Source organism: Stenotrophomonas sp. PA-6-5C (genome assembly GCF_021605635.1).
GTDB lineage: Bacteria > Pseudomonadota > Gammaproteobacteria > Xanthomonadales > Xanthomonadaceae > Stenotrophomonas > Stenotrophomonas lactitubi.
Genome location: NZ_WKEE01000040.1, coordinates 1 through 50,309 on the forward strand (window position 1 = coordinate 1; position 50,309 = coordinate 50,309).

At 67.1% G+C, this 50,309-nt stretch carries 57 protein-coding genes; 14 read left to right on the plus strand and 43 right to left on the minus strand.

Annotation, left to right across the window (positions count from 1 at the left end):
• Positions 1 to 48 precede the first annotated feature (48 nt).
• A complete protein-coding gene (locus tag GIW57_RS16355; RefSeq protein WP_099819252.1) occupies positions 49 to 756 on the plus strand; it encodes a YitT family protein in 708 nt (235 codons plus the stop codon).
• A gap of 33 nt (positions 757 to 789) precedes the next feature.
• Here the strand turns inward: GIW57_RS16355 and GIW57_RS16360 are convergent, their stop codons facing one another.
• Positions 790 to 1,335 carry a DNA-3-methyladenine glycosylase I gene (locus tag GIW57_RS16360; protein ID WP_100463504.1) on the minus strand — a complete coding sequence of 182 codons (546 nt, stop codon included), beginning with the start codon at positions 1,333 to 1,335 and terminating at the stop codon, positions 790 to 792.
• Positions 1,332 to 3,143 carry a DUF4153 domain-containing protein gene (locus tag GIW57_RS16365; RefSeq protein WP_236511956.1) on the minus strand — a complete coding sequence of 604 codons (1,812 nt, stop codon included), beginning with the start codon at positions 3,141 to 3,143 and terminating at the stop codon, positions 1,332 to 1,334. The genes GIW57_RS16360 and GIW57_RS16365 overlap by 4 nt, the downstream gene beginning before the upstream one ends.
• A gap of 81 nt (positions 3,144 to 3,224) precedes the next feature.
• Here GIW57_RS16365 and GIW57_RS16370 point away from each other — a divergent pair, with 81 nt between their 5' ends.
• Genes GIW57_RS16370 through GIW57_RS16380 form a run of 3 tightly spaced genes read left to right on the plus strand, consistent with a single transcriptional unit; the run spans position 3,225 to position 5,218 of the window.
• Positions 3,225 to 3,791 (plus strand): YqgE/AlgH family protein, encoded by a 567-nt coding sequence (locus tag GIW57_RS16370; protein WP_165376445.1) that lies wholly within the window; start codon positions 3,225 to 3,227, stop codon positions 3,789 to 3,791.
• Positions 3,784 to 4,251 carry a Holliday junction resolvase RuvX gene (ruvX, locus tag GIW57_RS16375; RefSeq protein ID WP_025874031.1) on the plus strand — a complete coding sequence of 156 codons (468 nt, stop codon included), beginning with the start codon at positions 3,784 to 3,786 and terminating at the stop codon, positions 4,249 to 4,251. Before GIW57_RS16370 ends, ruvX begins: the two co-directional genes overlap by 8 nt.
• 16 nt (positions 4,252 to 4,267) lie before the next feature.
• On the plus strand, positions 4,268 to 5,218 hold the full coding sequence (locus tag GIW57_RS16380; protein WP_100463517.1) for an aspartate carbamoyltransferase catalytic subunit: 951 nt from the start codon (positions 4,268 to 4,270) through the stop codon (positions 5,216 to 5,218).
• A 66-nt stretch (positions 5,219 to 5,284) separates the two neighbouring features.
• Here GIW57_RS16380 and GIW57_RS16385 read toward each other — a convergent pair whose 3' ends face one another.
• From GIW57_RS16385 to GIW57_RS16465, 17 genes are all read right to left on the minus strand, one after another.
• The gene (locus GIW57_RS16385; RefSeq protein ID WP_100465690.1) at positions 5,285 to 5,776 is read right to left on the minus strand and encodes a transposase; all 492 of its coding nucleotides are present in this window, start codon (positions 5,774 to 5,776) and stop codon (positions 5,285 to 5,287) included.
• A 163-nt stretch (positions 5,777 to 5,939) separates the two neighbouring features.
• Positions 5,940 to 6,737: a prolyl oligopeptidase family serine peptidase gene (locus GIW57_RS16390; protein ID WP_236511958.1), complete on the minus strand. Its 798-nt coding sequence runs from the start codon at positions 6,735 to 6,737 to the stop codon at positions 5,940 to 5,942.
• A 70-nt stretch (positions 6,738 to 6,807) separates the two neighbouring features.
• Positions 6,808 to 7,074: a hypothetical protein gene (locus GIW57_RS16395; protein WP_089239293.1), complete on the minus strand. Its 267-nt coding sequence runs from the start codon at positions 7,072 to 7,074 to the stop codon at positions 6,808 to 6,810.
• Positions 7,075 to 7,085: 11 nt separating this feature from the next.
• A complete protein-coding gene (mgtE, locus tag GIW57_RS16400; protein ID WP_025874026.1) occupies positions 7,086 to 8,447 on the minus strand; it encodes a magnesium transporter in 1,362 nt (453 codons plus the stop codon).
• A gap of 173 nt (positions 8,448 to 8,620) precedes the next feature.
• Positions 8,621 to 10,390: a phosphoenolpyruvate--protein phosphotransferase gene (ptsP, locus tag GIW57_RS16405; protein ID WP_236511959.1), complete on the minus strand. Its 1,770-nt coding sequence runs from the start codon at positions 10,388 to 10,390 to the stop codon at positions 8,621 to 8,623.
• 2 nt (positions 10,391 to 10,392) lie between these two features.
• Positions 10,393 to 10,662 carry an HPr family phosphocarrier protein gene (locus GIW57_RS16410; RefSeq protein WP_025874024.1) on the minus strand — a complete coding sequence of 90 codons (270 nt, stop codon included), beginning with the start codon at positions 10,660 to 10,662 and terminating at the stop codon, positions 10,393 to 10,395.
• A complete protein-coding gene (locus GIW57_RS16415) occupies positions 10,655 to 11,047 on the minus strand; it encodes a PTS fructose IIA subunit family protein (RefSeq protein WP_089239297.1) in 393 nt (130 codons plus the stop codon). The genes GIW57_RS16410 and GIW57_RS16415 overlap by 8 nt, the downstream gene beginning before the upstream one ends.
• 425 nt (positions 11,048 to 11,472) lie before the next feature.
• Positions 11,473 to 12,357: an RNase adapter RapZ gene (gene rapZ / locus GIW57_RS16420; protein ID WP_162292003.1), complete on the minus strand. Its 885-nt coding sequence runs from the start codon at positions 12,355 to 12,357 to the stop codon at positions 11,473 to 11,475.
• 27 nt (positions 12,358 to 12,384) lie between these two features.
• Complete coding sequence (gene hprK / locus GIW57_RS16425; RefSeq protein ID WP_004147299.1) at positions 12,385 to 13,335, minus strand: HPr(Ser) kinase/phosphatase; 951 nt, start codon at positions 13,333 to 13,335, stop codon at positions 12,385 to 12,387.
• Positions 13,332 to 13,784: a PTS sugar transporter subunit IIA gene (locus tag GIW57_RS16430; protein ID WP_032977285.1), complete on the minus strand. Its 453-nt coding sequence runs from the start codon at positions 13,782 to 13,784 to the stop codon at positions 13,332 to 13,334. The genes hprK and GIW57_RS16430 overlap by 4 nt, the downstream gene beginning before the upstream one ends.
• Positions 13,785 to 13,805: 21 nt before the next feature.
• On the minus strand, positions 13,806 to 14,123 hold the full coding sequence (raiA, locus tag GIW57_RS16435) for a ribosome-associated translation inhibitor RaiA (RefSeq protein ID WP_004147311.1): 318 nt from the start codon (positions 14,121 to 14,123) through the stop codon (positions 13,806 to 13,808).
• Between the two features lie 58 nt (positions 14,124 to 14,181).
• A complete protein-coding gene (locus GIW57_RS16440) occupies positions 14,182 to 15,621 on the minus strand; it encodes an RNA polymerase factor sigma-54 (RefSeq protein ID WP_236511961.1) in 1,440 nt (479 codons plus the stop codon).
• Positions 15,622 to 15,661: 40 nt separating this feature from the next.
• The gene (lptB, locus tag GIW57_RS16445) at positions 15,662 to 16,381 is read right to left on the minus strand and encodes an LPS export ABC transporter ATP-binding protein (protein ID WP_025874019.1); all 720 of its coding nucleotides are present in this window, start codon (positions 16,379 to 16,381) and stop codon (positions 15,662 to 15,664) included.
• Positions 16,381 to 16,911, minus strand: a complete 531-nt coding sequence (gene lptA / locus GIW57_RS16450; protein WP_089239301.1) for a lipopolysaccharide transport periplasmic protein LptA — start codon at positions 16,909 to 16,911, stop codon at positions 16,381 to 16,383. Before lptA ends, lptB begins: the two co-directional genes overlap by 1 nt.
• Positions 16,912 to 17,016: 105 nt before the next feature.
• Positions 17,017 to 17,592: an LPS export ABC transporter periplasmic protein LptC gene (gene lptC / locus GIW57_RS16455; RefSeq protein WP_100463536.1), complete on the minus strand. Its 576-nt coding sequence runs from the start codon at positions 17,590 to 17,592 to the stop codon at positions 17,017 to 17,019.
• Positions 17,589 to 18,137, minus strand: coding sequence for an HAD hydrolase family protein (locus GIW57_RS16460; RefSeq protein ID WP_100463540.1), 549 nt, complete (start codon positions 18,135 to 18,137; stop codon positions 17,589 to 17,591). Before GIW57_RS16460 ends, lptC begins: the two co-directional genes overlap by 4 nt.
• A gap of 66 nt (positions 18,138 to 18,203) precedes the next feature.
• On the minus strand, positions 18,204 to 19,205 hold the full coding sequence (locus GIW57_RS16465) for a KpsF/GutQ family sugar-phosphate isomerase (protein ID WP_236511963.1): 1,002 nt from the start codon (positions 19,203 to 19,205) through the stop codon (positions 18,204 to 18,206).
• Between the two features lie 54 nt (positions 19,206 to 19,259).
• Between GIW57_RS16465 and GIW57_RS16470 the strand changes: the two genes are divergently transcribed.
• From GIW57_RS16470 to GIW57_RS16480, 3 genes are read left to right on the plus strand one after another with little or no spacing between them, the layout of a single operon-like run.
• Positions 19,260 to 19,490, plus strand: a complete 231-nt coding sequence (locus tag GIW57_RS16470) for a BolA family protein (protein WP_089239309.1) — start codon at positions 19,260 to 19,262, stop codon at positions 19,488 to 19,490.
• Positions 19,491 to 19,511: 21 nt separating this feature from the next.
• Positions 19,512 to 20,786 carry a UDP-N-acetylglucosamine 1-carboxyvinyltransferase gene (gene murA / locus GIW57_RS16475; RefSeq protein WP_100463548.1) on the plus strand — a complete coding sequence of 425 codons (1,275 nt, stop codon included), beginning with the start codon at positions 19,512 to 19,514 and terminating at the stop codon, positions 20,784 to 20,786.
• A complete protein-coding gene (locus tag GIW57_RS16480; protein WP_089239313.1) occupies positions 20,783 to 21,097 on the plus strand; it encodes a hypothetical protein in 315 nt (104 codons plus the stop codon). Before murA ends, GIW57_RS16480 begins: the two co-directional genes overlap by 4 nt.
• A gap of 95 nt (positions 21,098 to 21,192) precedes the next feature.
• Here GIW57_RS16480 and GIW57_RS16485 read toward each other — a convergent pair whose 3' ends face one another.
• The 7 genes from GIW57_RS16485 to purM all read right to left on the minus strand — a co-directional run bounded on the left by GIW57_RS16485 (position 21,193) and on the right by purM (position 26,100).
• Positions 21,193 to 21,876 (minus strand): DUF3108 domain-containing protein, encoded by a 684-nt coding sequence (locus GIW57_RS16485; RefSeq protein ID WP_100463551.1) that lies wholly within the window; start codon positions 21,874 to 21,876, stop codon positions 21,193 to 21,195.
• 2 nt (positions 21,877 to 21,878) lie between these two features.
• Positions 21,879 to 22,676 carry a DUF3108 domain-containing protein gene (locus GIW57_RS16490; RefSeq protein ID WP_100463555.1) on the minus strand — a complete coding sequence of 266 codons (798 nt, stop codon included), beginning with the start codon at positions 22,674 to 22,676 and terminating at the stop codon, positions 21,879 to 21,881.
• A 67-nt stretch (positions 22,677 to 22,743) separates the two neighbouring features.
• Positions 22,744 to 23,400 carry a phosphoribosylglycinamide formyltransferase gene (gene purN / locus GIW57_RS16495; protein WP_100465692.1) on the minus strand — a complete coding sequence of 219 codons (657 nt, stop codon included), beginning with the start codon at positions 23,398 to 23,400 and terminating at the stop codon, positions 22,744 to 22,746.
• Positions 23,397 to 24,059, minus strand: coding sequence for a DUF2238 domain-containing protein (locus tag GIW57_RS16500; RefSeq protein WP_100463558.1), 663 nt, complete (start codon positions 24,057 to 24,059; stop codon positions 23,397 to 23,399). The genes purN and GIW57_RS16500 overlap by 4 nt, the downstream gene beginning before the upstream one ends.
• A gap of 43 nt (positions 24,060 to 24,102) precedes the next feature.
• Entirely contained in the window at positions 24,103 to 24,525 is a 423-nt protein-coding gene (locus GIW57_RS16505; protein ID WP_236511964.1) for a hypothetical protein, read from the minus strand.
• On the minus strand, positions 24,522 to 25,019 hold the full coding sequence (locus tag GIW57_RS16510; protein WP_100463564.1) for a hypothetical protein: 498 nt from the start codon (positions 25,017 to 25,019) through the stop codon (positions 24,522 to 24,524). The genes GIW57_RS16505 and GIW57_RS16510 overlap by 4 nt, the downstream gene beginning before the upstream one ends.
• Positions 25,020 to 25,041: 22 nt before the next feature.
• Positions 25,042 to 26,100, minus strand: a complete 1,059-nt coding sequence (purM, locus tag GIW57_RS16515) for a phosphoribosylformylglycinamidine cyclo-ligase (protein WP_236511966.1) — start codon at positions 26,098 to 26,100, stop codon at positions 25,042 to 25,044.
• Positions 26,101 to 26,212: 112 nt separating this feature from the next.
• On the opposite strand from purM, the gene GIW57_RS16520 reads away from it, so the two are divergent.
• From GIW57_RS16520 to hda, 3 genes are read left to right on the plus strand one after another with little or no spacing between them, the layout of a single operon-like run.
• Positions 26,213 to 27,346, plus strand: coding sequence for a DUF2066 domain-containing protein (locus tag GIW57_RS16520; protein ID WP_236511968.1), 1,134 nt, complete (start codon positions 26,213 to 26,215; stop codon positions 27,344 to 27,346).
• Positions 27,343 to 28,515, plus strand: a complete 1,173-nt coding sequence (locus tag GIW57_RS16525) for an AI-2E family transporter (protein WP_100463574.1) — start codon at positions 27,343 to 27,345, stop codon at positions 28,513 to 28,515. The genes GIW57_RS16520 and GIW57_RS16525 overlap by 4 nt, the downstream gene beginning before the upstream one ends.
• Positions 28,515 to 29,222: a DnaA regulatory inactivator Hda gene (hda, locus tag GIW57_RS16530; protein ID WP_089241202.1), complete on the plus strand. Its 708-nt coding sequence runs from the start codon at positions 28,515 to 28,517 to the stop codon at positions 29,220 to 29,222. Before GIW57_RS16525 ends, hda begins: the two co-directional genes overlap by 1 nt.
• A gap of 514 nt (positions 29,223 to 29,736) precedes the next feature.
• On the opposite strand, the gene murU is transcribed toward hda, so the two are convergent.
• The 4 genes from murU to GIW57_RS16550 all read right to left on the minus strand — a co-directional run bounded on the left by murU (position 29,737) and on the right by GIW57_RS16550 (position 33,382).
• Positions 29,737 to 30,447 carry an N-acetylmuramate alpha-1-phosphate uridylyltransferase MurU gene (murU, locus tag GIW57_RS16535; protein WP_236511969.1) on the minus strand — a complete coding sequence of 237 codons (711 nt, stop codon included), beginning with the start codon at positions 30,445 to 30,447 and terminating at the stop codon, positions 29,737 to 29,739.
• 11 nt (positions 30,448 to 30,458) lie between these two features.
• The gene (locus tag GIW57_RS16540; RefSeq protein WP_100463582.1) at positions 30,459 to 31,484 is read right to left on the minus strand and encodes a phosphotransferase; all 1,026 of its coding nucleotides are present in this window, start codon (positions 31,482 to 31,484) and stop codon (positions 30,459 to 30,461) included.
• A gap of 64 nt (positions 31,485 to 31,548) precedes the next feature.
• Entirely contained in the window at positions 31,549 to 31,818 is a 270-nt protein-coding gene (locus tag GIW57_RS16545; RefSeq protein WP_089239335.1) for a GlsB/YeaQ/YmgE family stress response membrane protein, read from the minus strand.
• A gap of 70 nt (positions 31,819 to 31,888) precedes the next feature.
• Positions 31,889 to 33,382: a M20 family metallopeptidase gene (locus GIW57_RS16550; RefSeq protein WP_236511971.1), complete on the minus strand. Its 1,494-nt coding sequence runs from the start codon at positions 33,380 to 33,382 to the stop codon at positions 31,889 to 31,891.
• A gap of 237 nt (positions 33,383 to 33,619) precedes the next feature.
• Between GIW57_RS16550 and GIW57_RS16555 the strand changes: the two genes are divergently transcribed.
• The 4 genes from GIW57_RS16555 (at position 33,620) to GIW57_RS16570 (ending at position 36,700) form a co-directional block, all read left to right on the plus strand.
• The gene (locus tag GIW57_RS16555) at positions 33,620 to 33,907 is read left to right on the plus strand and encodes a helix-hairpin-helix domain-containing protein (RefSeq protein ID WP_051562335.1); all 288 of its coding nucleotides are present in this window, start codon (positions 33,620 to 33,622) and stop codon (positions 33,905 to 33,907) included.
• Positions 33,908 to 34,243: 336 nt separating this feature from the next.
• A complete protein-coding gene (locus tag GIW57_RS16560) occupies positions 34,244 to 35,311 on the plus strand; it encodes a L,D-transpeptidase (protein ID WP_100463589.1) in 1,068 nt (355 codons plus the stop codon).
• A gap of 17 nt (positions 35,312 to 35,328) precedes the next feature.
• Positions 35,329 to 36,057 carry a murein L,D-transpeptidase catalytic domain family protein gene (locus tag GIW57_RS16565; protein ID WP_100463593.1) on the plus strand — a complete coding sequence of 243 codons (729 nt, stop codon included), beginning with the start codon at positions 35,329 to 35,331 and terminating at the stop codon, positions 36,055 to 36,057.
• Positions 36,058 to 36,091: 34 nt separating this feature from the next.
• On the plus strand, positions 36,092 to 36,700 hold the full coding sequence (locus GIW57_RS16570; RefSeq protein ID WP_236511973.1) for a HutD family protein: 609 nt from the start codon (positions 36,092 to 36,094) through the stop codon (positions 36,698 to 36,700).
• Positions 36,701 to 36,832: 132 nt separating this feature from the next.
• Here the strand turns inward: GIW57_RS16570 and GIW57_RS16575 are convergent, their stop codons facing one another.
• From GIW57_RS16575 to GIW57_RS16635, 13 genes are all read right to left on the minus strand, one after another.
• Positions 36,833 to 38,437 (minus strand): flavodoxin domain-containing protein, encoded by a 1,605-nt coding sequence (locus GIW57_RS16575; protein ID WP_236511975.1) that lies wholly within the window; start codon positions 38,435 to 38,437, stop codon positions 36,833 to 36,835.
• Positions 38,434 to 39,405 (minus strand): FAD:protein FMN transferase, encoded by a 972-nt coding sequence (locus GIW57_RS16580; protein WP_100463603.1) that lies wholly within the window; start codon positions 39,403 to 39,405, stop codon positions 38,434 to 38,436. Before GIW57_RS16580 ends, GIW57_RS16575 begins: the two co-directional genes overlap by 4 nt.
• Positions 39,406 to 39,460: 55 nt before the next feature.
• Entirely contained in the window at positions 39,461 to 40,264 is an 804-nt protein-coding gene (locus tag GIW57_RS16585) for a DUF4198 domain-containing protein (protein ID WP_025873992.1), read from the minus strand.
• A gap of 116 nt (positions 40,265 to 40,380) precedes the next feature.
• Complete coding sequence (locus GIW57_RS16590; RefSeq protein WP_032975835.1) at positions 40,381 to 40,899, minus strand: DUF2271 domain-containing protein; 519 nt, start codon at positions 40,897 to 40,899, stop codon at positions 40,381 to 40,383.
• A 41-nt stretch (positions 40,900 to 40,940) separates the two neighbouring features.
• Positions 40,941 to 41,579, minus strand: coding sequence for a PepSY-associated TM helix domain-containing protein (locus GIW57_RS16595; RefSeq protein WP_236511976.1), 639 nt, complete (start codon positions 41,577 to 41,579; stop codon positions 40,941 to 40,943).
• A 197-nt stretch (positions 41,580 to 41,776) separates the two neighbouring features.
• Complete coding sequence (locus tag GIW57_RS16600; protein WP_236511978.1) at positions 41,777 to 44,197, minus strand: TonB-dependent receptor; 2,421 nt, start codon at positions 44,195 to 44,197, stop codon at positions 41,777 to 41,779.
• Positions 44,198 to 44,345: 148 nt separating this feature from the next.
• Complete coding sequence (locus GIW57_RS16605) at positions 44,346 to 44,741, minus strand: hypothetical protein (protein WP_236511980.1); 396 nt, start codon at positions 44,739 to 44,741, stop codon at positions 44,346 to 44,348.
• A gap of 174 nt (positions 44,742 to 44,915) precedes the next feature.
• Positions 44,916 to 45,593 (minus strand): Fe2+-dependent dioxygenase, encoded by a 678-nt coding sequence (locus GIW57_RS16610; RefSeq protein ID WP_236511982.1) that lies wholly within the window; start codon positions 45,591 to 45,593, stop codon positions 44,916 to 44,918.
• Between the two features lie 10 nt (positions 45,594 to 45,603).
• On the minus strand, positions 45,604 to 46,323 hold the full coding sequence (locus GIW57_RS16615; protein ID WP_236511983.1) for a tetratricopeptide repeat protein: 720 nt from the start codon (positions 46,321 to 46,323) through the stop codon (positions 45,604 to 45,606).
• 70 nt (positions 46,324 to 46,393) lie between these two features.
• The gene (locus tag GIW57_RS16620) at positions 46,394 to 48,676 is read right to left on the minus strand and encodes a TonB-dependent siderophore receptor (protein ID WP_236511985.1); all 2,283 of its coding nucleotides are present in this window, start codon (positions 48,674 to 48,676) and stop codon (positions 46,394 to 46,396) included.
• Positions 48,677 to 48,830: 154 nt separating this feature from the next.
• Entirely contained in the window at positions 48,831 to 49,238 is a 408-nt protein-coding gene (locus GIW57_RS16625; protein ID WP_236511987.1) for a hypothetical protein, read from the minus strand.
• A 162-nt stretch (positions 49,239 to 49,400) separates the two neighbouring features.
• Positions 49,401 to 49,733 carry a non-heme iron oxygenase ferredoxin subunit gene (locus GIW57_RS16630; protein ID WP_033830543.1) on the minus strand — a complete coding sequence of 111 codons (333 nt, stop codon included), beginning with the start codon at positions 49,731 to 49,733 and terminating at the stop codon, positions 49,401 to 49,403.
• A complete protein-coding gene (locus GIW57_RS16635) occupies positions 49,730 to 50,269 on the minus strand; it encodes a GNAT family N-acetyltransferase (RefSeq protein WP_100463632.1) in 540 nt (179 codons plus the stop codon). The genes GIW57_RS16630 and GIW57_RS16635 overlap by 4 nt, the downstream gene beginning before the upstream one ends.
• Positions 50,270 to 50,309: the final 40 nt, after the last annotated feature.

Here is a 50,309-nt window from a genome sequence, read left to right on the forward strand (position 1 = left end):
TGCAGATCGTGTCTAATACCGCTCCCCACCCGTAGTGCCCCCACCTGTATGTCCCTCCAATCCCATGGCCCGGCGCCGTGCGACGACGCTGACGGCCACCTGGTCACCGCTGGCCCGCTGACCCCGCCGCCCGATGTTGCCGGCACCCCCGCCGATGAGAAGGCACTGCGCCACTCGGTCGCCGAGGACGTGCAGGGCATGGTGCTGGCGATGCTGGTGGCCTCGCTGGGCCTGGCCATCTTCGCCAAGGGCGGGCTGATGATCGGCGGCATGGCCGGCATGGCCTTCCTGCTGCACTACGCCATGGGCTGGAACTTCGGCCTGGTGTTCGTGCTGGTCAATCTGCCGTTCTACTGGGTGGCCGTGCGCCGCATGGGCTGGGAATTCACCCTGAAGACATTCGCTGCGGTCACCGCCTGCGGCCTGCTGACCGACATCCTGCCGCGCTGGGCCGACTTCTCGCATATCGCGCCGTTGTACTCGGCGCTGGTCGGTGGTGCGCTGTCCGGCCTGGGCATCCTGTTCTTCATCCGCCACCGCGCCAGCCTCGGCGGCATCGGCATCCTGGCGGTGTACCTGCAGCGCACCCGTGGCTGGAGCGCCGGCAAGGTGCAGATGTCCTTCGATGCGTGCCTGATGGTGGCCGCGTTCTTCGTGCTGTCGCCGTCGAAGGTGATGTACTCGGCCATCGGTGCGGTGGTGCTCAGCCTGGTGCTGATGTTCAACCACCGCCCGGGCCGCTACATGGGCGTCTGATGGCTCACCGGCAATGCCGGCCAGCGGCCGTCACTACGGGGTGGAGGCCTGCACCCACGGTGGCGCCAGCTTCAGCAGCTTGGCGTGCACCGGGCAGTCCTCGGCATGTGCGCCCGGCAGGTAGCCCAGGCTCATCAGGAACTCGCCGGTGATCTCGCCGCCGGTGAAGCGGAACGTTTTCTTGAACAGCTTCACCCAGTCGGCTTTGCTGCGCGGGTGGTGCGCGTCCAGCCACGCGGCGAAGCTGCCGTGGCTCTGGCGCAGCTGCTGGATCACCTGCGCGTTGTGGATCGCCGCCAGCACCTTCAATCGGTTGCGGATGATGCCCGGGTCCGACAGCAGGCGCTCGATGTCCTGCTCGGCATAGGCGGCGACGCGATCGACGTCGAAGGCGTCATAGGCCGCGCGGAATCCCTCGCGCTTCTTCAGGATGGTTTCCCAGCTCAGGCCGGCCTGGTTGATCTCCAGCAGCAGGCGCTCGAACAGCTCGCGCTCATCGCGCTGCGGGAAGCCATATTCGTTGGCGTGGTAGTACTCGTGCACCGGATGGCCCGGGGCGATGCGGCAGTATCCGCTCATGGTGTGGCCGCCTCCGCGCGGTCTTTGCTGCGATCAATCTCCAGCTGGCCCGCCGCGCCGTCAAGCAGCAGCGTCGGCCAGCGTGGCGGCTGCACGGTCAGGCGGCCATCGCGCAGGGCCTGTGGGGCCTCGTCCGAAGTGCGCTGGTCAACGTCCTGGAAGGAAACATCACCTTCCTTTCTCCAGCCAGCCGGTTCACGCACGTGCAGCTGGCAGCGCGGGCCGCTGTACAGACTGGTCATGCACAGCAGCACTTCATCTTCGCCATCGCCGTCCAGGTCACGACGCAGGGCGACACAGCGCTTGTCGCCGATCTTGTCGGCGTCCAGGCAATCGCCCGCGCTCAAGCGCCGATCCAGTACTGCCTGCCACCAGTCATCGGCTGGCGATGCGGTGCCCTTGGCCAGCACGATCCGTGCCTTCAGGCCGGCCAGGTCGCGCACGCCATCGTCGATGTCGTTGTCCCAGCGCGACTCGCGTTTCTGCCGGGCCAATGCCTGCACGATAATGCTGGAGGCGCGGGTGTCGGCCGCCAACGACGGCGCCTTCTGCAGCGTGCGCAGCGCCTGCACGCCACGGCGGCCCAGCTCGAAACGCAGCTGGTTTGCAGCGTCCGCGGTCATCAACGCCGGATCGGCGCGCAGGCGCTTCATCTGGCTGGCCAGGGTGATGCGCACCGGGTCGATCACCGGGGAGATGGCCAGCAGTGCGGTGGCCAGCACGGTCCAGCACATCCAGCGGTTGACCGGCTCAAGCCGATGCAGCCAACGCCCCTGCCGGCGCAGTGCGGCGAAGGCGTAGCCGATGGCATAGCCGGCGATCAGCACCGCAACCGCGAAGCCCCAGAAGCGCGAGAGGGTCCAGCCATATTGGCTGACCCGCAGGGTCATCGCGTACAACGCCAGGCCGGCGTAGATCGGCAATGCCAGCAGGCTGGCCTCGACCAGCCGGCGCAACCAGGCCGGGTAGGGCGGGGTGCCGTCGTCGTGCTGGTAGACCGCGTTGGCCAGGCTGATCAGCAGCACCGCCAGCACCAGCAGCAGGCTGGCGGCCGAGCGCGTGGCCCACAACGGCGCCAGCCCGGTGAACGGCAGCGACAGCACGAACAGCACCGCGATGAACGACAGCAACGGCAGCAGGCCGCGGCAGATCGCGAACAGCACCTGGCGGGTGATCTGCATCGCGCGATGCTGGGTGCGCCCGATCAGCACGCCGAAACCTGCCAGCATGCCGGTGGCCAGGGCGATGAAGGCATCGCTGCCGAACAGCTCGTGGAAGAAGTCGACCTTGACCATCCGGAACAGCGCTGCCCACAACCACAGCAGCAGCCAGGTCAAGCCGGTGAACACCGCCGCCAGCACCAGGGTGAGGCCGTTCTGCCAGGCACGTTCGAACAGTGCGCCGTAGTCGGCCCGCCAATGACCGGCGTGCAGGCGGAACTGCCACCACGGTAGGGCAATGAACGTGGCAACCGCCAGGCAGACCGAGAGCGGAACCTGCAGCCCGGCCGCATACAGCGCGGTTTCTCCGCTCAGGTTCCAGGCGGCCCAGGCGGCCAGCGCAAGCACCAGCAGCGAGGCCAGCCCGGCGTGCAGCCACAGGCGCCACGCCTTCAGATCGACCAGCGTCAACGCCACTGCGGTGGGCACGGTCAGGACCCAGGCATACCAGCAGTAGCGCCAGCCGATGTCCCGGAACGGCCATTGGTCGGCCAGTTCCTGGGCGGCGAAAAGCATCAGCCCCTGCAGCAATGCGATCAACACGATCATGCTGCGGGCGGGCCATGACAGCGTTGCGTCCTGCTGCATCGGGTCGACCTCCTTGCAAGAGCGCCATCCTAGCCCATCCCTTCGCGCCCGCATCCTGCCGCAGCGGTTAGAATGACGCCCATGCCAGTAACGCCGACTTCCCTCGCCAATCACCTGCTCGTGGCGCTGCCGTCGCTGATCGACGCCACCTTCGCCCGCACCGTTGCGCTGATCTGCCAGCACGACGAGAACGGGGCAATGGGGGTGCTGGTCAACCAGCCTTCCGAGTACACCCTGGGTGAAGTGCTTGCACAGATGGACATCGCCACCGTCGATGGCGTCCTGCAGGCGCGTCCGGTGCTCAATGGCGGGCCGGTGCATCCCGAACGTGGTTTCGTCATCCATGACGATGCGCGTGCGTGGGATTCCAGTCTGGTCGTGGGGGATGGTCTGTACCTGACCACCTCGCGCGACATCCTCGAGGCGATGGCGCGCGGCGAAGGCCCGGCCAATGCCGTGGTCACCCTGGGCTGCGCGGGCTGGAGTGCCGGCCAGCTGGAAAGCGAACTGTCCGAGAACAGCTGGCTGACCGTGCCGGCCGACGCCGAGCTGGTGTTCCAGCTGCCGCTGGAACAGCGCTGGCAGGGCGCCGCCTCGCGCATTGGCGTCGATCTGTTCCGGCTGACCGATTACAGCGGCCATGTCTGAGCCGGCCCTCATCCGTCGCGATGGCACCGTACTCGGTTTCGACGTCGGCTCGCGCCGGATCGGCGTGGCGATCGGCAGTGCGTTCGCCGCGCATGCGCGCGCGGTGGCCGTGGTCGATGTGCACGGCAATGGTCCCGACTGGGCGGCGATCGAACGCCTGCTCAAGGAATGGAAGCCCGATGGCCTGGTGGTCGGCGATCCGCTGACCCTGGACGGCCAGGACCAGCCCAACCGCAAGCGCGCGCAGGGCTTTGCCCGCCAGCTGCGGGAGCGTTTCAAACTGCCGGTGGTGATGATCGACGAGCGTTCCAGCTCGGTCGAGGCTGCCCGCCGCTTCGCCGTCGAGCGCGCCGAAGGGCGCAAGCGCCGCCGCGACGCGGCCGCCCTCGATGCCGTGGCCGCGGCGGTGATCATCGACCGCTGGTTGTCGTCGCCGGACGACGCCATTCCCATTCCCTGACGATACGAACCCCGCCATGACCGCTCAGCAACTCGATGACTCCGGCCGCCTGCGCCACCTGTTGACGCTTGAAGGTCTTCCCCGCGACACCCTGGTGCAACTGCTCGACCGCGCCGGCCAGATCCGCGATGCCGCGGTCGGCCGTGTCGGCAACAAGCGCCACGTGCTGGGCGGATCGGCGGTGTGCACCTTGTTCTTCGAACCCTCCACCCGTACCCGCAGTTCGTTCCATCTGGCGGCGCAGCGGCTGGGGGCGGACGTGCTGAACTTCGACGCCTCCACTTCGTCAACGCGCAAGGGCGAAACCGCCTGCGACACGCTGAAGAACCTGGAAGCGATGGGCGTGCGTGGTTTCGTCGTACGCCACCCGGATGACGGCGCCGTGGCCGCGCTGGCCGCCGTGGCGGGCGAGGGCACCGCGCTGATCAATGCCGGCGACGGCCGCAGCTCGCACCCGACCCAAGGCCTGCTGGACATGCTGACCCTGCGCCAGGCCAAGGGCCCGGACTTCTCGAAGATGAAGGTGGTGATCGTCGGCGACGTCAAGCACTCGCGCGTGGCCCGCACCGACCTGCATGCGCTGCGTACGCTGGGCGTGGGCGAGATCCGCGTGTGTGGCCCGCAGTCGCTGCTGCCGGACGACGACACCCTGAAGGGCTGCGTGGTCGGTGATGATTTCGATGCGATGCTGGAAGGCGTCGACGCGCTGATGATGCTGCGCCTGCAGCGCGAGCGCATGGAAGAAGGGCTGGTGCCGTCGCTGGAGCAGTATCACGCGCAGTATGGGCTGAACACCGCACGCCTGGCCCGCGCCGGCAAGGACGCAGCCGTGCTGCACCCGGGCCCGATCAACCGCGGCGTGGAAGTGACTGACGACGTGGCCGACGGCCCGCAGTCGTGGGTGCTGCGCCAGGTCGCCAACGGCGTCGCCGTACGCATGGCCGTGCTGGAAACCCTGTTGGGTTGATTGCCGGTGGGCGCCAACCTTGGTTGGCACTGACCCCGCTCTGGTAGATGCCAACCTTGGTTGGCCCTATCCGTCCGTGCTGAATACCTCCGGCCGATCACCCAAGGCCTCAAGCTCCCACTCGCACCATGCGTGCCGATACTGCCCCAACTGCGTCGCCAGACCCGCCCTGATCGGATTTCCCATCAGGTACAGCGCATGCCGGTACAACGATTCGTCCGAGCGGATCGCATGATCGTGGTAGCAGGCCTGCCAGAAACGCCCGACCCTTCCCAATAACCGGTTTGCCTGCTGCGCCGTGCGCGATTTGAAGCGCTTCATGACGGTTTCCAGGGTTCCCGCACGCAATTCGACCAGCCAGTGAATGTGATCGGGCATGACCACGTAGGCGATCGAGCGGGTGAAGCCTTCCTGATCGAGCCTCTGGAATTCCTGGATTGCCTGGGCTGCGGCAGCGTCGTTGGCGAACAGGGGCGCGCGGCGATCCACGACGGTAGTGAGGAGGTAGCTGAGGCCGACGTTGGAGCGACGGCCGAGCAGGAGACGGACGTTTTGCATGGCGCAAGCTTGGGCGGACATGCCTGCGACGAACATCGGGGAATGGCTTGATCTTGGGTAGGCCAGTGCCAACCAAGGTTGGCATCTACCAGAGCAGTGCCAACCAAGGTTGGCATCTACCAGAGCAGTGCCAACCAAGGTTGGCATCTACCAGAACAGGCGCTCAGCGCTTCTGCTTGAACAGCCACGCCCACATCGCCGCGTCGGCGTAGGTCGCGTCCCAGGCATTGTGGTTGCCTTCCGCGTACTCGGTATAGCGCACATCACGCGCGCCGGCGGTCTGGAAGGCGGCATGCAGCCGGCGGTCGTCATCCGGCGGCACCACATCATCCAGCGCGCCGTGGAAGATCCAGATCGGGGTGCGCTGCAACCGTTGCGCGATCACTGCATAGGGATCCGCTTCGTTCGCCACCTGCTCAACGAACAGGGTAGGACGAACCGCACGCGGCGCCAGAACCGCACCGCAGACCGGCACGATCGCGGCAAAGCGCTGCGGGTCGTCCAGGGCGATGTTCCAGCTGCCGTAGCCGCCCATCGACATCCCGGTCAGGTACTGCCGTGCCGGGTCGGCGCCGAATTCTGCAATCGTGGCGTCCAGTGCGGCGATCGCCACACGGTTGTTGCGGCCGCTCCATTCTTCTCGGCCGGGTACCTGCGGAAACACCGCCAGTGCCGGGAAGTCGGCGGCGTGACGGCGCAGGTAAGGACCCAGGCCGGCGTTGGTCTGCTTCACGCCATCGCCGCCGCGCTCGCCGGAGCCGTGCAGGAACAGCACCACCGGCAGCGGCCCTGCCGCGCGCGCGGCAGCGGCTGGAATGAACACCTGGTAGTAGGCGGTTTCGCCGTCCACCTTCACTGCACGTGCCTCGAAGTGGCCGCGCGCACCGGGCGGCGTACTGGCGCACCCGGTCATGATCAGCAGGGCCAGCAGCGGCAGCCAGCGCGAGAACGATCGAAGCATGGCGATTCCCAAGAGGGCGAGGTCGCTTCGATGGTAGTGCGCTGCGGTCGGCCCGGCATCGTGCGCCGCATCACTGCGGGCGCGGGAAGCTGGCGATGATCTGCAGCTGCTCCTGTGCTTCGGCATTGCCGCCTGCGGCTGCGGCCTGCACCTGCGCCATGTCCGGATGCAGCACCACCAGCAACGGGTTCTCGCAGACCGGGCACACGTACTCGGTGGCGTCCTCGTCCAGCTCCATCACCATTGCCCGTGAACTGCCTTTCCACTCGCAGGCCGCGCAGGTGTGAGGCTGGTCGCGCCAACCCGGTGCAAAGTAGTTTTCGATCGTCGTTGCCATGGCAGTTCCAGTCAGTGCAGCAGGACCATGGTGGCCAGGCCGAGGAAGGTGAAGAAGCCCATCGAGTCGGTCACTGCGGTCAGGAAGATGCCGCTGGCCAGCGCCGGATCGAAGCCGAAGCGCTTCAGGCCCAGGGGCACCAGCACGCCGGCCAGTGCCGCGAACAACAGGTTGCAGGTCAGCGCGATGGCGATCACCGCCGAGAGTCCGGGCGAGTGGAACCAGGCGAGCACGATCAGGCCCAGCACCGAGCCGAGCACCACGCCATTGAGCAGGGCGACCCGCACTTCCTTCCACAGCAGCGTGCGTGCGTTGGAACTGCCGACCTGGCCCAACGCCAGGCCGCGCACCATCAGTGCCAGCACCTGGGTGCCCGCATTGCCGCCGAGCCCGGCGACGATCGGCATCAGCACGGCCAGTGCGACCAGCTTGTCGATGGTGCCTTCGAAGTGGCCGACCACGCTGGAGGCCAGGAAGGCCGTACACAGGTTCACCGACAGCCACATCAGGCGGCGTCGCATCGCGCGCCAGACCGGGCTGAACAGATCCTCGTCCTCATCCAGGCCGGCGGCGCCCAGCGCCTGGTGCTCGGCCTGGCCACGGATGATGTCGACCACGTCATCGATGGTGATGCGGCCGATCAGGATGTTGTTGTCATCCACCACCGGCGCGGAGATCCAGTCATGGTCGGAGAACTGCCGCGCCACTTCCTGGTCGCTTTCGCCGACATCGATGGCGGGCTGCTCATCGTCGATCAGGCGGTTGATCGGCGTGGTGTCTTCATGGGTCACCAGCGAGGCCAGCGACACGCGGCCCAGGTACTGATGACGGCGGCTGACCACGAACAGGTGATCGGTGTGGTCGGGCAGCTCGCCGCGCAGGCGCAGGTAGCGCAGCACCACATCGACGTTGACGTCGGCGCGCACCGTCACCACGTCCGGGTTCATCAGGCGGCCGGCGCTGTCCTCGGGGTAGGACAGCACCTGCTCCAGGCGCTCGCGGTTCTCGCGGTCCATCGACTTGAGGACTTCGTCGATGACCGTGTCCGGCAGGTCTTCGACCAGATCGGCCAGATCGTCGATGTCCAGGTCTTCGACCGCGGCGATGATCTCGTCCGGGTCCATGTCCGCGAGCAGGCTCTCGCGCACGTCGTCGCCGACGTGGACCAGCACCTCGCCGTCGTCCTCCGGATCGACCAGGCCCCAGACGATCTCGCGCTTGCCCGGAGGCAGCGATTCGAGCAGGTTGCCGATCTCGGCCGGCGCCAGGGTATTGACCAGACGGCGTACCGGGCCCAGCCGACCGCTGTCCAGTGCATCGGACAGCATCCGCAACTGGCGCGCAGTCTTGTCGTGGCGTACAGCCTCAGCCATCGCAGCTCCCGCGGGGATAAGAAAAGCCGCGATCCTTGCAAGGATGCGGCAACAGGGGTGTTCAGCGCGTCATTATCGCAAGGGGATGTTTCAGCGCATAGCCGCCGGGCATGGCGGCCTGCGGGGTCCACACATTCCGCCGGGCCGTGCCCGGCGAGCGCGTAGCGCGGGAATCAGGACGCGTCCGCCACCAACGCCAGCCAGCGCTCGATGCCGCGGCGGTCACGCATGCCCAGCAGCTTCGGTGCGCGGGCGCGCAGGGCACCCAGGTCGGCATCACGGACAGCCCGGCGAACTTCCAGCAAGGTGCCCGGGTGCAGGCTGAACTCGGTCAGCCCCAGCGCCAGCAGCAGCGGGGTCATCCGTGCGTCGCCCGCGATTTCGCCGCAGACCGCCACCGGAATACGATGACGCGCGCCGGTTTCGATCACCATCTGCAGCAGGCGCAGCACGGCCGGGTGCAGCGGCGAATACAGTTCGCCCAGTGCTTCGTTGTTGCGGTCGGCGGCCAGCAGGTACTGCACCAGATCGTTGGTGCCGATCGACAGGAAGTCTACCAGGTCGATGAAACTCTCCAGCGCCAGCGCGGCGGCGGGCACTTCGATCATCGCGCCCAGTGGCACATGCTCGGCCACCATGTGGCCCTCGACGCGCAGCTGCTCGGTCAGCTTGAGCATGCGCCGGCGTACCGCCAGCAGTTCGTCGCGGGTGCTGACCATGGGCACCAGCACGCGCAGCTTGCCGTAGGCCGAGGCACGCAGGATCGCGCGCATCTGGGTGTCGGCCACCTTGGGTCGGGCCAGTGACAGGCGCACGCCGCGCAGGCCCAACGCCGGGTTTTCCTCGTTGCTCAGGGTCAGGCCGGTGCGGTCGGCCTTGTCCGCACCCAGGTCGAGGGTACGGATGGTCACCGGGCGGCCACTCATGCCCAGTGCCGCATCGCGGTAGGTCTGGAACTGCTCTTCTTCGTCCGGCAGTTCGTTGCGCTGCAGGAACAGGAATTCGGTGCGATACAGGCCCAGGCCGTGGGCGCCCAGCGCATGCGCCTGGGTCACATCCTCCAGCGATTCGGCATTGGCCAGCAGGGCGATGTCGACCTGGTCGCGGGTACGGCTGGGCTTGCTGCGCAGGCGGCCGAGCTCGCGCTGCTCGCGCGCGTGCTCCTTCAGGCGTGCGCGGTAGTCACGCAGGTTGTCGGCCTGCGGGTTGACGGTGATGCTGCCGTCGGCGCCATCGATGATCAGCACGTCGCCGTCGATCACCTTGCTCAGCAGCTGCGGCACGTTGACGATCAACGGCAGGTGCAGGCTGCGGGCGAGGATCGCACTGTGCGAAAGCGCGCTGCCAGCAGTGGTGACGATGCCGACCACACCGTGCGACTGCAGCTGGGCCAGCTCGGAAGGGGCGATGTTGTCGCAGACCAGGATTTCACCGGCCAGGCCCTTTACCGCTGCCGGGCGCTCGGGCTGCAGGAAGGCATGGATGCGCCCGATCACATGATCGAGATCGTCCATGCGGCTCTTCAGGTAGGCATCGTCCATGCCATCGAAGACTTTGGCCAAGCGGTCGCGCTGCAGGCGCAATGCATAGCCGGCGCTGTAGGGACCACTGCGGATCAGTTCGTCCAGGCCGAACAGCAGTTCGGGATCGTCCAGCAGCAGTGCATGCAGGTCGAGGAATTCGCCCACTTCCTGGTTCAGCGCACCATGCAGGCGCTGGCGCAGCTCGTGCATTTCCGTGCGCGCCGCGTCCACGGCGCGGTGCAGGCGTGCCAGCTCGGATTCAATCTGGGAAGGGGTGACGCGCTGTTCGGCTACTTCCAGTGCATGCGGCAGGCGCACGCGGGCGCGGCCCATCGCAGTACCGCGGGCGGCGCCGTGCCCGGCCAGCAGCTGTACCGGCCGTTGGCCGGTGGGGGCTTGGCCGGCGCGCGCGCGCGGCACGCTCAGTTGTCCTCGTCGAAGCGGCGCTCGAACAGGTCGACCACCGCGTCCATCGCCGCGACTTCGTCTTCGCCGTTGATGCGGATGGTGACCGGCGTGCCTTGCCCTGCCGCCAGCAGCATTACGCCCATGATGCTCTTGGCGTTGATCTCACGGCCCTTGGCGGCCATGGTCACGTTGCAGCGGAACGGCGCCAGGGTCTGCACCAGCTTGGCGGTGGCCCGGGCATGCAGGCCCAGGCGGTTGCTCACAGTGAGTTCTCGTTCAAGCATCGTCGACTATCGCTCCATTACGGGTGCCCGCCGCCGCAGTGGCAGGCAGTTGATCCAGTCCCTGTTCCGGATAATTCATCACCCGCAGCAACATCGGCAGACTCAGCGCCGACACCCGGCGAACCGGGGTCCCCAACCGTGCCAGCTGCCCGGCAAGGTTGGCGGGGCTGGCGCCGTACAGGTCGGTCAGGATCAGCACGCCCTCACCCCCATCGACCCGCCGCAGAGCGGCCGAGGCGAGCGGGAGCAGAGCATCCAGGTCTGCGTCGAACGGTACTTCGAAAGCTTCGGTTTTCAACGGCAACTGCCGCAGAAGCCGGGTCGCCACGTCGAGCAGGGCGATCCCGACCCCAGGATGTGTTACGAGGAGAATGCCACAGGTCATTACTGCACGTTAACAGGTCAAGGTGAATTGGCGATAGCAGCAGGAGAGGGGCACTGTGTCCCGTATTCAGTGTTGCTCGGGTCGGAGCCCTTTTTCGTTGAAAAAGGGATCCGACCCCATCCGTTTTTCGATACCCGACAGAGATTCATCCACGCATGGCGTGGATCTACTGTGTCGACCAAGGTCGACACCTACCAACAGCAGCAGAGAACGCCGTCCCGACAGATCGCGGGAACCTGTCGAAGGCGGGGCGGGTCAGGAAGCGGGGGCGTGAGCCGCATGGATGCGGCGACCGAGCTTACATGGACGTACTTGCAGCGTCCCCCGCTTGCTGACCTGCCCCGCCACCCCGGGGAATGCAGGCGTTTGCCGTTGACGTTGCCGTGGTTTCTGCGGGTGCCGGGCGCAGCCCGGCCGACCACCCCTCAATCCTGTTCGCGGTGATAGGTCGCCACGTCTTCCCAGCCCATCTCACGTGCATGGCGCGCCAGGCGTTCGGCCAGGAACACCGAGCGGTGCTTGCCACCGGTACAACCGAAGGCCACCGTCACATAGCTGCGGGTGCCATCACCCAGCTTGGGCAGCCAGGTATCCAGGAAATCCATCAGCTGCGCCAGGTAGCGCTGCACATCCGGCTGCGCTTCCAGGTAGTCGCGCACGCCGGGCTCGCGACCGCTCAGCGCCCGCAGTTCCGGATCCCAGTGCGGGTTGGGCAGCACGCGCGCGTCGAACACGAAGTCGGCCTCGGCCGGCACGCCGCGCTTGTAGGCGAACGATTCGAACAGCAGCGACAGGCGCGTGGCATGGCCCATCGCGAATTCGGTGATGATGCGGCGCCGCAGCTGATGCACGTTCAACGCACTGGTATCGATCACCGCATCGGCTTCGCGGCGCAGCGGCGCGATCAGTTCGCGCTCGCGGGCGATCGCTTCCGGCAGCGACAGGCCCAGCTGGCTCAGCGGGTGCCGGCGGCGGGTGTCGGCATAGCGCTTGAGTACCGTTTCATCGTTGGCCTCGAAAAACAGCACCTTGGCGTCCACGCCGGCATCGGTGGCCAGCTGCCGCCAGCTGGACAACTGGGTCAGGTCGCTTTGCCCGCGTACATCGATACCCACCGCCAGCCGGCGCGCTGCTGCACCGTTGTGGTGGCTCAGGACATTGCGCACGAAGTCCGGCAGCAGCTGGATCGGCAGGTTGTCCGAGCAGTAATAGTCCTGGTCCTCGAAGGTCTTCAGGGCGACGGATTTACCCGAGCCGGACAGGCCGCTGACGATGATCAGGGTCGGGGCGGTGGGACTGACGGTGCTCATGGACGGACTCTTCGAAGGGCAGGGGGGTCAGGGCGTTCGCCGTTCCAGCAGGTTGCTGTGGCGGGCGATGAACATCGCCGCCGGGTCGATACCCTTGGTACGCAGAATGTGCAGGCGGGTGGCCGCCTCGGTCAGAACGGCCAGGTTGCGGCCGGGCATCACCGGCAGGGTGATCAGCGGCACGTCCAGGTCCAGCACATGGCGCGTGCCCGAGTCGCCGGTCAGGCGCTCGTAACCATGGGGGGTGGGCTCGGTCATCGGCTTGGTCAGGTGGACGATCAGCCGAAGGTACTTGTTCTTCTTTACAGCGGTGTCGCCAAACATCTCGCGCACGTTGAGCACACCCAGGCCGCGCACTTCCAGCAGGTCCTGCAGCAGCTCCGGGCAGGTGCCATCGAGCACGTCCGGGGCGATCTGGGTGAACTCGGGGGCGTCGTCGGCCACCAGGCGGTGACCGCGGCTGAGCAGCTCCAGGGCCAGTTCGCTCTTGCCGGATCCGGCTTCACCGGTGATCAGCACGCCGATGGAGTAGATCTCCATGAACACGCCGTGCAGGATCACCCGCGGCGCCAGCGTGCGGGCCAGGTGGTAGGACAGATGGTTGAGCAGTTCGTGGCCGCGCTTGGGCGACAGCCACAGCGGCGTGCCGGATTCATCGGCGGCCGCGCGCAGGTCTTCCGGGCAGGGCTGGTTGCGGGTCAGCACCAGCGCCAGCGGATGCGATTGCATGATCTTTTCGATGGTCTCCCAGCGCTGGCGTGGTTCCAGCGCGTCCAGCCAGGACAGTTCCTCGGTACCGAGGATCTGCACCTTGTTGGGATAGATCGCATTGAGATAGCCGGCCAGCGAAGGGCGTCGCGAGACCGTATTGCCGGCCTCCAGCTCGCGCTTCTCGCCGGATTTGCCCGCTGCCCAACGCAGGCCAAGCCGCTCACGCTGCTGTTCGAACAGTTCGCGGGCAGTGATGCTGGTATTCATGCGGCGCTCGCCGGTGGGGTCAGGTCCAGGGCCTGGCGCAGCTCCCGCGCATCACCGGCCTCGCGCAGCGCCTGGCGGATGCAGGGCGCGGAAAACAGCTCGGCCAGCTCGGACAGCAGCATCAGGTGTTGATGGGTGTAGTGGGCGGGAACGGCCATGGCGAACACCAGGTCCACCGGCTCGTCGCCACCGAAATCGACCGGGGTCTGCAGACGCAGCAGCGCGCCTCGGGGTCGATCCAGGGTCGGCGCACGACCATGCGGGATGGCGATGCCGTAGCCGATCGCGGTACTGCCCAGCGCTTCGCGCTGGCACAGGTTGAGATAGATCTGTTCGGCATTGGCCTGGCGGCAGGCCAGCAATCCGGCCGCGGCCTGCAGGACGCTGTCGCGGTCGGTGGCCGTGCAGAGCTGGGTCTGCACGGCCGCCAGGAGGTCAGTCAGGGGCATGTCTGCGGGGAGCGGTGGCGATCAGCCACCATTGTCGCCCACCGGCAGCGGTGCGTGCTGCTGTTTTTTCTCCTTGTGCTTGATCACCAGGCGGTCAAGCTTGTCCGCCAGCAGGTCGATCGCGGCGTACATGGTCTGCGCATTGGCTTCAGCGTGCAGGGTCTGACCCGGAATATTGAGGCTGGCATCGACGTGGTGCTCGGTCTTCTGCAGCTTGAGGGTCACCCGCGCTTCGCAGTGCTGGTCGAAGTGTTTGCCGATCCGGGCCAGCTTCTCCTCTACATAGGACTGCAGGGCCGGGGTGACTTCGACATCTTTGCCAAACGTTTCGATGCGCATCGGGTTTCTCCTTTGATCGGATGTGCCAATGAACCTCTCCGCCGGGCGCGGCGGCGCGTCAAACGATTCTGACTCTTTCGTGCGAGGCGGAGATGTTCATGGCCTCACGATACTTCGCCACGGTGCGCCGCGCTACTGGGATTCCCGATGTTTTGAGCAGGTCAGCCAGCTTGGCGTCAGAAAGCGGCTTGCGTGGGTTCTCGTCATCGATCAGGCGCCGGATCATGGCCTGGATGGCGGTGCTGGACGCTTCGCCACCACCGTCGGTGTCGATGCCCGAGGCGAAGAAGGCGCGCAGCGGCAGGGTGCCGCGTGGCGTACGCACATGCTTGCGGGCGATCGCGCGCGACACGGTGGATTCGTGCAGGCCCAGTTCGCCGGCGATCTCGCGCAGGGTCAGCGGGCGCAGTGCCTGTTCGCCGAATTCAAGGAAGCCCGCCTGCTGCTGGATCAGGCTGCGCACCACCCGCAGCAGCGTCTCGCCACGCGCCTGCAGGCCCTTCAGCAGCCAGCGCGCTTCCTGCAGCTGGCCGCGCAGATAACCGGCATCGGCGTCACCGCAGCGACGGATCATCTGCTCGTATCCGCGGTGGATCACCAGCTTGGGGCCGGCATGGGCGGCCAGCGCGGCGCGCCAGATGCCGTTCTGCCGCCACACGACCACGTCCGGCACCACGTAGGTGTCCTGGGCGAGCGGAGCGATCTGGGTGCCGGGGCGAGGGTCCAGCGAGCGCAGCAGGGCCACGGCGGTCTCGACCTCGGCCAACGGCTGCTTCAGCTGCTGGGCCAGGCCGGTCACGCCGCTGCGCGGCAGCTGTTCCAGTGGACCGGCGGCGACCTGCCGGGCCAGGGCCAGGCACGGGGTGTCGACAGGCAGCACGTCCAGCTGCAGTTGCAGGCATTCGCCGAGGCTGCGTGCGGCCACACCAACAGGGTCGAAGCGCTGGATCTGGTGCAGCACGGTCAGGATTTCGTCTTCACCGGCATGGATCGCCGGCAGCAGCGCTTCGGCGATGGCCGCGAGCGGCTCGCGCAGATAGCCATCGTCTTCCAGCGAATCGATCAGTGCCGCACCGATGCTGCGGTCGCGGTTGGACAGGTGGGTCAGGTGCAGCTGCCACAGCAGGTGGTCGGCCAGGGTTTCGGTTTCGGCGACGCGTTCGGCAGCACTGCCGTTGTCGTCGTCATCATCGAAACTACCGCCGCTGCCGCCACTGCTCCAGTCCAGCTCAGCGGGCGCCCAGTCGTCGCCACTGCTTTCAGCGTTGTCGGGCGGGGCGTCATTGTCGCCGCCCGCCTCGTCGCTGCTGGCGTCCTTGTCGACACCAGCGCCTTCGTCGCTGCTGTCGGACCAGTCCAGCAGTGGATTGCTCTCCACCGCCTGGGCGATTTCCAGCTCCAGCTCGGTCGTGGACATCTGCAGCAGCTTGATCGCCTGCTGCAGCTGGGGCGTAAGCACCAGCTGCTGTCCCAACGATGTCTGCAGCCGAGTCTTCATGCCTGTGCCGAACGGAAGGGAGAGGGCCCGGCGGCCGCGGTTACAGCTTGAAGGAATCCCCAAGGTAGACGCGGCGTACGTCGGCGTTGTCCAGGATCGCCTCGGGCGAGCCCTGGGCCAGTACGGTGCCCTCTGCGAGGATATACGCGCGGTCGCAGATTCCCAAGGTCTCGCGCACGTTGTGGTCGGTGATCAGCACACCGATGCCGCGTTGCTTGAGATGGGTGACGATGCGCTGGATTTCGCCGACCGAGATCGGGTCCACACCGGCGAAGGGTTCGTCGAGCAGGATCAGCCGCGGCTTGGCGGCCAAGGCACGCGCGATCTCGCAACGACGGCGTTCACCACCGGACAGGCTGGCACCAAGCTGTTCGGACACGTGCCCCAGCTGCAGTTCGTCGAGCAGGCTGTTCAGTTCACGCTCGCGGCCAGCCGAATCCAGGTCCTCACGCAGTTCCAGCACCAGGCGCAGGTTGTCGGCCACGGTCAGCTTGCGGAACACCGACGGCTCCTGCGGCAGGTAACCCACACCCTGCTTGGCGCGGGTGTACATCGGATCGCCGGTGATGTCCTTGCCGTCCAGCACGATGCTGCCGGCATCGGCACCGACCAGGCCGACGATCATGTAGAAGCAGGTGGTCTTGCCGGCACCGTTGGGACCCAGCAGGCCGACTACTTCACCGGCGTCCAGGGTCAGCCCGAAGTCCTTGACGACTTCGCGCTGCTTGTAGCGTTTGCGCAGGCCAGTTGCGACGAGCATTACTTCTTGCCTCCCGCCGGCGCCGCAGCCGGGGCGGCCGCAGGCGTCTTGTTCTTCGGCGGAATCACGGTGCGCACGCGGCTGCCATCGCCGCCGGAGTTCATCTCACCGCTGCGGGTGTTGTAGACCATGCGCTGGCCGGCATTGGTGCCGCGCGCGCTGGTGACCTTGTAGTTGCCGGTCAGGGTGATGATCTCGGTGGTGATGTCGTAGTCGATCCGGTCGGCCACCGCATCCATCCAGGTGCCATCGTCGAGCTGCTGCTTCATCTTGGCCTGCTTGCCGGTGAACACCGCACGCACGGCTTCGCCGCCCTTGAGGTAGATCTCGGCCTCGGACGAACGCAGGTCCAGCGTGCCCTGGGTGATGATCACGCCGCCCGACAGCACGGTCTTGCCGTCACCGGTGAGGGTGCCGGACTGCGCGCCGGAATCAATGTTCATCGCTTCATTGCGGTCGGTCGACTTGGCAAAGGCGACAGCGGGGACAAGAAGACTGAGTGCGAGCACGGCTGCAAAGGGAATCTTCATCGGGGTCCGTTCTACCGGTGGTGGCCCTCCGGCGGGACCGGGGGCTGCGGGTGGGGGCTGCCTGCTTCGCGCCTGTCGGGAAGACGTCGCGGGCGGGCGGCGGAATCAGCGCTTGGGCGTGTAACGGCCCTTGGACTGGCTGAGGAAATGATACGTGTTGTTCTTCGAATCCACCTCGAACCCGACGCCGGACTGCTCCATGCCCGGCCGGGTCATGGTCACCAGGGCATCGGTACGGGCGCGGTTGTCCTTCGGGAACACGTCCAGGTGGTCGGTGCGGAAGGTGGTCGGGACCACGCCGGGATCGGCCGGGCTGTCGCCGGCGACGTTGCCCCGCAGCTTCATCTCGTCACCCTTGGCACTGAGCCAACCGGTCTCGGCGCGCAGCGTCCAGTGCTTGCCGTCCTTGTCGGGCATTTCGAACAGTGGGGTGGTGATGCTGAGCGTCTGGTCGCCACGCTGGCGTTCCAGCAGGGGCGCACGCAGGGTGGTCGATTCCTTGCCGTGTTCGTCCAGGGCGACGATCTGGAAGTCGTGCAGGATGTAGTCCACACCGGCGTCCTGGCCTTCGACGACAGGTGCCTTTTCACGGTTGCGCAGCGCGGCCCAGCTGCTCAGCAGGGCCGCCAGCAGCAGGCCCACGCCGAGGATCATCCGCCAGTTCAAGGTGGGGGCATTCATGCGCCGAACCTCGCCAGCACGGCGTCCAGGCGGCCCTGCGCGGCCAGCAGCACGTCGCACAGCTCGCGCGCGGCACCACGGCCGCCGTCGGCGCGGGTGATCCAGTGCACGCGCTCGGCGATCCACGGATGGGCATTGGCCGGGGCCACGGCCAGGCCGACCGCGCCCAGCGGCGCCAGGTCCGGCAGGTCGTCACCCATGAAGGCCACCTGCTCCAGGCCGATGCCGTGCTGCGCGCACAGCGCCTGCACGCTGGCCAGCTTGTCGCCGACGGCAATCTGGGTGTCGATGCCCAGGTCGGCGCCGCGCTTGAGCGCGGACTGGCTGTTGCGCGCGGTGATCAGCACGGGGTGGATACCGTGCTGCTGCAGCAGTTTCAGGCCCAGGCCATCCTGCACGAAGTACGCCTTGCTCTCGTTGCCATCCTTGTCGTAGTACAGCCGACCGTCGGTGAGGGTGCCGTCCACGTCGAAGCAGGCCAGGCGGATATTGGCCGCAACGGCATGCAGGTGGGCGGGGAAGGCGGGCAGGGGGGACCAGGGCATCAGGGCATCGGACTCGGTGGTTGCGGGCTCGTTGGTACAGACTGAATGGGGTCTACGGACTGTCGGTTAAACCACCCGGGCCCGCAACAGGTCATGAATGTTCAGGGCGCCAACCGCGCGGCCCTGGCTGTCGACCACGATCAGGCCGGTGATCTTGTGGGTTTCCATCAGCCGGGCAGCCTCCACCGCCAGCTTGTCGGCGCTGATGGTGCGCGGTTGCCGGGTCATCACATCGGCGATCCTGGCGGTGCGCACGTCCAGGTCGGTGTCCAGCGCGCGGCGCAGGTCGCCGTCGGTGAACAGGCCGATGAGCACGCCCTGGTTGTCGACCACGGCGGTCATGCCCAGGCGCTTGCGGCTCATCTCCATCAGCGCTTCGCTGAGACTGGCGCCGACATCGACCTTGGGCAGGTCCTCACCGGTGTGCATGACGTCGGTGATGTGCAGCAGCAGGCGGCGGCCGAGGCTGCCGGCCGGGTGCGAGCGGGCGAAATCGTCGGCGGTGAAGCCGCGCGCGTCCAGCAGGGCCACCGCGAGGGCATCGCCCATCGCCAGCGAGGCGGTGGTGCTGGAGGTGGGCGCCAGCGCCAGCGGGCAGGCTTCGGCCGGCACGCTCACATCCAGGTGGAAATCGGCGGCGCTGGCCAGGCTCGACTGCGGGCGGCCGGTCATGGCGATCAGCACATTGCCCTGGCGCTTGAGCACCGGCAGCAGCATCAGCAGCTCGTCCGATTCACCCGAATAGGACAGGGCCAGCACCACGTCGTCCTCGGTGATCATGCCGAGGTCGCCGTGGCCGGCCTCGCCCGGATGCACGTAGAACGCCGGGGTGCCGGTGGAGGCCAGGGTGGCGGCGATCTTGCGCGCGACATGGCCGGACTTGCCCATGCCGGTGGCGACCACCCGGCCGCGGCTGCCCAGGATCGCCCGGCAGGCCTGCTGGAAGGCGTCGCCGAGGCGGTCGGCCACGGCGTCCAGCGCCTGCCGTTCGATCTCGAACACGCGCCGGCCACTGGCAACCAGGGCGGCAGGGTCGGCGGAACGGGGGGGCAACAGGGATTCGGCCATGCGGACGCCACGCAGCGGAAGTAGAATGGACGCACATTTTATTAGGAAAGCCCGTTGGACGCCGACACCATCCGCAATCTGATCGAAACCGGCCTGCCCGGCGCCCGCGCCGACGTGCAGGGTGACGATGGCGTGCATTTCGAAGCGACCGTGGTCAGCGAGGCCTTTGCCGGCAAGATGCCGCTGGCCCGCCACCGGATGGTGTATGCCACTCTGGGCGACCTGATGGGCGGCGCGATCCACGCGCTCGCATTGAAAACCGTGACCCCGGCCGAAGCCGGCTGAACCGCAGAAGATCCCCAATACATGGCCAAGATCGTTGTGACCGGCGGCGCTGCGCTGCACGGTGAAGTAAGCATCTCCGGCGCCAAGAACGCCGTCCTCCCCATCCTGTGCGCGACCCTGCTGGCCGACGCGCCGGTGGAGATCACCAACGTGCCGCATCTGCATGACGTGGTGACCACGGTGAAGCTGCTGGGCGAACTGGGCGCGAAAGTGACCATCGACCAGGGCACGCTGTCGCGCGGCAGCGCGATCGTGGTCGACCCGCGCTCGGTCAACCAGCATGTGGCGCCGTATGAGCTGGTCAGGACCATGCGCGCCTCGATCCTGGTTCTGGGCCCGCTGCTGGCCCGCTTCGGCGCGGCCGAAGTGTCGCTGCCCGGTGGCTGCGCGATCGGCTCGCGTCCGGTCGACCAGCACATCAAGGGCCTGCAGGCGCTGGGTGCCGACATCGTGGTCGAGAACGGCTTCATCAAGGCAACCGCCAAGCGCCTGAAGGGGGGCCACTTCACCTTCGACATGGTCAGCGTGACCGGTACCGAGAACGTGCTGATGGCTGCCGTACTGGCCGAAGGCACCACCATCCTCGACAACGCGGCGATGGAACCGGAAGTCACCGACCTGGCGCACTGCCTGATCGCGCTGGGCGCTAAGATCGAAGGCCTGGGCACCGCCCGCCTGGTCATCGAAGGCGTCGAGCGCCTGTCCGGTGGCCGCCATGAAGTGCTGCCCGACCGCATCGAAACCGGCACCTTCCTGGTGGCCGCAGCGATGACCGGTGGCAAGGTGACCGTCAACCGCGCGCGTCCGAACACCATGGACGCCGTGCTGGCCAAGCTGGTGGAAGCCGGCGCGACCATCGAGACCACCGAAGACAGCATCACCCTGGACATGCACGGCAAGCGGCCGAGGGCGGTCAACCTGACCACCGCGCCGTATCCGGCGTTCCCGACCGACATGCAGGCGCAGTTCATGGCGCTCAACTGCGTGGCCGACGGCGTGGGCGTGATCAACGAAACGATCTTCGAGAACCGTTTCATGCACGTCAACGAACTGCTGCGCCTCGGCGCGGACGTGCAGGTGGAAGGCCACACGGCGATCGTGCGCGGTCACGAACGCCTGAGCGGTGCGCCGGTGATGGCGACCGACCTGCGCGCATCGGCATCGCTGATCCTGGCCGGCCTGATGGCCGATGGCGATACCACCATCGATCGCATCTACCACCTTGATCGCGGCTACGAGAACATCGAAGAGAAGCTGTCTTCGCTCGGCGCTACCATCCGGCGCGTGGCCGCATGATCCTGCGCGGCAAATTCAGCCGTCGCCGCAAGGCGCTGCTGGTGCTGGTGCTGATCGTGCTGGCGTGGCTGGGCTACGCCTGGTACGCCAACATCGCCATCACCAAGGGCATCGAGCAGAAAGACATGGACTGGAATGGCGACGGCACGGTGACCCGTGACGAGATCATCCAGTCGTTCTACGCGGTAGCGGTGAACGACAGCCAGGACGGCAACCGCCATTGCCGTACGTTCGTGCGCCGATCGACGGGCGAGCAGATCCGGGTGGACTGCCGCACCGAGTTCGCGCCGGCGGAAGAACCGAAGAAATAAAAAAAACGCCCGCGAAAGCGGGCGTTTTTTCTGGGACATCCATCCACGCATGGCGTGGATCTACTGGGCCATGCGTGGATGGCGCGGATCGTCGGTCAGTTCATCGCCTTGATGGTCAGGTCCAGCGCATCGCGACCGCTTTCACGCTGCAGCATGCGCGCCGGCACCGGGAACTCCGGCACGATCCAGGCGATCAGCTCCTTGTTGCCGTCGACGCGCGAGACCTTGGTGGCCTCGTAGCTCTTGCCGCCCACGGTGACCGACTCCTTGCCCACCACGCGGTAAGTCATGTTCTTGATGCGGCCTTCGTCGACCATGCGATAGGTCAGCGGCTTGCCGGCAGCCAGGTCACGTGCAATGGCCAGGTTGATCAGCAGTGCGTCCATGTCGCCGGCCTTCAAGGCGATCGGACCGGCGCGGTCCGGCTTGATGTCGCCGGTCCAGGTGGCCTGGTTGCTGGTCCAGTTGTAGTTGGCCTGCACATTGCGCTTCTTCACCAGCAACGCCGAGCGGTCCTGGCTGCTGAGCGGGCGCAGCTGCCCGCGCACTTCCTCGAACACCGTGCTCTGGCTCAGGTCGGCCAGCTGGTTCTTCACCTGCAGGCTGTAGCGCCACTTGTTGCTGCCTTCGCTGGCCAGGGTCATGCTGCCGTTGGCCTGCATGCCCATGTAGCTGGCCAGGTAGTCGGCCTTGAACGGCTGCAGGGCCATGGCCGGCAGACTGGCCACCGACAGTGCGGCAGCGGCGATCCAGGTCAGGGGGCGGGTCAGGGTGTTCATGCTCAGACTCCTTGGTATTCGATCAGGCGCAGATCGACGCGATCTTCGCCGTCTTCGCGTTGCAGGATGCGCACCGGGGTGGGGACACCGTTGGCGATCCAGAGAATGGTTTCGTTGTTGCCGCCGTTGGTCCGATAGACCCGCAGCGCGTTGTAGGACAGGTCGCCGACCTCGACGTTCTCGGTCTGCGGCGCGGCCTGGTAATCGTGCTGGCGCACCTTGCCCATGTCGACGTAGCGATAGTGCATGGCCGCGCCAGGGCGGGCATCGCGCATGATCGCCAGGTTGATCAGCAGGGCGCTCTGGTCGCCGGCCTGCAGCGGAATCGGCTGTGCGCGCTTCTTTTCCACGTCGCCACTCCACTGCGCGGTGCCGGCCTGCCAGTTGTAGGTGCCGACGGCCTTCTTGCCGAGGAACAGGCCCTTGCGCACCGTGCTCTGGCTGAGTGGCGCATAGACACCGTTGCGCTCCTCGAACACCGTGCTCTGCTCGATGTTCAGGCCGAGCACGCTGGCAAAGCCGCGGCGGCCCACCACCTGCATGTCCACCCGCCACTGGTTGCCACCGGTGTGGGTGACCTGCATGGTCGCATCGCCTGCTTCCTTGCTCCTGTAGAACGCCTGGTAGGTCGCGCTGAACGGCTGCAGCGGCGGCGGCTCCCAGGCCAGTGCAGGCAGCACCGGCGGCGCCACCTCGGCAGGTGCCGGCGCAGCAGGCGCTGTTGCCTGGCCCCAGCCCGCACAGGCAAGGACGGCAAGCGGCAGCAGCAGGGTTGTACGCAGCAGGGACGTGGTCTTCATGGCCGACAGGAACCGCAGGAGGGGGCAGAATGCCAGCCCCGCAGTCAGCGGGGCGTGTGCACGGGCGTTACCGGTTCAGGTTCCCGGCGGAATCTAGAGCCAAGGGGCTAAACAGGGGGTGACCGTCGAATGTCGGCTGGCCTTCCCGTTCAGCCAGGCGGCCTGCACAGAGCAGTTCCAGGGTCGCGATCAGCAGCGGATGCTCCACCGCAAGCACGCGTTCGGCCAGGGTCTGCGCATCATCGCCGGCAAGCACCGGAACCCGCGCCTGCGCCAGCACCGCGCCGGCATCCAGTTCCGGCACCACCAGGTGGACGCTGGCGCCGTGCTCGACGTCACCGGCCTCCAGCGCCCGTGCATGGGTGTGCAGGCCCTTGTGCAGCGGCAGCAGCGAGGGATGGATGTTGACCAGGCGGCCATTGAAGCGCTGCACGAAATCGGCGCCGAGGATGCGCATGTAGCCGGCACAGACGATCCAGTCCGGGGCGGATGCAGCCAGCGCATCACCCAGCGCCCGCTCGTAGGCGGCGCGCTCGCTGAATTCCTTCGGCGCATGCGCCCAGCGTCGATCCGCTGCCACCCGCTCCAGTGCGGTCGCATCGGGGCGGTCGGAGAACACGCCGACAACCTCGGCCTGCAGTCGCCCTGCAGCGATGGCGTCAACAATGGCCTGCAGGTTGCTGCCGCGGCCGGATGCCAGCACGGCGATTCGGCAGATGCTCATCGCACCGCGCTCCGGCGCACCAGCGGCCACAGCAACAGGCTGCCAACGGTCGCCAGCAGCATGTCCGCGTGCGCGTCCCACATGTCGCCCTGCTGGCCGTTGTAGGCCTCGGCCGCTTCCGGCGACAGGGCAAGGGCGATGCCCCATTCCAGCCACTCATACACCAGGCTGGAACACATCACTGCCATCACCGCCAGGGTGAATGCCTGGCCGATGCGCAGCGCAGGCCACGACTGTCGCGCCAGCTGCAGCAACGCCGGGGTGAAGCAGACGCCATAGAGGAAGTGGATCAGGCGATCGAAGTGGTTGCGCTGCCAGCCAAAGGCTGCATCCGGCGACCATCCGAGCAGCGACTGCAGCCAGGCGTCATAGGGCACGTTGGAATACAGCCAGCGCGCGGCCACACAGTGGATGGCGATGAAGCCGCAGATGGCGATGAACGCACCATTGTCCAGCTGCCAGCGCCGGTTCACCCACCACAGGGCGAGCAGGCCGATCACGGTCAGCGAGCTGTGCAGGGTCTGCTCGAGCGGCCACAGCGGATGGATCCAGGTTGCCGCGAATATGCACAACACCGCGGCCAGGGCGACCTTCTTCGGTCCTGACAGTGAGTGGGTGGCGCGGTTGCTGGCGAGCGTAGGAACAGCGGGCGTGGACATGTCGGAGCGATCAGCAGAAGGGACGGAACATGCGCCTGCCAGCTCAGACGCTGACGTGGTCGCCGCGGTCGAACAGTGCAGCGATCTCCGGTTTGCGCAGGAAATACACCGCATAGGCAGTCAGCGCCATGCCCAGCGGGCCGGCAAGCACTGCCGCCCAAGCCGCGCCACGACACCAGGGCAGGTTGCTGCGCTGGCCAAGCAGCCGCGCGGTGCGCAGCTGCAGGAAGCCCAGCCCGATGGCCAGCAGCGACACCGCGCCATACGCCGTCGCCAGCACGGCGCCGTCATCCATGCCGCGTTCGAAGGCGACGATGCCGACAAAACCGAGGAACACCAGCGCTGCCAGCCAATGGAAGCCTGCCAGTGCGTAGAACAGAATCTTCAGGTTGTGCAGGTGGCTGGCGGTCTGCAGGTCGGCCAGGGTCTGCCTGGGCAGCGGCGGTGGGTTCAGTCCATCGTTCATGCCACACCCGCCTGGCCAGCGAAGGCAGCCTTCACCTGCGGGCGCAGCAGCACGACCAGGGTGAACACGCCGAGGATGGTGCCGATGGGGGTGAACAGGCAGGACAGCCCGGCCACGATCATGCACAACAGGTAGCGGCGCTGCTGCGACAGGCAGCGGCCGGCATAGGCGACAAAACCGGCCAGGGTCAGCCCACCAAGCACGATGCAGACGCCCATCACGGTGAACAGCCAGCCAACGAACTGCTGTTCTTCCGGCGAAGACGGTTCACCGCCGGACTTCATCGGCAGCGAGCCGGACAGCATGGCGATGCCCAGCACGATGTGCAGGATGAAGATCATCGAGAACACCGCCATCAGGCCAGCGACCACGTAGTGGCCGATCGCCAGCTGGCGCAGCTGGGTGGCGTCCTGCTGACCGAACACCGGCACGGCCGGGTTCGGCGGCAGCACCGGCGGAGCCGGCGGCGTCGACAAGGGAGGGGGTGCGTCCATGCGGGTTCCTTTGTCCAGTGGATCAGGCGATGTGGACGCGCTCGCCGCCCTGGGCGGTGACCACCTGGCCGATCGTCCAGTGGTCCAGGCCCTGCGCCTTGACCGCAGCGGACACGGCCTCCAGCTGGTCCGGAGCGACGATCAGCACGAAGCCGATGCCGCAGTTGAAGGTGCGCCACATTTCGCTGTCGGCCACCGCGCCTTCCTTCTGCAGCCACTGGAACACCGGCGGCAGGGGCCACGACGAGGCCTGGATGTCCAGGCCGAGGCCTTCGGGCACCACGCGGATGATGTTCTCGGTCAGGCCGCCACCGGTGATGTGGGCCATGCCGTGGATGGCATCGCCATGCGACTTCAGCAGCGACAGGATCGGCTTGACGTACAGGCGGGTGGGGGCCATCAGCGCATCGACCAGCTTGACCCCGCCTTCCAGTTCCAGCTCGGCCGGGCGGCCGGCGCGGTCGTAGATGCGACGGACCAGCGAGTAGCCGTTGGAGTGCGGGCCGGACGAGGCGATGCCGATCAGCACGTCGCCTTCGGCGACATGGGCGCCGTCCTTCAGTTCGCTCTTTTCGACGGCCGCGACGGTGAAGCCGGCCAGGTCGTACTCACCCGGCGCGTACATGTCGGGCATTTCGGCGGTTTCTCCGCCGATCAGCGCGCAGCCGGCCTCGGTGCAGCCATTGGCGATGCCGCCCACGACTGCCGCAGCAGTGTCGATGTCCAGCTTGCCGGTGGCGAAGTAGTCCAGGAAGAACAGCGGCTCGGCGCCCTGCACCAACACGTCGTTCACGCACATGGCGACCAGGTCGATGCCGATCGTGTCGTGGCGGTTCAGCTGGTGGGCCAGCTTCAGCTTGGTGCCGACGCCGTCGGTACCCGACACCAGCACCGGTTCGCGGTACTTGTTGGACAGGTCGAACAGGGCGCCGAAGCCACCCAGGCCGCCCATCACCTCCGGACGGAAGCTGCGCTTGACCAGGGGCTTGATCCGCTCGACCAGCTCGTTGCCGGCGTCGATGTCGACACCCGCGTCACGGTAGGTGAGGGGGGAAGGGGCGGAAGACGGGCTGTTGGTCACGGGCGTCGGCGCTGGCAGGGGTTGAATCGCCGATTTTAACAGGCCGCATTGGCGCAAAGGCCGTATTCGGGCAACAATTCCCCCCGGATACGTCGAGCCAATGGATGTCCTGATGCGCCGCAGCCTGTTTTTGACCCTGCTCCTTGCGCTGTGCCTGCCGGTGGCCACGATGGCCCAGAGCGGCATGCGAACCGAGGGGGATGTTGCCACTGCCAGTGGTGCGTACGAGGCCGAAGTGCCCGTCAACAGCCAAGCCGAGGCTGACCGCAACGGTGCACTTGCCCGCGCGTTGAGCGTTGTACTGGGCAAATTGTCCGGCGATCGCAGCGTCATGTCGCGCCCCGGCGTGGCGCAGGCGTTGCGCAATGCCAAGGACTATGTGGCCAGCTACGACTACAAGCAGGACCAGAGCGTGGGCGCCAGCGGTGCGCCGAGCTTCCGTACCCTGCTGGTCGCGCGCTTCCGCGAGGATGACGTGGACGGGCTGGTGTCGGCGCTGGGCCTGCCGCTGTGGCCGCAGCCACGACCGAAGCCGGTGCTGTGGCTGGCCGTCGATGACGGCAGCGGTCCGCGTCTGGTCAGCGTGCAGCAGGCCAATGCCGCGCGGCCGCTGCTGAGCCGGGCCATCGAGCGCGGCTACAAGCTCGGCCTGCCCAGTGGTGGCGCCGCCGAGCAGGCCCTGGCCGGTGCCATCTGGCGCCAGGACAGCGCCGCTGTCGCCCGGGCCTCGTCGCGCTACTCGCCGCCGATGCAGCTGATCGGCAAGCTCTACCGCGCCAATGGCGGCTGGCAGGCGGACTGGGTGTTCGTCGACAACGGCCGTGAACTGAACAAGTGGACCAGCAAGGACGCCAACGCCATGCGCGCGATGGCTGCCGGTGCCGATGGCGCTGCCGACGCGCTGGTCAAGCGCTATGCCAAGGCCGGTGCGGCCACCGGCCAGGCGGGCACCTACCGCGTGGTGGTGACCGGCATCAACAGCGCGGACGACTACCTGCGCCTGGCCGCCGGCCTCCGTGAAGTGGCGGTGGTGCGCAACGTCACCCCGCTGCGCGCGGCCGCCGACCATCTGGAGCTGAATCTGGAAATGACCACCGGCCTGGCCGGCTTCAACCGCATGCTCGGCGACAACGGCGTGCTGGTGCCGTCGGCGACACTGCCGGCCTTGCCGACGCCGATCGACGATACGACCGGTGCACCGGCACCGGCACCGGCGCCGGTCAGCAACGAGTACCGCCTGCGATGATCCTGTCCCCGGAAGCGGAAATCGCGCAGTTCCTGCGTCGGCTGAAGTACATCCTGCTGGCGGGCCTGATCGGCTGGATCGTCTGGCTGCTGGCACCGATCCTGACCCCGTTCGTGCTGGCGCTGGCGCTGGCCTGGCTGGGCGATCCGCTGGTGGACCGCATCGAGGCCACCGGTCGCTCGCGCATGACCGGCGTGGTGCTGGTGTTCATGGCCATGGTGCTGGTGATCGTCGCGCTGTTGCTGGTGCTGGTGCCGATGATCGAGCGCCAGATCACCACGCTGATCGCCGCGGCGCCACAGGCGCAGGCCTGGTTGATGGAGAAGGGCATTCCCTGGTTCGAGCAGAAGACCGGGCTGGAAGTGATGCAGTGGATGGACCCGGACCGCCTGATCGAGTGGGTGCGCAGCCATTGGCAGCAGGCCGGCGGGTTCGCAACGACCTTCATGGGCTACGTATCGCGCTCGGGCTTCACGGTGGTCACCTGGGTGGTCAACCTGTTGCTGCTGCCGATTCTGGCGTTCTACTTCCTGCGTGACTGGGACAAGCTGGTCGAGCGCGTGGCATCGGTGATTCCGCGCAACCAGATCGGCACGATCACCGCGTTGGCGCGCGAATCCAATGAAGTGCTCGGTGCGTTCATCCGCGGGCAGTTCCTGGTGATGCTGGCATTGGGCGTGATCTACGCCGGTGGCCTGTCGCTGGTCGGGCTCAAGCTGGGCCTGTTGATCGGCCTGATCGCCGGCCTGATCAGCTTCATTCCCTACCTGGGCGCGACCACCGGCATCCTGATGGCGATCGTGGCCGCGCTGGTGCAGGCGCAGGGGTTCGACCTGAAGCTGCTGATCCTGGTGGGCGTGGTGTTCACCGTCGGCCAGCTGCTGGAGAGCTACGTGCTGACTCCGCGCATTGTCGGCGACAAGATCGGCCTGCACCCGGTGGCGGTGATCTTCGCGGTGATGGCCGGCGGCCAGCTGTTCGGCTTCCTGGGCATGCTGCTGGCGCTGCCGGTGGCGGCGGTGACCAATGTCCTGTTGCGCTATGCGCACCAGCGCTACCGGCAGAGTGAGCTGTATGCCGGCGAGAAGCCCGCGATCGTGCTTGATGGCGTGATCGACCAGCCCCATATCATCGTGCCTGGCAATGACAAGGGTCCGGAACTGAAGTGATTGGTGTGCCGCAACTTCCGCTGGCCCTGCATTACCCGCGGGACCAGCGCCTGGAGAGCTTCATCGGTGCGCCGGACGGCGCGCTGGCGCAGCTGCGTGCCATCGCGGTAGGGGCCAGCCACGATTGGATCTACCTGGAAGGCGCGGCCGGCACCGGCAAGACCCATCAGGCGCTGGCGATGTGTTCCAGCGCCGAGCAGGCCGGGCGCCTGCCGACCTACGTGCCGCTGGCCAGTGTGGTTGGCCGGGTGCGGGTGGCCCTGGAAGGACTGGAGCAGCGCGAGCTGGTGGCGCTGGATGGATTGGATGCGGTGGCGGGCAACCGCGAGGACGAAATCGCGCTGTTTGATTTCCACAATCGCGCGCGCGCTGCCGACGTGACGGTGCTGTACACGGCACAGAAGTCGCCCGGCGAACTGGGCCTGGTGTTGCCGGATCTGCGGTCGCGCCTGGGTCAATGCGTGCGCGTGCTGCTGCAGCCGCTGGACGAGGAAGGCCGCGCAGCGGTGCTGCGCGAGCGCGCGCTGCGCCGTGGGCTGGCGATCGACGAGGCCGCCATCGAGTGGCTGCTGTCGCACACCGGCCGCGAGCTGGGTGGGCTGATCACGCTGCTGGATTGGCTGGATCGCGAATCGCTGGCGGCGAAGCGGCGGATCACCGTGCCGTTCCTGCGCCAGGTACTGGAAGAAGGCCGTCCTCGTTACTGAGGGGTGTTGTCCGGCAGGGCTGCGCCCTGCACCCGCCGAAGCCAGGGCAACGTCAACGTCAACAGCAAAAGCTCGCTATCCGCGGGATGGCGGGGTGGCTCAGGTTGCGGGGGACGGCGCAAGTACGTCCATGTAGCCTCGGTCGCGCCATCCATGGCGCTCACGCCCCCGCAACCTGAGCCACCCCGCCTTCGACAGGTTCTCGCGATCTGTCGGGACGGCGTTCTGCACTGCTGTTGGTGGGTGTCGACCTTGGTCGACACGTAGATCCACGCCATGCGTGGATGCGCTTTTCGCTTCGTGAGCGAAGCGACCCGCTTCTGCTTTTCTTTCTTTTTCCGTGGCTGGACGCACACGGAAACTGTCAAAGGCCGGGCGGGATGGGTTCGCGGGGATGTCCGCGGCATGGATGCCGCGGCCAAGCCCCCATGGATGGGTTCACGGCGTCCCCCGCGAACCCATCCCGCCCGGCCAAGCAAGGCTTCTGCTCTGAAGACGTCCAACCACGAGGGGCTCAGCCGTTCGCCGCCAACTCAACGTCCAGCGCACGCAGGCGAGCAACAGTGCCGACATCGGTCCAGCGACCGCAATGGTGCTGCCCCGTCATCCGCCCCTGCGCCATGAAATGCTTCTGCAACGGCACCACCGAAAACTTCGGTGGCACGCGCTCGCTGCCAGGTGCCTCGCCGATCACCGCGCGCCAATCGGCCACGATCGACGGACGATAGACGCCGATGCCCGCATAGGTCAGGCATGGACCTTCGCGGTCGTGGTGCAGCACGCCGTGCGCGTCCAGCCGGTAGTCACCGTTGGGGTGCTGCGCGGGGTTGTCGACCAGCACCAGATGCGCTTCGCCGGCCGGTTCACGCGGCAGCGTGGCGAAATCGAAATCGGTCCAGATATCCCCGTTTACCACCAGGAACGGGTCTTCCCCCAGCGCCGGCAACGCGTTGAGAATGCCGCCACCGGTTTCCAGCGGGGTATCGCCTTCGTGCATGAAATGCAGGTGCAGGCCCCATTGGCTGCCATCGCCCAATGTGGCCGGGAACTGCTCGGCGAGCCATGCGGTGTTGATCACCACGTCGCGGATGCCCAGCGCAGCCAACCGCTCCAGGTGCCACACGATCAGTGGTTTGCCGGCCACTGCCAGCAGCGGCTTGGGCGTGTGCAGGGTCAGTGGACGCATGCGCTCGCCCAGCCCGGCGGCGAAAATCAGTGCCTTCATCGACGCGACCTTCAGCGCAGCACGCGCATCGGCGCGCCCAATTCGGCCAGTGCCGGTTTGATCCGCATTTCCAGCAGCTGCTGCAACGGCGCCAGTTCGCGGTAGCGTGGCAGCACTTCATCCAGGTAAGCGATGAAGCGCGGCGCGTCGTCCAGGTAATGGCCCTTGTTATCGCGGTAGCGCAGGCGGCAGAACAGGCCGAGGATCTTCACGTGGCGCTGGATGCCCATCCAGTCGGCATCGCGCAGGAAGGTGGCACGGTCGGGTACCGGCAGGCCGGCGTCACGCGCGCGCTGGTGATACTGCGCCAGCCAGTCGTCCACGCGCTGCAGCGGCCAGCTCAGGAAGGCATCCTTGAACAGACTCACCGCGTCGTAGGCGATCGGTCCACGCACCAGGTCCTGGAAATCCAGCACGGCCGGGCCGCCGTCCACCGGCATCAGGTTGCGCGGCATGTAGTCGCGGTGGGTCATCAGTTGCGCCTGGCCCAGCGCGTTGTCCATCAGTCGACGGTGGACCAGCTGCAGGCCTTCGATCTCGCCGCAGTCCAGTTCAAGGCCAAGATGACGTTGCAGGAACCACTCATCGAACAGGCCGGCGTCACGCTGCAGCAGCGCTTCGCCGAACTGACCGAAATCGGCCGGCACCGGGATGGCCTGCAGGCGCAGCAGCTGCTCGATGGAGCGGCTGAACCACGCGTCGGCATTGCGTTCGTCGAGGATCTTCGCCAGCGTCGGGCCGCCCAGGTCTTCCAGCAGCAGGAAGCCGGCGTCGAGGTCCTGTGCAAGCAGCGCGGGTACGCGCAGACCGTGATCGTGCAGCAGGCCGCGCATGCGCAGCCACGGCGTGGGGTCTTCCAGCCCCGGTGGGGCGTCCATCACGATGTGGCTGCCACGCTGGCTGGTGGTGCGCCAGTAGCTGCGCATGCCGGCGTCGACCGAGGCGCGTTCGACCACGGCGTTGCCGTCGTCGAGCTGGGTGCGGGCCCACTGCAGGCGCTGTGCGCTGCGCTGGGGATCAGAGGCGGGTTCGGTCATGCAGGCATATCCGGGCGCGCCGGGCGCGCCAACGTCGGGGCAGAATGAAAAAGGAGGTGGCGGCTCAGCGGCGGCCGCTGAACAGGCGCAGGATCGCCAGCACGACGACCGCGCCCACGACCGCGCCGAGGAAGCCGGCCGGTTCACCGGGCGCGTACCAGCCCATGTACTGGCCGAACCAGCCGGCCAGCAGCGCGCCGATGATGCCCAGCACGATGGTCAGCAGGCAGCCCATGCGGTTGTTGCCGGGCATGAAGAAGCGTCCCAGCAGGCCGACGAAGAAGCCGACCAGGATGATGTAGAGCCAGCTGGTGCTGCCAAACAAACCGTTCATGCGATCTGCGCCTTAAAAGGATGGACGCAGCCTAGCAAGGCCAGGCTGCGTCCGTCACGGCATGACGCAATCAGCAGCAGCCGTGGTCGCCGTTGCGGGTGCCACTGTCGGCGGCCACCGGCGAACCGCTGGTCTCGCCACGCAGGCTTGCCGCGTAGTGCTCGCTGATCACCTTGGACACGCACGAGGTGACCTTCTTGCCCATCGGGATGTGCAGGAACTCGTTCGGGCCGTGGGCGTTGGAGTGCGGGCCGAGCACGCCGGTGATCATGAACTGGGCGCCCGGGAACTTCTCGCCGAGCATGCCCATGAACGGGATCGAGCCGCCTTCGCCCATGTACATCGCCGGCTTGCCGAAGAAGGTCTGGCTGGCATCGTCGATGGCCTTGGTCAGCCACGGTGCCATCGCCGGCGCGTTCCAGCCGGTGGAGGCCTTTTCCAGGTCCAGGGTGACCAGCGCGCCGTTCGGCGGATCGCGCAGCAGGGCTTCCTTCAGCAGTTCGCCGCAGGTCCTGCCATCGGCGGTCGGCGGCAGGCGCAGCGACAGCTTCACTGCGGTATGCGGGCGCAGCACGTTGCCGGCCGATTCCAGCGGCGGCATGCCACCGATGCCGGTCACCGACAGGGCAGGGCGCCAGGTACGGTTGAGCACCAGTTCGGTCAGGTCGTCGTTCATCGGCTTGAGGCCGTCGACCAGCGGGAATTTCTCGAAGATCGCAGTATCGACCACGTCGGCGGCACGCTTGGCCTGTTCCAGGCGCTCGGCCGGAATCTCCACGTTCATGCCCTCGATCAGGATGCGGCCGGTGTCCTGGTCCTCGATGCGCGACAGCAGCTGGCGCAGCAGGCGGAAGCTGGACGGCACCACGCCGGAGGCATCACCGGAGTGCACGCCTTCGTTGAGCACCTTCACCGAGAAGTTGCCGCCGGTCAGGCCGCGCAGCGAGGTGGTGCACCACAGCTGGTCGTAGTTGGCGCAGCCCGAATCCAGGCAGACCACCAGCGACGGCTTGCCGATGCGGTCAGCCAGATGGTCGACGTAGGCCGGCAGGTCGTAGCTGCCCGATTCTTCACAGGCTTCGATCAGCACCACGCAGCGGGCGTGCGGCAGGCCCTGGGCCTGCAGCGCCAGCACCGCGGCCAGCGAGCCGAAGATGGCGTAACCGTCATCGGCACCACCACGGCCATACAGCTTGTCGCCGCGAAGGACCGGGGTCCACGGGCCGAGGTCGTCGTCCCAGCCGGTCATCTCCGGCTGCTTGTCCAGGTGGCCGTAGAGCAGGATGGTGTCGTCGCCGGTTTCGGCGCCGGTCGCCGGAATTTCCAGCAGGATCAGCGGGGTACGACCTTCCAGGCGCACCACCTCGACCTTCAGGCCGGGCAGTTCCTGCGCCTTGGCCCAGGTTTCCATCAGGGTGACCGCCTGCTCCATGTAGCCGTTCTGCACCCAATTGGCGTCGAACATCGGCGACTTGTTGGGGATGCGGATGTAGTCGACCAACTGCGGGACGATTTCGCTGTCCCACTTGTCATTGACGAATTGGCCGAGCTTGGCGCTGTCCATCTGAAACTCCGGTTGCATGGCTGATCCGCCCATTCTACGCCTCGGCCAGGGGTAGGGTTTTCCCTACATCACGTCGGGTATTTGGCTGGCTTTTAGAAATCCGTGAACCCGATACGCTGTGTGCATGTGGTGACGGACACTGTTTCGACCGACGGGATTGCCGGTCGGGACGGTCAGAACCACAAGGAGATACACGTCGTGCCTTGGTTTGTCGTGTTGAGGGCGCTGGTGCTGGGAATGTGGATCGCGGGGGCGCAAGCTGCCGAGCCGATCGACATCAATCGGGCCGATGCCCAAGCGCTGCAGCAGGGATTGACGATGGTCGGGGCCACCAAGGCAGCGGCAATCGTCGAGCACCGGCGCAGACACGGCCCGTTTCACCGCGTCGAGGACCTGACGCAGGTGAAGGGGATAGGGACATCGATCGTCGAACGGAATCGACGGCGGATCACCGTTGGCAACACGATGTTGCCCGCGGATCCGGTACCCGGATCGGTACCGGTGCGAACCGTACCCAGGCGCTGACAACAGGAAACGTCGGGACCGGCAGGATGCAGGTTCATTGGCTACGGACAGGATGCCCGTAACCACCGACCGTCGCAGGGAGGCGACACCAATCACCAGGATGGTGGCATCACAGACCTGTGGAAGGGGCTGAGATACAAACAGGACAGACGCGGCCGCGTGCAGGATGCAACGCCGCCCCCGCTTCGCAGGATGCGAGGGGGTGGCAGCAGGCCGACAGGGACGTGACGATTGCCCGGTACGACACATGGCTGTGTCGCCGGGCAATTTTTTTGGCGCAGCCACCACGCGCCCATGGTGTACGGTGAGGCCTTCGCATGGAATGGAACCTGCTGGATGCACCTGCACCGTTTGACCCTGATGCTCGCCGCTGCTCTGGCACTGCCCTGCGCCGCGCACGCGGCCGCACCCTCCAAGCCGGTCGCGGCGACGACGTCCGAAGTGCGCGGGCCGACCGACCTCAAGCCCGGCGAGTACCTGTGGCATCCGGAAGTTTCGCCGGCCGGGCCGATCGTGCTGGTGGTGAGCCTGGATGAGCAGCGCGCCTATGTGTACCGCAACGGCATTGCCATCGGCCTGACCACGATCAGCTCGGGCAAGACCGGCCATGAGACGCCGACCGGTGTGTTCACCATCCTGCAGAAGGACAAGGACCACCGTTCCAACCTCTACAACAGCGCACCCATGCCGTACATGCAGCGGCTGACCTGGGACGGCATCGCGCTGCACGGCGGCAGCCTGCCCGGGCACCCGGCCTCGCATGGCTGCGTGCGCCTGCCGCAGGCCTTCGCGCAGAAACTGTTCAGCGAAACCAAGCGCGGCGATACGGTGGTCGTGGCCGATGCCAAGAGCGCGCCGATGACGCTGGCCTATCCGGCGGTGCTGGCGCCGGTGAATGCACGCGGACAGGCCCTGCCGGAAGGCGAGGCCGGCGCCCCGGACAAGGCGTGGTGGGATGATGCGGCCGCCCCCAGCGGTCAGGTCGGCATCCTGGTCAGCCTGCACGACCAGCGCCTGTACGTGCTGCGCGACGGCGTGATGATCGGTGAGTCGCCGTTGAAGGCCGATGCGCTGCCGGCGTTCCAGGGCACCACCCTGTTCGTGATGGGCCAGGGCTACAGCGACACGCCCAGCCCGCTTGATGCGCAGCAGCGCCTGCACCAGTGGACGGCCTATCCGCTGCTGGGCCAGGACCGCGCCCAGGCCACGCCGGACCTGCTGGCCACCCCATCGCTGCCGATGGCGTTGCCGGCCGATTTCGCCCGCCAGCTGTACCAGGTGCTGGTGCCGGGCACGACCCTGCTGGTGACCTCGCTGCCGGCGGTGCGCCCAAGCGCGGCTGAATCGGGTATGCAGCCGGTCTTGGAATCGGAGCCGCCAGCGTCCACCCTCAAGGGATCCTGAGACCTTCCCACGTGCCCATGTCTGCTTTCCGCCTGTGCCGGCTGGCTGCCCTTGGCCTGCTGGCGACCACTGCCAGTGCCCCGGTCGGGGCACAGACGCGCGTCGCCACAGCGATCAGCGCCGACGATCTCGCTGCGCAGCTGGCACGCAGCGCGCCCAAGGCCGACCGCCGGGTGCTGCAGTTGGCCGCCCACGCCATGCGCTGCGCGCTGCAGCGGCCGGAACTGGGTGTCAGCGGTGAGCGCCTGAGCGTGATCGACTACTCGCGGCCGTCCACCGAGCCGCGGATGTGGGTCTTCGACCTGGCCCGCCAGCGGCTGTTGTTCGAGGAATGGGTGGCGCACGGCCGCAACAGTGGTGAGAACCGCACCGAGCACTTCTCCAACCGCGATGGCAGCTTCATGTCCAGCCTCGGCGCGTTCACCGCGCAGGAAACCTACATGGGTGGCAACGGCTATTCGCTGCGCCTGGCAGGGTTGGAGCCGGGCTTCAATGATCGCGCACGCGAGCGCGCCATCGTCATCCACGGTGCGCCGTATGTGAACCCCTCCACCGCACAGTTGCAGGGGCGGTTGGGGCGCAGTCTCGGCTGTCCGGCGGTGCGGTTGTCCGTGGCCAAGCCGCTGATCGACGCGCTGCGGGGCGGCACGATGGTGTTCGCGTACTACCCTGACCAGGACTGGCTCAAGCACTCGCAGCTGCTGGGTGGCGATTGCGGTACGGCCGCGGGTCTTGCAACGCGTTGATGCGTTGTGGCGCGCGGCATGATGCAATGCGCGCATGAACATCGACTCCCTGCTGCGCACCCCGAGCCAGGTGATTTCCAGCCTGGATTACCGCCGCGAACGCTGGCGCAACGGCCTCGGCTGGACCCGCGAGATCCTGCGGTTGCCGGCGCAGGGTGATGACTGGGCGTTGCGCCTGTCAGTGGCCGAAATCGAACAGGACGCCGCGTTTTCCGCATTCCCGGGCGTCGAGCGCGAACTGGTACTGCTGCAGGGCAATGGCGTGCGCCTGCGTTTCGAGGACGGCCGTGTAGCCGAAGTGCTGCCACCGCATGGGCGCGTGCGCTTTGCCGGCGAGGCCGCGCTGCACGGCGAGCTGGTCGACGGCACCACCCACGATTTCAACCTGATGTGGAAGCGCGAGCTGCTGCAGGCCGAACTGCTGCATCGGCCACTGGTCGGCCCGATGTTCTTCTTCTGCGAACCGGGTGTGGCGTGGGCCCTGCACCTGTTGGGTGGGCAGGCCACGTTTGGCACGGACAGTGGATTGCCTGCGATGCAGAGCGGCGATACCGCATGGTTGGCCGCCGGTGAGCGTCAGCGGCATGCGCTGCAGGGTGGTGGAGAGCTGCTTGCGATACGGGTGAGCGCCGCGAGCGGCTGAGCCATCGTCGGCGCCCGGAGGCAATCATCCACGCATGGCGTGGATGCGGTTGTGTAGAGCCGAGCCCATGCTCGGCTGCGGTTGGGGTCAGAGCCCTTTCCTGCGGAAAGGGATCCGACCCCGATGGTTCGCTCAATACACATCGCGCCGGTAACGACCGGCCAGCAGCAGCGCTTCCTTGCCGTCGGTACCGAGCACCTGCTCGATCACCGCATCCACTGCCGGGGCCATGCCCTGCAGGCTGCCGCAGACCAGGATCGTCGCGCCTTCATCGACCCATTGCCGCAGCGTGGATGCTTCGGCCAGCAGGCGATCCTGCACGTAACGGTGTGCGCCGCCATCACGGCTGAATACCGTATCCAGGCGGGTCAGCGTGCCGTTGGCGAGCATCGCCTGCAGCTCATCGCCGAAGTGGAAATCATGCGCGGCCGAGCGTTCGCCGAACAACAGCCAGGTTCGACCGCCGCCAACGCGAGAGCGCTCGTGCAGGTGTGCGCGCAGGCCAGCGATACCGGTACCGTTGCCGATCAGCAGCAGCGGAACATCGACGGCGACACCGTGGAAATTCTCGTTGCGGCGCAGGCGCATCTGCATCGGTTCGCCGATGGCCGCGTGGTCGCACAGCCAGCCACTGCCGACGCCCGGTGTGCCATCGGCACGCAGCTGACGGCGCAGCAGAAGCTCCACCGCGCCGTCGTCCATCACCGAGGCGATGGAGTACTCGCGATGCGGCAGTGGCTGCAGTGCCGCCAACAAGCCAGGCAGGTCGCCCGCAGCAACCAAAGACGGCAGATGCGAGCGGGCGACGCGGGCGAGCAGCGTGTTGCCGTCGTCCAACACGGTATCCGCATCGAAGCCCTGCGCCTGCAGCCAGTCGCGCGTGCTCTGTTCGGCGTGCTGCGGACCGACCTCGGCGATGTCGCCCGCCTGCCAGTGCGTGCTGCTGTCGGTCGGTGGCTGCAGGCGCAGCCAGTAGACAGGACCACCGACGCTGCCGGGGTTGAGATGGATGCGCTGCAGCAGCGTCCACGGCTGGTACTCGGCCGGTGTCCAATCGGGCAGTTCGCTGGCGCCGCCGCCGAGCTGGCCGAGCAGCTGCTGCCAGTGGCGCAGGGCGGCTGGATCGGCGTTGTCGACTTCAATGGCATCGAACAGTGGATGCGCGCCGTGCTGGCGCAGCCAGTCGTGCAGCTGGTGGCCGAACGCGCAGAAGTGGCCGTAGCTGCGATCACCCAGCGCGAGCACGCCGTACTGCAGGTGGCCCAGGGGCGGCGGCGTGGTCATCACCCGGCGCAGGAAGGGCAGGGCGTGGTCGGGTGCATCGCCTTCGCCGGTGGTGCTGACGATGAACAGTGCACGCGCGCTGTCCGCAAGCAGGTGCGCATCCACGTCGTGCAGACCACGCAGGCGCACCGGCACGCCGGCCGAGCGCAGGGCCTGCGCACTGCGCTCGGCCAGTTCGCGGGCGAAGCCGGTCTGGCTGGACCAGACCAGCAGCATCGGTTGGTCGCTGCCTTCGGCCGTGTCATCGCGTGGACGGCTGCGCCACCACACCACGGCGCACGCCAGCGAATACAGCGCGGTGGCGGCCAGTGCGATGACCCACTGCCGCGACGGCGGCGCACCCTGCCACCAGGCTTCGCCCAGGTGCAGACGCAACAGGGCGCCGCCGATCACTGCCAGCAGGACCAGCACCACGACGTTGCCAAGGGTTGCGCGCGAGAAACGAGTGCTCATGCGGCCTGCTCATCCAGCAGTCGCTGGAAGGCACTGCTGAGGGTTTCGCGCGGGCCATCGGCGGCGCGCTCCAGGAAGCGTGCGGCCAGCCCTTCGCGCTCTGCCAGCGCGATGCCCGCGTCGCAACCGAGCACGGTCAGTGCGGTGGCCCAGGCGTCAGCGTGCATCGCGTCGTCGGCGACCACGGTGACGGCGGCTGCGACCTGTCGCACCGGCGTGCCGCTGCGTGGGTCGAGGCTGTGACTGTAGGCAACGCCATCGTCCTGATACTGGTGCCAGCGATCGCCGGAAGTGGCCACGGCCTTCCCTTCCAGCGCGAGTACACGCGGTGGCGTATCGGTGTGGGCATCTTCTTCCGGCGCCGACTCCACCAGCACGCGCCATGGCTGACCGTCGGGCTTGCGGCCGTAGCCCGCCAGCTCGCCACCGACTTCAATCAGTGCGGCATCGACACCTTGGCTGCGCAGCCAGGCGGCGACGTGGTCGACACCGAAGCCCTTGGCGATCGCCGAGAGGTCCAGCTCCAGGCCGCCGGGTTGCAGCAGCGCATCGTCCTGCCAGTGCAGGCGCTGCCAGCCGCAGCGTGCACGGGTTGCCTGCAACGTGGTGGCATCGGGGGCACGCCGTGCACCGGCATGCGCGCCAAATCCCCACAGCGCCACCAGTGGGCCGATGGTGGGATCGAAGGCGCCGTCGCTGGCGGCGGCGATGGCCTGCGCGCAGGCCAGTACATGGCGCGTTTCGGCCGGCAGCACGCAGTAGCGACCCGCGTCGGCGCGGTTGTAGCGGCTCAGGTCCGAGCCCGCTTCCCACGTGCTCATCTGTGCGACCACGTCATCCAGGCGGGCCTGGATGCCCGCATGCAGCGGATGCAGGTCGCGCTGGCGCGGTGCCACCAGCGACACGCTCCAGGTGGTGCCCATGGTGGTGCCGCCCAGCCGGGCGATGTCGAGTGCGGTAGAGGTCATGGGCATGCGTGGCAGGCTGCGATACCCGGGCGCGCCGGGTATCGCAGCGATGCGTTTACTGCGGCAGTACTTCCAGCGTGGCGACGTAGCTGAGGCGACGCTTGGCGGCCTGTTTGACCGACGTCTTCTTGTCCTCGGTACCGGTTTCCAGCCAGTACATGCCGGCTTCCGGCCAGGTCACCTTGATCTCGCCCTTGGCGTCGCTGGTCAGTTTCTGCTCGTCCTGCGCGTTGCGGTAGCGGGTGCCACCGCGCACGATCTCGAACTCCAGCCCCGCAGTCGGCTTGCCGTCGACCAGTACGCGGAAGGTGGCTTCCTCGCCGGCGAACAGGTCGTTCGGGTGGCCGACGGCCACCAGTTCGATGCCGCGGTTGGTCGGCTTCAGCGCGGTGTCGTTCGGCGCGCCGTTGGTGACGAAGGTCTCCACGCGGCCGACCGACTGGCTCACTTCCAGCTTCTTCGCATCCTTGGGCAGTTCGCCGAAGGTGGCGGCGGTGCCGCGCCAGCGCTTGCGCTCGCCATTCAGTTCATAGGTGGCCGACAGGCCGTCGTTGACCGAGGCGATGCGGTAGGTGCCCTGCTGCTTCAACTCGACGTCGAACACGCTGCGGTACTTGCCGGTGGCCGCGTTCTGCGCCTGCACGGTGCTGCCGTCCGGGGCGGTGATCACCACCGATTCCAGGCGCAGCGGCACGTGGTTGAAATAGAACAGGTCATTGGAGACCGCACCGTCGACGGTGATCCACGGCGCGTTGCCGGCGATCACGGTCTGCGAGGGCAGCAGCCAGGCCTTGTGGGCCAGGGCAGAGAAGGGAAGGGCAGCGGCCAGAGCGGCGGCGAGGACGAGCGTGCGCTTCATGCGGAAGACTCCAGTTGGAAGGGGTCGGATCCCTTTCCAAAGGAAAGGGCTCTGACCCCGAGGATATGGCGATGGGGTCAGAGCCCTTCCTGCGGAAGGGATCCGACCCCGCTTGATCAAGGCTTGACGGCGAGGGTGACCTGGCCCAGTTCGGTGGCGCCCTGCGCGCGGCCGTTCTGTGCGGCGGTGGCCGGCCAGGTGAAGGGGATCTTCAGCAGTTCGCGGCCGCCGACTTCGCGCACCGCTTCCACCACCAGGGTGTAGTTGCCCGGGGCCAGCTGCTTCAGCGCAGGCTGCTTGTCGTTGAACGACAGCGCGTGCTTTCCGGCAGGGCGGGTCGGGCCGGTCACGCCGTCCACCGGCACCTGCAGGGTGCGGCCGCTCTTGCGCCACCACTGGCGCAGGTCGGGCAGCCACTTGGTGCCATGGCCTTCGCTGTTGCTGGTCTGCTGGTACCAGACCGACAGGTTGGCGGCGACCTTCTGGTCGGCGCCTTCCAGCCACACCGCCACATACGGCCGGTGGTACTCGGCCACGTTGAGCTTGGGCACTTCGACGTTGATGTCGAGGGTGGTGGCGTAGGCCGGCGAGGTGGCCAGCAGGCCGCTGAGGGCGATGGTCAGGGTGACGCGCATGGGGCGGCTCCGGAGAAACGGATGGAAATCACGGTGGAAGTTCAGTGGATCAGCAGCAGGGCGATCAGCAGCGGGATCATCAGGCCCAGGCCGACCAGCGGCCAGGTCATGCGTCGCTGCCGCGCATGCAGGTGCAGCAGGAACAGGCCGGTGATGCAGAACACCAGGCAGGCCACGGCGAACACGTCCAGGAACCAGCCCCACGCAGGGCCGGCGTTGCGGCCCTTGTGCAGGTCGTTGAGGTAGGACACCGCGCCGCGCGAGGTCGATTCGTACTCGACTGCGCCGGTTTCGCGGTCGATGCTCAGCCAGGCGTCACCGCCGGGGCGTGGCAGCGACAGGTAGATTTCCTCGGCTGACCATTCGGCGGGTCGGCCGCCGATGGAAATGCCCAGCTGCTCATCCAGCCATTGCCGGGCCGGGCGCGGGATCGGCGCGTTGCCGTCCTCGCGTCTGCCGAGCTGGCCGCGCACGTCGGCCGGCACTAGCAGATGCTGGTTCTGCACCTGTGGTTTGGCCTCGATCTTCGCCGCGTGGTTCAGCGTGAGCCCGGTCACCGCGAACAGCAGCATGCCGATCAGGCAGACCGCCGAGCTGATCCAGTGCCACTGGTGCAGGGTACGCAGCCAGAAGCCGCGGCTCTGCTGCTGCTGCACGGTGGAGGATGCGGGACGGCTCACGGCACGGTTCGGGACGGATGAATACTGGTCATTACATCATTGTTGAGAATTGCTCGCAATTAGATGTCGTTGTGTATCTCTGAAGGGGTAGTGCGGACCGGTAGATCCGCGCCATGTGTGGATCAAGTGCCGACCAAGGTCGGCATCTACCAGGGCAGGGCGGTGCCGGCCAGCGGCCGGCACTACCGGTCGCCGCCTCAGAACTTCGCGTTGAGCGAGATCCAGTAGCTGCGGCGCTGGTCCTTGGTGGCGTAGTCGTCCACGCAGTTGTATTCGCTGGGGCTGGTCAGCAGGCACGACTGCGAGACGAAGTTCTTGTCGAACAGGTTGTTGACCCGCGCGTTGACCGTCAGCCACTGCGTCGCCTTCCAGCTGCCACCGAGGTGGAAAATCGTGTAGTCCTCGTAGTAACGGGTGTGGCTGGCACCGGCGGCATCGAGGATCGTGTCGCGGTAGCGGTCGTAGCGGCCTTCGCCGATCAACGACAGGCTGATCGCATCGTTGAGCTGCCAGTTCAGGCTGGCGTTGGCCATGTGCTTGGCCGGCATGGTGCCGGTGATCGGCAGGCCCTTGCCGGAACCGGCGGTCTGCTCGCTTTTGGTCCAGGTGTAGTTGCCGCGCAGCTGCAGGTTGTCCAGCAGGTCGACGTGGCCGGCCAGTTCCGCGCCGCGCGTTTCGGCCTTGTCGATGTTCACGCTCTGGGTGAACGTGCTGTAGCCCAGCGAGGCCCAGCCCGGGCCGATGTCCACGCAGTAGCCGCTGCCTGCAGGTGCCACCTCGCAGTTGGGGAACGTGCCGCCGCTGGCGATCTTGTCTTCGAACTTGTTGATGAAACCGGTGACGTTGAAGCCCCAGCGCTGGCCTTCGTAGTACGCAGCCAGCTCGTAGTTGGTGCTGGTTTCCGGCTTCAGGTTGGGCGAACCCACCAGCGGCAGCACGCCCTGGCCACCGAAGCCGGTGATGCCGGGGAACAGCTGGTCCGGACGCGGGGTCTTGTAGCCGGTGCTGACGCCGCCCTTGAAGGTCCACGCATCGGTGGCATTCCAGACCAGGTAGCCGCGCGGGCTGAGGTGGCTGCCGAAGATGTTGTGGTCGTCGTAGCGCAGGCCGAAAGTGGCGGTCAGGGTGTCGGTCAGCGACCAGTTGTCCTCGGCGAACAGCGCCCACATGCGGTGCTTCTGCTTGGTGTTGCTACGGTAGCCGGCACCGTCCATGCCGAACACGCCGTCCACCATATCGGTGTCGTTGTACTGGCCGCCGACGGTGAGCTTGTGCGCGCCGAAGTCCAGGTCGAGCATCGTGTCCAGCACGTAGCCTTCCAGTTCCATGGTGCGCAGCGGACGTGGCAGGAAGGCCTGCAGGCGTGCCTGTTCGCTGGCGTTGAGTGCAGCCAGCGCATTGTTGCGGCCGGCGGCACAGTTGTTGGCGGCACCGGTGCGGCGGCAGACGTCGTTCCACAGGGTCTGCAGGCCGGCGCGCTCGTCCAGGGTCAACGGCAGCGAGCGGCCGAGGTTGTTGCTCTTGCTGTGGGTCAGCGAGGTCTGCCAGGTGCCGAAGCTGTAGCGGCCCTGATGGGTCAGCGACAGCTGGTCGCGCTCATAGCGCTGGTAGGCGGTGTAGCCCACGCGCGGCTGCACCACGCGGCGGGTGACGGTGCCGTTGCCATTCGGGTTCGGGACCACTGCGTTGCCCACGCGCCACAGGCTGGCCAGGCTGTCGAGCGTGCCGGTCTGGCCCTCGCTGTTGTCGTACTTCTGGCGTGAGACATCGTAGTCCAGCCACAGCTCGTGGTCGTCGTTGACGTGGAAGTTCAGGCGCACGCCGGTGTTCCAGTTGGTGTTGGCCACCGATTTGCCGCCGCCACCGAATCCGATGCTGCGTTCCCACAGCGTGCCGTCGGGCAGGGTCAGTGCATCCCACTCGGGATTGGAGGCTTTGGCATCGTAGTAGCTGCCGCGCACGGCCAAGCCCAGACGATCCTTCACCAGCGGGCCGCTCAGGTACAGGTCGGTGCTGCGCGCATCACCGAACTGATCGTCCTGCTGCACGGTGAAGCCCTGGGTGACCGCGCCGTGCCAGCTGTCCTGGTTGCGGCGGGTGATGATGTTGATGACACCGCCCATCGCATCCGAGCCGTACAGGGTGGACATCGGGCCACGCACCACTTCGATGCGCTCGATCGCATCCAGCGGCGGCAGGTAGGCGAACTGGCCACCGCCGAAGTTGTTCGGATACAGCTGGCCGGCATTGCTCTGGCGACGCCCGTCGATCAGCACCAGGGTGTATTCGGACGGCAGGCCGCGCATGGAGATGGTCGCGCGGCCGTTCTTGTCGGTGGCTTCCAGGCCGACGTCGATGCCCTCGACGTCGCGCAGGGCGTCGACCAGGCTGGTGTAGGGGCGCTTGCTCAGCTCTTCGCGGCTGACCACGCTGATGCTGGCTGGTGCATCGACCACCTTCTGCTCGAAGCCAGCGGCGGTGACCACCACCTTGTCGAGGGTCTGGGGTGCGCCGGACGCGTCGCCATGGGCGAAGGCGGGGGCAGCGACGGCGGCCAGCACGGCGCTGGTCAACAGGTGGCGGGACAGGGACGAACGGACACGATGGCGCTGGGCCATGGCAGGTACCTCGAAGGATGCAGGACAGCCCGATGCCGGGCGCGGAGCGCGCGCGGCAGGGCAGGGATGGCCCGGTCAGGGGCGGCAGAGGTGAAGCAGGCAGCGGCGAGCCGATGCAACCGCGCAGGCGGTCACAGCGTGCCGTGGATCAGGCGAGCGGCGGCGCCTGGCCGCGTTGCTGGCGACGCCCGGGCGCATCGGCCCAGGGCATGTCTGGTGCGGCCAACGGCCAGTGCGGACGCGCGCCGGACGGAGCCGACGCGGAGGGAACCAGATCAAGTTCGGTACGCAGCCAGTGGCTGGCCAGCAGCAGTGGCGGCGCCGGTTTGTCAGTGGACTTGGCCGGTGCCGAGGCGCAGCGCCGCAGTTTGGCCGGCGCTTCTTCCTGCAGGGGGCCTTCACCGCCGCGCTCTTCCAGCGGTTGCTGCAGCGCCTGGGTTGCAGCCGCATGGGCCACCGGCAGCAGTGGCAGGGTGCCCAGCAACAGCGTCAACATCGCCACCCACGCCAGCAGGCTGGCCAGCGCAGGCCGACGGCCGCGCATGGCGGTGCCGAGCTGTACAAGCCGAAGCGGGCGGGGGCGGAACGGGCGACGCAAGCGGAAATCCCTGGCTGGCCGGAACATCCGGCGTCAACGGGGCGTGATTGTAATGAGACCCGTTAGCCGTTGCAAATGAGAATGATTGCCAAGTTGTCGCAGGGGGGTGGCCTGATCGGCTCAGACCTCGCCCCAGCGTCGCAGCAGGTTGTGGTACACGCCGGTCAGCTGCAGCACCGCGTCGGCATCGCCATCGGTCTGCCGCAGGCGTTCGATGGAGGTGTCCATCTCCCACAGCAGGCGCCGCTGCACGTCGTCGCGGATCATGCTCTGCACCCAGAAGAACGAGGCCACGCGCGCACCGCGGGTGACCGGGTTGACCTTGTGCAGGCTGCTGGAGGGATACACGATCAGATCACCGGCCGGCAGTTTCACTTCATGTTCGCCGTAGGTGTCGCTGATGATCAGTTCACCGCCGTCGTACTCGTCCGGGTCGGACAGGAACAGCGTGCAGGAGATGTCCGAGCGCAGCTGCTCGCCGTTGGCCAGGTTCATCACCGCGCCATCGACGTGGAAGCCGTAGGTGCCGCCGCCGCTGTAGCGGTTGAAGCGCGGTGGCAGGTACTTCAGCGGCAGCGCGGCGCTGAAGAACAGCGGGTGCCGGGCCAGTGAGACAAGAATGGTTTCGCCCAGTTCGCGGCGCAGCGGCGCAGCTTCCGGCAGCTGCTGGTTTTGCTTGGCCTGCGCGCCGAGGTGGCCGACGGTCTCGCGGCCATCGGTCCAGTCGGCCGCATCGAGCCTGCGGCGGATATCAGCGACCTGTTCGGCAGGAAGGATGTCGGGGATGTGCAGCAGCATGCGGAAGTCCTCAGCAAGCGGATGGTGCGACCAGGGCGCGCACCTGCGGGTGGGGTGAGGCGGCCAGCTCGGGCACGATATGCGCCATGAAGGCGGGACTGCCGTGCTGCAGCGCCAGCCGCAGCCAATGCACGGCCTGTTCGGTTTCACCGGCCTGCAGCAGGATCGAGGCGTAGTTGGCCTGGCCGCGGAAATCGCCGGCCTCGGCCGCGCGCCGATACCACGCCAACGCGGCCTGCGGATCGCGTCCGATGTCCAGGCCATCTTCCAGATGCCGGGCCAGCAGGTTCATCGACTTGGCGTGGCCCAGATGCGCCGCGCGGGTATACAGCGCCAGCGCCTGTGCGCGGTCCTGCGGCACGCCACGGCCGGTGGCCAGCAGGTTGGCCAGGTTGTACAGGCCCCAGTCCAGACGGGTGTCGGCCGCGCGCCGGTACCAGACCGCGGCAAGCGAAGGGTTGGCGGTGGTGCCCTGGCCCAGCTCATGGCAGCGGCCGAGCATGTTCATCGCCATCGGCGCGCCGTTGTTGGCTGCGGTCTCGTACCAGAGCAGGGCCGCAGCAGCATCTTCCGGCGTGCCTTTGCCTTCCATGTGCATCTGCGCGAGCAGCAGCTGCGCCTCGACCTGCCCGGCCTGTGCCGCGTCGCGCACGCGCGCGAAGGCGGCCTGCGGGTCGTGCAGCAGCAGGTCTGCCAGGGCGTTGGAATCAAACGGGGTGTTGGAAGCCATGCGCGGAGTATCGCCGGAAACAAAAACGGCGGCAGGAGATCCTGCCGCCGTGTGGGTGCTGCGGGTTACATCAGAACTTCACGTTCAGTGCCAGGGTGGCCGAACGACCCGGGGCGATGCTCGCGTAGTGCGACGCATAGGCCTTGGTGAAGTAGGTCTTGTCGGTCAGGTTCTGCACGTTCAACTGCAGGCTGATGTTGTCCTGGATCGCGTAGCTGGCCATCGCATCGAAGCGGGTGTAGCTGGGGATCCACTTGGTGTTGGCCACGTCACCGTACTGCTTGTCGGAGTAGTTGGCGCCGGCGCCGACGGTCAGGCCGAACGGGAAGCGGTAGGTGGTCCACAGCGTGGCGCTGTGCTTGGCGGTGTTCGGGAACACGTTGCCGTTGTAAGGCGAGGGCACGTAGACGTTGGACGGGCAGGTACGGCCGGACACGGCGCAGACGAAGCCGTTGTCCTTCAGTTCCGAATCCAGGTAGGTGTAGCCGCCGTACAGGCTCCAGGCGTCGGTCAGCTGGCCGGTGAAGCCCAGTTCCACACCGTTGATTTCCTTCTTGCCGGCGTTCTGGCTGGTGCCGTTGTCCACGGTCACGCGCGCGTTGTCCATCACGGTGTGGAAGATCGCCGCGGTCAGGTTCAGGCGGTTGTCGAACAGGTCCCACTTGGTGCCCAGTTCGAGGTTCTTGGTGTCCTGCGGCTTGAGGTCGGCCACGGTGGCACTGAGGCCATCGGAACCGTCGCCACCGTCCATGCCGGGCGGGGTGGAGGAGGTGCCGTAGGACAGGTAGATGCTGCCGTTGGCAGCCGGCTTGAAGACGATGCCGGCCTGGTAGTTCAGGAAGTCATTGTCGTTGCGCACGCGGGTCGGCGCCTTGCCGGCCACCGGGGTGGTCAGGGTGGTGGAGAAGTCGTCGTAACGCAGGCCGACGTTGATCATCCACTGCGCGTTCAGTTCGATGGTGTCGAACAGGTAGGCCGACGTGGTCTTGGTGCGCTGCTCGACGTCCAGCGCCTTGTCGCTGCGGTACACCGCATGGGTGGCCGCCCACGGATCGTTCGGGTTCGGGTTGTCGAAGCTGGTGCAGTTGTAGCCGGTGGCGGCGCCGGTGGTCGGGCACTTGCTGCTGTTGGTCAGCGGGTTGCTGGTGCCCGGGGTCATCAGGTAGCTGCCGCGGGTCATCTTTTCATCGCTGTATTCCACGCCGGCGCTGTAGCTGTGCTTCAGTGCACCGGTCTGGAACGCACCGGTCAGGCTCAGCTGGTCGGCGAAGCTCTTGACGTCGACGGCGCGGCTGTTGGTACGGCGCCACAAGGTGCCGTAGTTGTTCGGGTTGCCCTGGCTGTCGTCCGGCTGGGTCCACAGGTAATCGTTGCTGGTGTTGCCCAGGCGCGCGATGTTGCGCAGCTTGTGGTCGCCGAAGTCGTAGCTGCCATCCAGGGTGCTGATGTCGGCGCGGGTGCGCTGGAAATCGCGGTCCACCAGACCGTAATAGTTGTTGCGGTCGGGCACCATCGGGCGGCCGTCCACCCACTTCGACACCGGTGCGCCGTTCGGATTGCCGTACGGGAAGCCGCCTGCGTCGGGCAGGTCGTCGCTCTGCATGTGGTAGTGGCTGGCGATCAGCTGCGCCGGGCCGTTCAGGCCGAACGCGATCGACGGCGCGATACCCCAGCGGCTGACGTTGGCCGCGTCACGACCGGCGATGTCCGACTCGTGCTTCATCAGGTTCAGGCGTGCGGCGATGCCATCGCCCAGCACGTAGTTGGCATCCACGGTGCCACGTGCGTAGCTGTCGGTACCGATGCCCATGCTGGCCGTGGTCTCGTTCTTCAGCTTCGGGGTCTTGCTGACCAGGTTGAGGCTGCCACCACCGGAGTCACGACCGCCGTAGGCCGAGCTCGGGCCCTTGACCACTTCCACCTGCTCCAGGTCGAACACTTCGCGGGTCTGCGAACCGACGTCGCGCAGGCCATCGACGAACATGTTGCTCTGCGAGTCGAAGCCGCGGATGAAGGGGCGGTCACCGGTCGGGTTGCCGCCTTCGCCGGCACCGAAGGTGATGCCTGGGACCATGCGCAGCGCATCCTGCAGGTTGGTCGCACCGGTTTCGGCGATCAGCTTTTCCGAGACGATCGAGACCGACTTCGGGGTGTCCAGCAGCGCAGCGGTGAACTTCGGCGAGGACGGGTTGAACCAGCTGCCGCGCACCTGGACCTTGTCCAGTTCGGTGGCCTTGCTGGCGCCGGCGTCGTCGGCCGCCTGTACGGCCAGCGGCGCGAAGCCGGCGGCGAGGGTGGCGGTGGCCAGTACCGAAACGCGAGGTGCGTACTTGCGGGTCTTGATATGGGTCATGGGTAGGTTGGCGGTGGCTTGGATGGGGAATGAGCGAGGGCCGGCCAGCACGGCTGGGCGCGCGGCGGCAGGCAGGAGATGGGTTCTATGGAGCCGAGCCATGCTCGGCTGGCCAGAAACGCAATCAGGCGCACGGCAACGGCCGCACGGCGCCTCAGATAGCGTGCGGTGCCGGAGGTGCGTGGCCGGGATTCAGGCGCAGCGAGGGGTCGTGCAACTGCCAGCGCAGGGCATCGGAGTGCCACAACGGGATGTGGGCCACCAGCGCAGCACGCGGCGGGGCAGTGCCGGCGCAGGGCGTGCTGCCTTCACCATCCACCGGAGGTTCCGGGGCGGGGGCGGCGTGGTGTGGGCATTCGTCGCCGGAAGGGGCCGGCAGCGGAGCGACCAGCTCGATATCGTGCAGATGCGCTTGCCAGCCTTCGTTGGCGGCGTGGCCGCCACCGCGTCCTTCGTGCAGCGCCGACCAGCCCAGCAGCAGCGTCAGCAGCGCGGCCGCGAGCAGCGGCCACCCCTGACGGGCGAGCTGGCACAACGTGGCGGTGGGCGCGGACGAAGCCATGGCGCAGGCAGGGTCGTTACGAAGATGTTACGTAGGATAACATCAACGATAATGATTCGCATGTACGGGTCCGGCATCCGGTTCCGGGTGGCCCGCATGGCCCCTCAAAGGCCCTCCAGGTGCCCGCCAGTAGATCCACCCCATGGGTGGATGCCCTGGACTTCAATCGCGGTCGTCGCGGGTCCAGATGGCGTCATGCTCGCGCTTCACCGGAAACTTCGGCACCGCCGTATAGGCCGGCGCGCACAGGGCGCGGCCGTCTCGCACGTCGAAGCGGGCGCCATGCAGCACGCATTCGACGCTGCCTTCGGTTGTGTTGAACTCACCCGAGGACAGCTCGAATTCCTCATGCGTGCACTGGTCTTCCAGCGCGTACAGTTCGCCGTCGAGGTTGAACACCACGATCGGCGTACCGGTCACTTCGTCGAACACGCTCTTCATTTCGCCCGGCAGCAGTTCGGCGCCGGCGCAGACAAAGGTCCAGGCCTCGCTCACGCGGTGGCTCCGGCCAGCGGCTTTTCCATGACCTCAAAGCGCAGGTCATCGCGTTTGGGGATGCCGAAGCGTTCGTCGCCATACGGGAACGGCTTCTTGATGCCGGTGCGCAGGTAGCCGCGGCGCTCGTAGAAGGCCATCAGTTCTTCGCGCACGTCGATCACCGACATCTGCATCACCGGCACCGCCCATTCGCGCGCGGCATGGGCTTCGGCGGCGTCCATCAGCTGCTTGCCGACGCCACCGCCCTGCTGGCCGGGATCGACCGAGAACATGCCGAAGTAGCCCTTGCCGTCGACATCGGCGACGTGGGCACAGGCCACCAGCTGGCCGTCGCGTTCGGCCAGCAGGATGGTCGAGCGCGGGCGGTCCAGGTCGCCCTGGATGCCTTCGGCATCGATGCGGGCGCCGTCCAGCAGGTCGGCTTCGGTGGTCCAGCCAACGCGGCTGGCGTCGCCGCGGTAGGCCGAGGTGACCAGGGTGATCAGGGCGGGGATGTCGGCCGACGTGGCGGCGCGGAAGGTCAGGGTGCTCATGGGGGCATTTTAGGTGGCGTGGGGGCAAGCGGGGAGGTGG

Excerpts from the sequence above, each read along its gene's own strand:
- lptA (WP_089239301.1), bottom strand. The coding sequence starts at position 16,911 with ATGAAGATTCCCTTTGCAGCCGTGCTCGCACTCAGTCTTCTTGTCCCC.
- GIW57_RS16360 (WP_100463504.1), bottom strand. The coding sequence starts at position 1,335 with ATGAGCGGATACTGCCGCATCGCCCCGGGCCATCCGGTGCACGAGTAC.
- GIW57_RS16365 (WP_236511956.1), bottom strand. The coding sequence starts at position 3,143 with ATGCAGCAGGACGCAACGCTGTCATGGCCCGCCCGCAGCATGATCGTG.
- GIW57_RS16485 (WP_100463551.1), bottom strand. The coding sequence starts at position 21,876 with ATGAACACCCTGACCCGCCCCCTGACCTGGATCGCCGCTGCCGCACTG.
- GIW57_RS16635 (WP_100463632.1), bottom strand. The coding sequence starts at position 50,269 with ATGAGCACCCTGACCTTCCGCGCCGCCACGTCGGCCGACATCCCCGCC.
- GIW57_RS16415 (WP_089239297.1), bottom strand. The coding sequence starts at position 11,047 with ATGACCTGTGGCATTCTCCTCGTAACACATCCTGGGGTCGGGATCGCC.
- GIW57_RS16525 (WP_100463574.1), top strand. The coding sequence starts at position 27,343 with ATGATCCTGTCCCCGGAAGCGGAAATCGCGCAGTTCCTGCGTCGGCTG.
- raiA (WP_004147311.1), bottom strand. The coding sequence starts at position 14,123 with ATGCGCATCGAAACGTTTGGCAAAGATGTCGAAGTCACCCCGGCCCTG.
- GIW57_RS16570 (WP_236511973.1), top strand. The coding sequence starts at position 36,092 with ATGAACATCGACTCCCTGCTGCGCACCCCGAGCCAGGTGATTTCCAGC.
- GIW57_RS16480 (WP_089239313.1), top strand. The coding sequence starts at position 20,783 with ATGATCCTGCGCGGCAAATTCAGCCGTCGCCGCAAGGCGCTGCTGGTG.
- lptB (WP_025874019.1), bottom strand. The coding sequence starts at position 16,381 with ATGCTCGTCGCAACTGGCCTGCGCAAACGCTACAAGCAGCGCGAAGTC.
- GIW57_RS16565 (WP_100463593.1), top strand. The coding sequence starts at position 35,329 with ATGTCTGCTTTCCGCCTGTGCCGGCTGGCTGCCCTTGGCCTGCTGGCG.
- GIW57_RS16440 (WP_236511961.1), bottom strand. The coding sequence starts at position 15,621 with ATGAAGACTCGGCTGCAGACATCGTTGGGACAGCAGCTGGTGCTTACG.
- hprK (WP_004147299.1), bottom strand. The coding sequence starts at position 13,335 with ATGAATACCAGCATCACTGCCCGCGAACTGTTCGAACAGCAGCGTGAG.
- GIW57_RS16605 (WP_236511980.1), bottom strand. The coding sequence starts at position 44,741 with ATGCGCGGCCGTCGGCCTGCGCTGGCCAGCCTGCTGGCGTGGGTGGCG.
- GIW57_RS16510 (WP_100463564.1), bottom strand. The coding sequence starts at position 25,019 with ATGGACGCACCCCCTCCCTTGTCGACGCCGCCGGCTCCGCCGGTGCTG.
- GIW57_RS16600 (WP_236511978.1), bottom strand. The coding sequence starts at position 44,197 with ATGGCCCAGCGCCATCGTGTCCGTTCGTCCCTGTCCCGCCACCTGTTG.
- GIW57_RS16355 (WP_099819252.1), top strand. The coding sequence starts at position 49 with ATGTCCCTCCAATCCCATGGCCCGGCGCCGTGCGACGACGCTGACGGC.
- GIW57_RS16370 (WP_165376445.1), top strand. The coding sequence starts at position 3,225 with ATGCCAGTAACGCCGACTTCCCTCGCCAATCACCTGCTCGTGGCGCTG.
- GIW57_RS16520 (WP_236511968.1), top strand. The coding sequence starts at position 26,213 with ATGCGCCGCAGCCTGTTTTTGACCCTGCTCCTTGCGCTGTGCCTGCCG.
- ruvX (WP_025874031.1), top strand. The coding sequence starts at position 3,784 with ATGTCTGAGCCGGCCCTCATCCGTCGCGATGGCACCGTACTCGGTTTC.
- GIW57_RS16590 (WP_032975835.1), bottom strand. The coding sequence starts at position 40,899 with ATGCGCGTCACCCTGACCATCGCCCTCAGCGGCCTGCTGGCCACCTCG.
- lptC (WP_100463536.1), bottom strand. The coding sequence starts at position 17,592 with ATGAATGCCCCCACCTTGAACTGGCGGATGATCCTCGGCGTGGGCCTG.
- GIW57_RS16615 (WP_236511983.1), bottom strand. The coding sequence starts at position 46,323 with ATGGCTTCCAACACCCCGTTTGATTCCAACGCCCTGGCAGACCTGCTG.
- GIW57_RS16620 (WP_236511985.1), bottom strand. The coding sequence starts at position 48,676 with ATGACCCATATCAAGACCCGCAAGTACGCACCTCGCGTTTCGGTACTG.
- GIW57_RS16625 (WP_236511987.1), bottom strand. The coding sequence starts at position 49,238 with ATGGCTTCGTCCGCGCCCACCGCCACGTTGTGCCAGCTCGCCCGTCAG.
- GIW57_RS16410 (WP_025874024.1), bottom strand. The coding sequence starts at position 10,662 with ATGCTTGAACGAGAACTCACTGTGAGCAACCGCCTGGGCCTGCATGCC.
- GIW57_RS16540 (WP_100463582.1), bottom strand. The coding sequence starts at position 31,484 with ATGACCGAACCCGCCTCTGATCCCCAGCGCAGCGCACAGCGCCTGCAG.
- GIW57_RS16390 (WP_236511958.1), bottom strand. The coding sequence starts at position 6,737 with ATGCTTCGATCGTTCTCGCGCTGGCTGCCGCTGCTGGCCCTGCTGATC.
- GIW57_RS16545 (WP_089239335.1), bottom strand. The coding sequence starts at position 31,818 with ATGAACGGTTTGTTTGGCAGCACCAGCTGGCTCTACATCATCCTGGTC.
- GIW57_RS16610 (WP_236511982.1), bottom strand. The coding sequence starts at position 45,593 with ATGCTGCTGCACATCCCCGACATCCTTCCTGCCGAACAGGTCGCTGAT.
- rapZ (WP_162292003.1), bottom strand. The coding sequence starts at position 12,357 with ATGAGCACCGTCAGTCCCACCGCCCCGACCCTGATCATCGTCAGCGGC.
- GIW57_RS16430 (WP_032977285.1), bottom strand. The coding sequence starts at position 13,784 with ATGCCCCTGACTGACCTCCTGGCGGCCGTGCAGACCCAGCTCTGCACG.
- GIW57_RS16395 (WP_089239293.1), bottom strand. The coding sequence starts at position 7,074 with ATGGCAACGACGATCGAAAACTACTTTGCACCGGGTTGGCGCGACCAG.
- GIW57_RS16385 (WP_100465690.1), bottom strand. The coding sequence starts at position 5,776 with ATGCAAAACGTCCGTCTCCTGCTCGGCCGTCGCTCCAACGTCGGCCTC.
- GIW57_RS16585 (WP_025873992.1), bottom strand. The coding sequence starts at position 40,264 with ATGAAGCGCACGCTCGTCCTCGCCGCCGCTCTGGCCGCTGCCCTTCCC.
- murU (WP_236511969.1), bottom strand. The coding sequence starts at position 30,447 with ATGAAGGCACTGATTTTCGCCGCCGGGCTGGGCGAGCGCATGCGTCCA.
- GIW57_RS16380 (WP_100463517.1), top strand. The coding sequence starts at position 4,268 with ATGACCGCTCAGCAACTCGATGACTCCGGCCGCCTGCGCCACCTGTTG.
- GIW57_RS16505 (WP_236511964.1), bottom strand. The coding sequence starts at position 24,525 with ATGAACGATGGACTGAACCCACCGCCGCTGCCCAGGCAGACCCTGGCC.
- GIW57_RS16465 (WP_236511963.1), bottom strand. The coding sequence starts at position 19,205 with ATGGCCGAATCCCTGTTGCCCCCCCGTTCCGCCGACCCTGCCGCCCTG.
- GIW57_RS16555 (WP_051562335.1), top strand. The coding sequence starts at position 33,620 with ATGTGGATCGCGGGGGCGCAAGCTGCCGAGCCGATCGACATCAATCGG.
- GIW57_RS16575 (WP_236511975.1), bottom strand. The coding sequence starts at position 38,437 with ATGAGCACTCGTTTCTCGCGCGCAACCCTTGGCAACGTCGTGGTGCTG.
- GIW57_RS16580 (WP_100463603.1), bottom strand. The coding sequence starts at position 39,405 with ATGACCTCTACCGCACTCGACATCGCCCGGCTGGGCGGCACCACCATG.
- mgtE (WP_025874026.1), bottom strand. The coding sequence starts at position 8,447 with ATGGCTGAGGCTGTACGCCACGACAAGACTGCGCGCCAGTTGCGGATG.
- GIW57_RS16560 (WP_100463589.1), top strand. The coding sequence starts at position 34,244 with ATGCACCTGCACCGTTTGACCCTGATGCTCGCCGCTGCTCTGGCACTG.
- purN (WP_100465692.1), bottom strand. The coding sequence starts at position 23,400 with ATGAGCATCTGCCGAATCGCCGTGCTGGCATCCGGCCGCGGCAGCAAC.
- GIW57_RS16500 (WP_100463558.1), bottom strand. The coding sequence starts at position 24,059 with ATGTCCACGCCCGCTGTTCCTACGCTCGCCAGCAACCGCGCCACCCAC.
- GIW57_RS16460 (WP_100463540.1), bottom strand. The coding sequence starts at position 18,137 with ATGCCCTGGTCCCCCCTGCCCGCCTTCCCCGCCCACCTGCATGCCGTT.
- GIW57_RS16490 (WP_100463555.1), bottom strand. The coding sequence starts at position 22,676 with ATGAAGACCACGTCCCTGCTGCGTACAACCCTGCTGCTGCCGCTTGCC.
- murA (WP_100463548.1), top strand. The coding sequence starts at position 19,512 with ATGGCCAAGATCGTTGTGACCGGCGGCGCTGCGCTGCACGGTGAAGTA.
- GIW57_RS16550 (WP_236511971.1), bottom strand. The coding sequence starts at position 33,382 with ATGGACAGCGCCAAGCTCGGCCAATTCGTCAATGACAAGTGGGACAGC.